This window comes from Nostoc sp. (assembly GCF_036916735.1).
Lineage (GTDB): Bacteria > Cyanobacteriota > Cyanobacteriia > Cyanobacteriales > Nostocaceae > Nostoc.
In genome coordinates, this window is the sequence record NZ_JBALFV010000099.1 from 1 (window position 1) to 57671 (window position 57671).

The 57671-nt window shown below is 41.0% G+C and carries 49 protein-coding genes and 10 pseudogenes (1 of these 59 running past the window's edge); 27 read left to right on the forward strand and 32 right to left on the reverse strand.

Annotation, left to right across the window (positions count from 1 at the left end):
- Positions 1-328: 328 nt before the first annotated feature.
- The 5 genes and pseudogenes from V7L20_RS22590 to V7L20_RS22610 form a co-directional block, all read left to right on the forward strand.
- Positions 329-955 (forward strand): annotated as a pseudogene (locus tag V7L20_RS22590) (IS4 family transposase); the annotation flags it as partial.
- A 111-nt stretch (positions 956-1066) separates the two neighbouring features.
- A complete protein-coding gene (locus V7L20_RS22595) occupies positions 1067-1420 on the forward strand; it encodes an ArsR/SmtB family transcription factor (RefSeq protein WP_334746241.1) in 354 nt (117 codons plus the stop codon).
- Positions 1404-1901, forward strand: a complete 498-nt coding sequence (locus V7L20_RS22600; protein ID WP_334746242.1) for an SRPBCC domain-containing protein — start codon at positions 1404-1406, stop codon at positions 1899-1901. The genes V7L20_RS22595 and V7L20_RS22600 overlap by 17 nt, the downstream gene beginning before the upstream one ends.
- Positions 1902-2264: 363 nt before the next feature.
- Positions 2265-2633 carry a hypothetical protein gene (locus V7L20_RS22605; protein WP_334746243.1) on the forward strand — a complete coding sequence of 123 codons (369 nt, stop codon included), beginning with the start codon at positions 2265-2267 and terminating at the stop codon, positions 2631-2633.
- Between the two features lie 43 nt (positions 2634-2676).
- A pseudogene (locus V7L20_RS22610) lies at positions 2677-3398 on the forward strand (IS4 family transposase); the annotation flags it as partial.
- A 55-nt stretch (positions 3399-3453) separates the two neighbouring features.
- Here V7L20_RS22610 and V7L20_RS22615 read toward each other — a convergent pair.
- Positions 3454-4041: pseudogene (locus V7L20_RS22615) on the reverse strand (transposase); the annotation flags it as partial.
- A gap of 352 nt (positions 4042-4393) precedes the next feature.
- On the opposite strand from V7L20_RS22615, the pseudogene V7L20_RS22620 reads away from it, so the two are divergent.
- Together V7L20_RS22620 and V7L20_RS22625 are read left to right on the forward strand one after the other, a co-directional pair.
- Positions 4394-4753: pseudogene (locus V7L20_RS22620) on the forward strand (SpoIID/LytB domain-containing protein); the annotation flags it as partial.
- Between the two features lie 264 nt (positions 4754-5017).
- A complete protein-coding gene (locus V7L20_RS22625; protein WP_334746290.1) occupies positions 5018-5509 on the forward strand; it encodes a transposase in 492 nt (163 codons plus the stop codon).
- A 471-nt stretch (positions 5510-5980) separates the two neighbouring features.
- On the opposite strand, the gene V7L20_RS22630 is transcribed toward V7L20_RS22625, so the two are convergent.
- Positions 5981-7060, reverse strand: coding sequence for a zinc-binding alcohol dehydrogenase family protein (locus V7L20_RS22630; RefSeq protein ID WP_334746244.1), 1080 nt, complete (start codon positions 7058-7060; stop codon positions 5981-5983).
- Positions 7061-7167: 107 nt separating this feature from the next.
- Between V7L20_RS22630 and V7L20_RS22635 the strand changes: the two genes are divergently transcribed.
- The 3 genes and pseudogenes from V7L20_RS22635 to V7L20_RS22645 form a co-directional block, all read left to right on the forward strand.
- The gene (locus V7L20_RS22635) at positions 7168-7974 is read left to right on the forward strand and encodes a helix-turn-helix transcriptional regulator (protein ID WP_334746245.1); all 807 of its coding nucleotides are present in this window, start codon (positions 7168-7170) and stop codon (positions 7972-7974) included.
- Positions 7975-8266: 292 nt separating this feature from the next.
- Positions 8267-8701, forward strand: coding sequence for a hypothetical protein (locus V7L20_RS22640; protein WP_334746246.1), 435 nt, complete (start codon positions 8267-8269; stop codon positions 8699-8701).
- A 12-nt stretch (positions 8702-8713) separates the two neighbouring features.
- A pseudogene (locus tag V7L20_RS22645) lies at positions 8714-9001 on the forward strand (DDE-type integrase/transposase/recombinase); the annotation flags it as partial.
- 534 nt (positions 9002-9535) lie between these two features.
- On the opposite strand, the gene V7L20_RS22650 reads toward V7L20_RS22645, so the two are convergent.
- The 4 genes from V7L20_RS22650 to V7L20_RS22665 all read right to left on the reverse strand — a co-directional run bounded on the left by V7L20_RS22650 (position 9536) and on the right by V7L20_RS22665 (position 12325).
- The gene (locus V7L20_RS22650) at positions 9536-9895 is read right to left on the reverse strand and encodes a nuclear transport factor 2 family protein (RefSeq protein ID WP_334746247.1); all 360 of its coding nucleotides are present in this window, start codon (positions 9893-9895) and stop codon (positions 9536-9538) included.
- A gap of 214 nt (positions 9896-10109) precedes the next feature.
- Positions 10110-11297 carry an FAD-dependent oxidoreductase gene (locus V7L20_RS22655; protein ID WP_334746248.1) on the reverse strand — a complete coding sequence of 396 codons (1188 nt, stop codon included), beginning with the start codon at positions 11295-11297 and terminating at the stop codon, positions 10110-10112.
- A 239-nt stretch (positions 11298-11536) separates the two neighbouring features.
- Entirely contained in the window at positions 11537-11863 is a 327-nt protein-coding gene (locus tag V7L20_RS22660) for an A1S_2505 family phage non-structural protein (protein ID WP_334746249.1), read from the reverse strand.
- A 195-nt stretch (positions 11864-12058) separates the two neighbouring features.
- Positions 12059-12325 (reverse strand): hypothetical protein, encoded by a 267-nt coding sequence (locus tag V7L20_RS22665; protein WP_334746250.1) that lies wholly within the window; start codon positions 12323-12325, stop codon positions 12059-12061.
- A gap of 497 nt (positions 12326-12822) precedes the next feature.
- Here V7L20_RS22665 and V7L20_RS22670 point away from each other — a divergent pair.
- The 7 genes and pseudogenes from V7L20_RS22670 to V7L20_RS22700 all read left to right on the forward strand — a co-directional run.
- A pseudogene (locus tag V7L20_RS22670) lies at positions 12823-13640 on the forward strand (IS5 family transposase).
- A 149-nt stretch (positions 13641-13789) separates the two neighbouring features.
- Entirely contained in the window at positions 13790-14137 is a 348-nt protein-coding gene (locus tag V7L20_RS22675) for a helix-turn-helix domain-containing protein (protein WP_334746251.1), read from the forward strand.
- A gap of 48 nt (positions 14138-14185) precedes the next feature.
- Positions 14186-14557, forward strand: a complete 372-nt coding sequence (locus V7L20_RS22680) for a transposase (protein ID WP_334746252.1) — start codon at positions 14186-14188, stop codon at positions 14555-14557.
- A gap of 285 nt (positions 14558-14842) precedes the next feature.
- The gene (locus tag V7L20_RS22685) at positions 14843-15253 is read left to right on the forward strand and encodes a hypothetical protein (RefSeq protein WP_334746253.1); all 411 of its coding nucleotides are present in this window, start codon (positions 14843-14845) and stop codon (positions 15251-15253) included.
- A gap of 65 nt (positions 15254-15318) precedes the next feature.
- Positions 15319-15462 (forward strand): hypothetical protein, encoded by a 144-nt coding sequence (locus V7L20_RS22690; protein ID WP_334746254.1) that lies wholly within the window; start codon positions 15319-15321, stop codon positions 15460-15462.
- Between the two features lie 1135 nt (positions 15463-16597).
- The gene (treS, locus tag V7L20_RS22695; RefSeq protein ID WP_334746255.1) at positions 16598-19993 is read left to right on the forward strand and encodes a maltose alpha-D-glucosyltransferase; all 3396 of its coding nucleotides are present in this window, start codon (positions 16598-16600) and stop codon (positions 19991-19993) included.
- A 252-nt stretch (positions 19994-20245) separates the two neighbouring features.
- Positions 20246-20365 (forward strand): annotated as a pseudogene (locus tag V7L20_RS22700) (ISAs1 family transposase); the annotation flags it as partial.
- A gap of 10 nt (positions 20366-20375) precedes the next feature.
- On the opposite strand, the pseudogene V7L20_RS22705 reads toward V7L20_RS22700, so the two are convergent.
- Positions 20376-20558 (reverse strand): annotated as a pseudogene (locus V7L20_RS22705) (IS5/IS1182 family transposase); the annotation flags it as partial.
- Positions 20559-20996: 438 nt separating this feature from the next.
- Here V7L20_RS22705 and V7L20_RS22710 point away from each other — a divergent pair.
- Both V7L20_RS22710 and V7L20_RS22715 read left to right on the forward strand, forming a co-directional pair.
- Positions 20997-21320, forward strand: coding sequence for a hypothetical protein (locus tag V7L20_RS22710; protein WP_334746256.1), 324 nt, complete (start codon positions 20997-20999; stop codon positions 21318-21320).
- A 362-nt stretch (positions 21321-21682) separates the two neighbouring features.
- The gene (locus V7L20_RS22715; RefSeq protein ID WP_334746257.1) at positions 21683-22807 is read left to right on the forward strand and encodes a WD40 repeat domain-containing protein; all 1125 of its coding nucleotides are present in this window, start codon (positions 21683-21685) and stop codon (positions 22805-22807) included.
- A 76-nt stretch (positions 22808-22883) separates the two neighbouring features.
- Here V7L20_RS22715 and V7L20_RS22720 read toward each other — a convergent pair whose 3' ends face one another.
- From V7L20_RS22720 to V7L20_RS22785, 15 genes and pseudogenes are all read right to left on the reverse strand, one after another.
- Positions 22884-25022: a serine/threonine protein kinase gene (locus V7L20_RS22720; protein WP_334746258.1), complete on the reverse strand. Its 2139-nt coding sequence runs from the start codon at positions 25020-25022 to the stop codon at positions 22884-22886.
- Between the two features lie 665 nt (positions 25023-25687).
- A complete protein-coding gene (locus tag V7L20_RS22725; RefSeq protein ID WP_334746259.1) occupies positions 25688-27247 on the reverse strand; it encodes a GMC family oxidoreductase in 1560 nt (519 codons plus the stop codon).
- 326 nt (positions 27248-27573) lie between these two features.
- Positions 27574-28536 (reverse strand): ribosome-inactivating family protein, encoded by a 963-nt coding sequence (locus V7L20_RS22730; protein WP_334746260.1) that lies wholly within the window; start codon positions 28534-28536, stop codon positions 27574-27576.
- Positions 28533-28853, reverse strand: a complete 321-nt coding sequence (locus V7L20_RS22735) for a DUF4278 domain-containing protein (protein WP_334746261.1) — start codon at positions 28851-28853, stop codon at positions 28533-28535. Before V7L20_RS22735 ends, V7L20_RS22730 begins: the two co-directional genes overlap by 4 nt.
- 14 nt (positions 28854-28867) lie before the next feature.
- A complete protein-coding gene (locus V7L20_RS22740; RefSeq protein ID WP_334746262.1) occupies positions 28868-29143 on the reverse strand; it encodes a hypothetical protein in 276 nt (91 codons plus the stop codon).
- A 213-nt stretch (positions 29144-29356) separates the two neighbouring features.
- A complete protein-coding gene (locus V7L20_RS22745) occupies positions 29357-29797 on the reverse strand; it encodes a glutathione S-transferase C-terminal domain-containing protein (protein ID WP_334746263.1) in 441 nt (146 codons plus the stop codon).
- Entirely contained in the window at positions 29767-30108 is a 342-nt protein-coding gene (locus V7L20_RS22750; RefSeq protein ID WP_334746264.1) for a Tom37 metaxin N-terminal-like domain-containing protein, read from the reverse strand. The genes V7L20_RS22745 and V7L20_RS22750 overlap by 31 nt, the downstream gene beginning before the upstream one ends.
- Positions 30109-30195: 87 nt before the next feature.
- Positions 30196-30768 carry a hypothetical protein gene (locus tag V7L20_RS22755; protein ID WP_334746265.1) on the reverse strand — a complete coding sequence of 191 codons (573 nt, stop codon included), beginning with the start codon at positions 30766-30768 and terminating at the stop codon, positions 30196-30198.
- A 186-nt stretch (positions 30769-30954) separates the two neighbouring features.
- Positions 30955-31632 (reverse strand): SDR family oxidoreductase, encoded by a 678-nt coding sequence (locus V7L20_RS22760; protein ID WP_442943617.1) that lies wholly within the window; start codon positions 31630-31632, stop codon positions 30955-30957.
- A 118-nt stretch (positions 31633-31750) separates the two neighbouring features.
- A complete protein-coding gene (locus V7L20_RS22765; protein ID WP_334746266.1) occupies positions 31751-32443 on the reverse strand; it encodes an alternative oxidase in 693 nt (230 codons plus the stop codon).
- Positions 32444-32634: 191 nt separating this feature from the next.
- Entirely contained in the window at positions 32635-33093 is a 459-nt protein-coding gene (locus V7L20_RS22770; protein ID WP_334746267.1) for a hypothetical protein, read from the reverse strand.
- Positions 33094-33138: 45 nt separating this feature from the next.
- Positions 33139-33198 (reverse strand): annotated as a pseudogene (locus V7L20_RS32820) (hexameric tyrosine-coordinated heme protein); the annotation flags it as partial.
- A gap of 56 nt (positions 33199-33254) precedes the next feature.
- Positions 33255-33782 (reverse strand): universal stress protein, encoded by a 528-nt coding sequence (locus V7L20_RS22775; protein WP_334746268.1) that lies wholly within the window; start codon positions 33780-33782, stop codon positions 33255-33257.
- A 227-nt stretch (positions 33783-34009) separates the two neighbouring features.
- Positions 34010-34447 carry a DUF1622 domain-containing protein gene (locus tag V7L20_RS22780; protein ID WP_334746269.1) on the reverse strand — a complete coding sequence of 146 codons (438 nt, stop codon included), beginning with the start codon at positions 34445-34447 and terminating at the stop codon, positions 34010-34012.
- Between the two features lie 8 nt (positions 34448-34455).
- Positions 34456-35274: an MIP/aquaporin family protein gene (locus V7L20_RS22785; RefSeq protein ID WP_334746270.1), complete on the reverse strand. Its 819-nt coding sequence runs from the start codon at positions 35272-35274 to the stop codon at positions 34456-34458.
- Here V7L20_RS22785 and V7L20_RS22790 point away from each other — a divergent pair.
- Positions 35261-35410 (forward strand): hypothetical protein, encoded by a 150-nt coding sequence (locus V7L20_RS22790; RefSeq protein ID WP_334746271.1) that lies wholly within the window; start codon positions 35261-35263, stop codon positions 35408-35410. The two genes, V7L20_RS22785 and V7L20_RS22790, sit on opposite strands and share 14 nt — an antisense overlap.
- On the opposite strand, the gene V7L20_RS22795 is transcribed toward V7L20_RS22790, so the two are convergent.
- The 4 genes from V7L20_RS22795 to V7L20_RS22810 form a co-directional block, all read right to left on the reverse strand.
- Positions 35404-36459, reverse strand: coding sequence for a catalase family protein (locus V7L20_RS22795; RefSeq protein ID WP_334746272.1), 1056 nt, complete (start codon positions 36457-36459; stop codon positions 35404-35406). The genes V7L20_RS22790 and V7L20_RS22795 overlap by 7 nt on opposite strands.
- A 279-nt stretch (positions 36460-36738) precedes the next feature.
- Complete coding sequence (locus V7L20_RS22800) at positions 36739-37146, reverse strand: hypothetical protein (protein ID WP_334746273.1); 408 nt, start codon at positions 37144-37146, stop codon at positions 36739-36741.
- A gap of 107 nt (positions 37147-37253) precedes the next feature.
- A complete protein-coding gene (locus V7L20_RS22805; protein ID WP_334746274.1) occupies positions 37254-38549 on the reverse strand; it encodes a condensation domain-containing protein in 1296 nt (431 codons plus the stop codon).
- 66 nt (positions 38550-38615) lie between these two features.
- Positions 38616-39266, reverse strand: a complete 651-nt coding sequence (locus V7L20_RS22810; RefSeq protein WP_334746275.1) for a nitroreductase — start codon at positions 39264-39266, stop codon at positions 38616-38618.
- A 329-nt stretch (positions 39267-39595) separates the two neighbouring features.
- Here V7L20_RS22810 and V7L20_RS22815 point away from each other — a divergent pair, with 329 nt between their 5' ends.
- Positions 39596-39793, forward strand: coding sequence for a hypothetical protein (locus V7L20_RS22815; protein WP_334746276.1), 198 nt, complete (start codon positions 39596-39598; stop codon positions 39791-39793).
- A gap of 58 nt (positions 39794-39851) precedes the next feature.
- On the opposite strand, the gene V7L20_RS22820 is transcribed toward V7L20_RS22815, so the two are convergent.
- The 3 genes from V7L20_RS22820 to V7L20_RS22830 form a co-directional block, all read right to left on the reverse strand.
- Entirely contained in the window at positions 39852-40610 is a 759-nt protein-coding gene (locus V7L20_RS22820) for a CVNH domain-containing protein (protein ID WP_334746277.1), read from the reverse strand.
- A gap of 138 nt (positions 40611-40748) precedes the next feature.
- Positions 40749-41687, reverse strand: a complete 939-nt coding sequence (locus V7L20_RS22825; RefSeq protein WP_334746278.1) for an NAD-dependent epimerase/dehydratase family protein — start codon at positions 41685-41687, stop codon at positions 40749-40751.
- A gap of 150 nt (positions 41688-41837) precedes the next feature.
- Positions 41838-42218 (reverse strand): nuclear transport factor 2 family protein, encoded by a 381-nt coding sequence (locus V7L20_RS22830; RefSeq protein ID WP_334746279.1) that lies wholly within the window; start codon positions 42216-42218, stop codon positions 41838-41840.
- Between the two features lie 850 nt (positions 42219-43068).
- Between V7L20_RS22830 and V7L20_RS22835 the strand changes: the two genes are divergently transcribed.
- Both V7L20_RS22835 and V7L20_RS22840 read left to right on the forward strand, forming a co-directional pair.
- Complete coding sequence (locus tag V7L20_RS22835; RefSeq protein WP_334746280.1) at positions 43069-45801, forward strand: S-layer family protein; 2733 nt, start codon at positions 43069-43071, stop codon at positions 45799-45801.
- Between the two features lie 221 nt (positions 45802-46022).
- Positions 46023-48674: a CHAT domain-containing protein gene (locus V7L20_RS22840; RefSeq protein ID WP_334746281.1), complete on the forward strand. Its 2652-nt coding sequence runs from the start codon at positions 46023-46025 to the stop codon at positions 48672-48674.
- 94 nt (positions 48675-48768) lie between these two features.
- Here V7L20_RS22840 and V7L20_RS22845 read toward each other — a convergent pair whose 3' ends face one another.
- Positions 48769-49539 (reverse strand): DUF928 domain-containing protein, encoded by a 771-nt coding sequence (locus tag V7L20_RS22845; protein WP_334746282.1) that lies wholly within the window; start codon positions 49537-49539, stop codon positions 48769-48771.
- Between the two features lie 1250 nt (positions 49540-50789).
- On the opposite strand from V7L20_RS22845, the gene V7L20_RS22850 reads away from it, so the two are divergent.
- The 4 genes from V7L20_RS22850 (at position 50790) to V7L20_RS22870 (ending at position 56391) form a co-directional block, all read left to right on the forward strand.
- Entirely contained in the window at positions 50790-52301 is a 1512-nt protein-coding gene (locus V7L20_RS22850; protein WP_334746283.1) for a sigma-70 family RNA polymerase sigma factor, read from the forward strand.
- A gap of 23 nt (positions 52302-52324) precedes the next feature.
- Positions 52325-53563 (forward strand): DUF1822 family protein, encoded by a 1239-nt coding sequence (locus tag V7L20_RS22855; protein ID WP_334746284.1) that lies wholly within the window; start codon positions 52325-52327, stop codon positions 53561-53563.
- Positions 53564-53568: 5 nt separating this feature from the next.
- Positions 53569-55929, forward strand: coding sequence for a CHASE2 domain-containing protein (locus tag V7L20_RS22860; RefSeq protein ID WP_334746285.1), 2361 nt, complete (start codon positions 53569-53571; stop codon positions 55927-55929).
- A gap of 186 nt (positions 55930-56115) precedes the next feature.
- The gene (locus V7L20_RS22870) at positions 56116-56391 is read left to right on the forward strand and encodes a hypothetical protein (protein ID WP_334746286.1); all 276 of its coding nucleotides are present in this window, start codon (positions 56116-56118) and stop codon (positions 56389-56391) included.
- A gap of 88 nt (positions 56392-56479) precedes the next feature.
- On the opposite strand, the pseudogene V7L20_RS32825 reads toward V7L20_RS22870, so the two are convergent.
- Positions 56480-56875, reverse strand: a pseudogene (locus V7L20_RS32825) (transposase); the annotation flags it as partial.
- Between the two features lie 516 nt (positions 56876-57391).
- Positions 57392-57671: the 3' portion of a hypothetical protein gene (locus V7L20_RS22880; RefSeq protein WP_442943616.1), read on the reverse strand. Its footprint extends 242 nt past the window's final position; the window shows 280 of its 522 coding nt (coding positions 243-522); the start codon falls outside the window, past its right edge; it ends in the stop codon at positions 57392-57394.

Here is a 57671-nt window from a genome sequence, read left to right on the forward strand (position 1 = left end):
GGACAATTTTTGTAACTCGATTTTTAATTCTTTCCTTTACCTCAGCAGTGCTTGAACAATTTTATACAGAAGTTTTCTCATCTTCAGCTTTTTGTAATGATTAATACTTAGTATAAAAAGGGAATTATTAACAAATTACCCATCAGTAATCTTTTTGAGATAACTTATCAAGATTAATTCTCGTCTTTTTAAGTATAAATTATGTGATAAAAATAACTATTAACTTCAATAGATATTTTAGCGATGGCTGCGCCCGCCGTTCGCGTAGCGTCTCGTAGAGAAGGCATCGCTCATTTTTTATTCAACTTCAGAAAATCGCGTTGCTCCCGAATTACCTCAGACGAGTAAGCGTTCTCCCCGCAAAGCCTAGCTGGCTGTACGATTTTGTCCGGTGAATCTTCGTACCCCCTATCTTTTGACAACCGCGATCCTCTACTGGTATATGCTGTTTATGCCACGGAAGTTAATTGTCTAGAGAGTGAAACGCCTGTCGAATGGGTGTTGCTCACCACGGAAGTTGTCACAGATATCGAGATGGCTTCTACGATTTTACGTTGGTATTCTTACCGTTGGCGAGTAGAAGAATATCACAAAATCTTCAAATCGGGTTGCCAGGTGGAACGATACAGACTTGCTGCTGATGGGATGAAAGCAATAGTTCTGTTTCTTGAGTGTAATTGCTGTAGAACTCTTGCTATTGACTTATCTACATCGTACCCAGGCTTTAGCACCAGCCATTGAAATTCTTAATTCCCTTCAACTCCGCATTTTGAAAGCTAAATCTCCCAAACGACCCAAGCTGTTAACAGTTAGTTGGGCTGTAGAAGCGATCGCTCGTCTTGGAGGACATCTTGAACATCGACATAAAACTCCTATTGGTATCCAAGTACTGTGGCGAGGTTGGTTAAAATTGCATGACAAGAGTGAGGGTTGGCTGCTTGCCAGAGAGACTTAACGGGAAAAGTCAGATACACTTACCATCTCAAGCGACGGGTTAAGCAGGTGCTTGACATTCTTCGATAATATATTTAATCTAGTAGTTAATTAACCATTAGGTTAAAGAACAATGTCTACTGAGCAACTCAACCTTACCTTTGCTGCCCTTGCCGATCCTACACGGCGTGCAATTCTGGCTCACCTTGCCAAAAAAGGTGAGGTATCAGTAAGTGAGTTAGCCAAGCCTTTTAAAATGAGTCTTCCTGCAATTTCAAAGCATATAAAGGTGCTAGAGCGTGCTGGACTGATCGTGCGGGGTCGCGAAGCTCAATGGCGACCCTGCCAGATTAAAGCACAGCCGCTTAAAGAAGCGGTGGATTGGATCGAGCAATATTGCCAATTGTGGGAACAGAGGCTTGATCAGTTGGATGATTACCTGCACGAATTACAAACCCAGGAGAAACAAGATGAGCAACAAAAATGATTCCACTGATGCTCAATCCCGACATGATATCATCATTACTCGCATCTTGAAAGCGCCGCGCTCCCTTGTGTTTAAAGCATGGACTGACCCCAAACACATAGCGCAGTGGTGGGGACCAAAAGGCTTTACGACCCAGGTGAGGGAGATGGATCTACGTCCAGGCGGGAAATGGCGCTACGTGATGATTGGTCCAGACGGCACACAGTACCCAGTCAAAGGTGTCTTTCGCGAAATCATACCCTTTGAGAAAATTGTTACCAGTGATGAATTTGATCAAGGCTTTGAAAAGGTCGTAAATGTTGATTTACCAAAGGGAATAGTTGTGACGGCGGTTTTCGAGGATTTGGATGGCAATACCAAACTCACACTCCAGATTATGCATGAGTCTATTGAGGATCGACGTCGGCATGAACAGATGGGGGTGATCGAAGGATGGAACTCCACTTTTGACTGCCTCGATGAGTTTTTGGCGAAAGCTTGAGTCTCTCTTGCTAGGGATCAGGTGGTTAACTAGTAGTCTGCATAAAACACTCAAGTAGAACATTAGCCTTAACAGGGCAAACGCATCTTAATTTACTAATAAAAACTAAAGGAGATTTCAAAATGACATAGATAATTGTAAAAGTTAAGATAATAAATAAAACCTGACTTTTCCGTTAAGTCTCGAAATGCTTGCTCACAAAGGATTTAGGAAAAAGCACAGCATATACGGTACAGGAATTAAAATTTGGTGCTAAAGGTGACAAGCAATGCTGGACTGGTGGGAGAAAAATTTTGCTACTTGTGAATTGGGCGATAAGCCTGACGGCATGGCTACGCTTACCGCCGATTGAATGAGCGTGCAATGTCAATTTATCAAAGTGTTGAGCGCTGGTGGGAACTAATTTTTAGTGCTTACTTGCTCGTGAGCATTCAGGCTACTTATTTTCAACTTAATTCCCAATCAAACCCAACAACTATATCATTAGTATCGTCATCAAGTGACTCTAATATTTCTCAACATAGTCAACATCCCAATTGGGAATCTGGTATAACATGGAAGAGTGCCTTGAATAACCTGAGATTGATCATTCAACCATATATTTTTTATTCTTTAATTCAACCTTGGCTTACAGTATTTAACATTCCTGGCATGAAACGTTGCTTTTTGAAATTAGTTGACTTCATGAATGATTTTCGGGCGAGTCCAGTCAGTTTTCCTATTGCTAGTTAAATATCTGACTTATTTTTCTTTCCCTAAAGTAACAAAAGAGGGATTAGTACGTGCGGCTCACAACCGTAGCTTGGATCAAAACAGTGAACGTCTGTGGGCAAAACTGTCAGCGCAACCCATCTGTTTTCAGCAGGAAATTGATCTACCAGAAACGAGCAAACGTTCTGCCCGCAAAGCTAAATTAGTGATTCGATTTTGTCCAGTAAATCTGCGTACTCCCTACCGTTTTGACAACTGTGACCCTCTACTGGTGTATGCTATTTATGCTACTGAGATTGATTGTCCAGAAGGCGAAACCCCTGTAGAATGGATGTTGTTAACCACTAAAGTTGTCGCAGATATCCAGACGGTTTCTAGGATTTTACGTTGGTATTCTTACCGTTGGCACGTGGAAGAGTATCACAAAATTTTTAAATCCGGCTGCCAAGTCGAATGATACAGACTTGCTGCTGATGGTATGAAGACCTTAATTGGTTTCTTGAGTGTAATTGCTGTTGAACTGTTGCAATTGACTTATCTACACTGCACCCAGCCAACCACCAATGCAATTGTTGTTCTCAATTCTCTTCAGCTTCAGGTTTTAAAAGCCAATCAGCAAAACTACCCAAGCTGTTAACTGTTGGTTGGGCTGTGGAAGCGATCGCTCGTTTAGGGGGTTACTTGGAACATCGACGTAATACACCGATTGGTATCCAGGTACTGTGGCGAGGTTGGTTAAAGTTGCACGACCTCTGTGAAGGTTGGCAACTTGCAAAAGAGACTTAACGGGAAAAGTCAGTAATAGGAGTTACGCATTGACAAAAAATCATATTCATGGGTATTAAGCAGTACAAGTATTAGTAAGAGTTTCTACAATGTAATCACGCACAACTCCAGTGAACAAGTTTCTTTGCAATTCATCCCAACTAGAAATCGTGTTTTCAACACGCATTTTTTCTAAACGAACAAATGCTTGAAGCGAACAGAATATGTGTTTTAATTGCATGAGTGTCTCACACCATGAATCGACAAATCCCAGATACTTGTTTTATGGCTCTATGAAAACTTTCAATTCTTCTTCGGAGTATCATGAATTGTCACAAATTCACTTCTGGTTATTTGCCGGAGAGTTTCTTGATCTGGAAAATACAATATATAGTGCCTAGAGTCTTCTTTTTTTGAAGGCTTTCCTAAACAACTTGATAAATCCAAATTCTCTTAGATGCGTGACTAACTGTTGCTCAGGAATTTCTAAACTGCTTACCTGATTATACTTTCCTAGTTCATTAGAGACAGTTCTGTTTTTCTCAACCCCAAATAGAAAACCCAATTTCTGGTTTATTAAAAATTTTAAGTTTTCTACTCCTGAGTACCAACTGTCCCCTGTTACTATTCTTGGTTTTACACTCCTTGTGCTTGTAGGAACAATGAAGGGCATTGCTTCTAGGTTCTGTTGCTGATATCTAGAGGGCATCAACGACAGCAGAGTGTAAACTAGCTTTTGGGCGTGGGCAAGAATTGAAACCATTTTTCTTGCTTTGATATACGCTTTTCACGCCCTTTTTCTCATATTTCTGCTATTAAGTGCAAATCCATCTACTCTTTCAAGTTAGTGATCGCCTGCTCCTTAGTAATTTACGTAATCTCACCCTTTGTTTAGTTATATAAATTTATTTTGTCTACTTAAATATTTACTCATTGCTGAAGTCACTTTTTTTACACTTATATTTGCCTATTAGTGGTTTATGCTCAGATGTGCAAGATATAAGTTACTATCGAAGACTTTTGCTCTCTATGAGCGAGAAAAACAGCGCAATAATCCTGTTTACGATTTAGGTGATAGTCCAGATCACTGGCAAAATTATAACGGAGTAATCAATGAAACTCCTAGTACTTATGCCGCCGTCGATAGAACCGATAAGCAAGTACTAACTTATAAAGACAGTATTATTCTCTCAGTTTTTCATGATTGTTCTGGAGAACATACTGAAAATGTCGAAGATGTTTAGGGAAGTCACGAGCCTTACCTTCGTGCTGTTGAAGATTACGATCAAAATGTTAGCGAGTGCAAATGGGTGAAAACTTTCTCCCAAAAAGAAATTAGCGCCAGAATTTCTAATGTCGGCAATGTTTTAGATATGAATGGGACTAAGAAAAGCTGTAAGGTTTGCAGGATAAGGATTATAGCTTTGAAACCCAAAGAGGAGAGTAATGGCATGAGTAACTGTGATCGCCAAAGGAGAAATGATGTATGGTTGCCCAAAAATTTTTGGAGGTATAAACCTAAAAGATGCCCACAAGGATTGAGCCTGGATGAATTTGATGCTCTACCTTCTGCCATAACTGTAAGAGAAGTTTACTAATACATTGTTATTCCTGGATTTCGTACAGAGCGGGTCAGCTTAATTACTACTCTTTTAGACAAAACAACCTATTCTACTCTCGAAATTGTTGGACTTTACGGTAAACGTTGGGATGTTGAATTGGATTTGAGACATATAAAAACTACCTTGGGTATAGATATTTTGCGATGTAAAACTCCTTCAATGATACGCAAAGAAATTCATGTTTATTTACTGGCGTACAATTTACTTCGTAGCTTGATGTGGTCGGCTGGAACTACTTATAAGATTCCTTCCTTACGTTTATCCCTGCAAGGTACTCGTCATCATTTACTTAACTTTCTCCCCAAATTAGAGGTTGCTGGCTCTAAAAAACGGCTTAGACTTTACCGTACAATGCTTAAAATTATTGTTCACAAGGTAGTAAGCGATGCCTGCGGCGGTAAACTACGCCCCGCCAGAAATGAACCACGAGCTACTAAACGTCGCCCCAAAGCTTACCCCAGATTGACCCAGAAGAGGCAAGAATTACGTAAACAATTGCAGACTGCTTAAACGGCAAGTCTTTCGGCTTTTCTTAGTGCCATTCGGAACTAAATCACCTTACGACGGAGATACAGCCTACTGGAGCGTGCGTGGACGACCTGTTAAGTTCTCATCTGGAATAAGGCTTGATAGTAATTCCCACTGTCCCAAAGTTAAATCACGCAGGATAGATTTAGACATGGCTCAATTAACGCTGTCGCATTTGTTTCTACTGACACAGTACCGTTACTTGAGCTTTTTTTGACTTTCCAAACATCCTCTTAGCCGACTGAGTTGGTATTTCGTTGAAAACACGATTTCTAGTTGGGATGAATTGCAAAGAAACTTGTTCACTGGAGTTGTGCGTGATTACATTGTAGAAACTCTTACTAATACTTATACTGCTTAATACCCATGAATATGATTTTTTGTCAATGCGTAACTCCTATAGAATTAATCTACCGCTGGATGTACATTTCATGACTTTACAATTGCAGGAAATTATGGTCTAATTACGGTCATTTTGAAGGGGCCACCATTGGCAGCAGCGTGCGCGACGGCTTTGTTCGCGTCGTCTAGATCGAATACTGTAACGTCGAAGTTGTCCAGCCTCAGAAGACCAGACCGGATCAGCCCGACTAGGCGGATGGCGGCCTCAGGTAGATACATCCACTGACCACGTACGGTGATACAATTTCTCATGATCCACGGATAGGGCAATTCTAGCCCAGCGCCTCCTAGCATCCCAACACCCCCCATCAACACAACCCTGCCGTAAGGTCGTACCGTCATGATGGCGGCGCGTACCGTCGTTGTACTAACCGAAGGCGGCAGGATATCGAGCACGCAGTCGATCGGGGCCGATGCCGCCTGCCGCATCCGCTCCCGGTCATCGTCCTCGTTGCCCAAGAGCTTCACAGGTTGGAGACGATCGCCAAAACGACGCGTTAGATCCTCAAGCGTCTTTTCGTTCCGACCCGCCGCAACGACGCATCTCACCCCCATCGCCAAGGCGACGGCGACGGCCGCACTGCCGAAGTTACCAGTAGCACCGCTGATCAGGATTGTCTCTCCCGCCTGCAAGTTCGCCGCAAGAAGACCACCATACGGCACGAGAAACGTATTTAGCCCGCACCATCGCGCTGCATCCGCCTCATCAAGCAAACCGATCCGGATGGCGTTTTCTGTCGGAACTAAGATTTGCTCGGCAAAGGGGCCATGACAAAAGTGTTTCTGTAGGCGCAAGCCTCCTTCACCACGGGCGCTCCAGCCTTGCAGCGTTATGTCAGGCATTAACGCATCATCACGTGATCGCACAGTAGGATCGCAAAAGACCCAATCGCCGGCGACAAGATGCGTCGCGTCCGGCCCGACAGCACGCACGCGGCCGATCGCCCCGCATCCCGGTACTACAGGCAGATCCAGCAGATATTTTCGCTCGCCACTAAAGACTTCGTTTGCGTAGGATAGAACAGGGGCTGCCACGACATCGACGATGACCTCTCCTGTGCCCAGAATCGGATCGGGCAAAGTCTCGACAACAAGTGGCGAGCCGAACGCCTTCAATATTGCACCTTTCATGGTCATTCTATATAGTATGGAACTATTCTCGCAGGCTTTCCTTGTGTAACAAGGCCTGGTATTATCCTAGTATTGACTAGTCCCTCCTTGAGGATAAAGTAAAGGTCATGGCAGATGCGAGTCGAAACGAATTTGGTGACTTCCTGCGCTCGCGCCGAGAAAAGCTGAACCCCAAGGCTGTGGGTCTTCCAAATCGGCAAAGACGTCGGACTCCAGGATTGAGACGCGAGGAGGTGGCTGAACTCGCGGGCATCAGCGTTGACTGGTATATCCGGCTAGAACAGGGACGAACTGTCAGCCCTTCTGTTACTACAATTGATGCGTTGGCTAGCGCACTGCGCCTCAGCAAGGTAGAACATGCCCATTTGCGGACACTGGCGCAAAACGGCGATCGCCGCGCATTCTTTTGCGAGAGTGTACCTGAAGTGGTTCGACGCATGGTTGAGAGCCTTAATCAACCTGCCTATGTCACCGGTCGTCGATGGGACATCTTAGCGTGGAATGCCGCAGCTGCGGAATTATTCACAGATTTCGGTCGTCTGTCCGAAGCAGATCGCAATATCCTTACCTATGTGCTGACCGATCCGGATGCCCGGCACCTCTTCGGCGCAACCTGGGTTGATGAGGCGAAACGCATGGTAGCCCAATTTCGTATAACATATGACCTTTGGGCTGACGATCCAGCGTTCCTCGACCTCTTGGAAAGCCTTCAGCAAGCCAGCCCTGAGTTCGTGACCTGGTGGGAGGCGCACGACATACGCAGCGTCGCGTCCGGACAGAAACTACTGAACCATCCCAAAAAGGGCTTGCTGTGCTTTGAGTATGCTACCTTTCAGTCCAATGACGATCCGGCGCTGAAGCTCGCCATCTATACTCCGTGCGATCTATCACATATCATTTCAGGAAAACCTTGATACAGATAGATTTCTCGTAGTAGTCTGCCAAAGTCTTTTTGACAGGCAAAAAAGATTAAGTGATAAAGGTTTTAGAATAGCACTAAGAAAAGGGGAAATGGTTACCAGATAGAGATTACAGCTTTTAATCAATGAATAGTGAGCGAATGGTCAAGCGATCGCTGCCGCATCAAATACAGCAAAATGGTGGGGTGATGCAGGAGTTGCCCAAAAATTATTTGAAAGAGGAAAAGCTTACTCGTTCATGAAATACTTTCTTTCATACGAATAAGCCAATAACATAACTACTACTGTGACACTGCAAGTACAAATTCTCAATAATAAATTTGCTAAAACTCTGGGATTACCTTTTAAAGAACTGTTACCATCCTCAGTAATCGGGCAAGCGCTCTCTGAGTTAAAAATTAAATACTATCAGAGGTTATTTAATCCATTCGTAACATTATGGGCATTTTTATCTCAGGTTTTAAGTACTGATAAGACTTGCCATAATGCCGTAAGTAAAATAATTGTTGACTGGGAGCGACGCAACAGCAATGCAAATTTAATTTATCGCACTTTACTTAAAGTTATTGCTCACAAGGCTGTGAGCGTAGACGCGAAGCGGCTTGTCGTCAGACATCGCCCTGCTAGAAACGAACCACGTGTTCGTAAACGTTGTCCAAAAGCTTACCCCTTAATGACAAAACCAAGGAATGAATTACGCAAGCAATTGCAAACTGCTTAAACCAAAAGGGTTTCGGCTTTTCTTAGTGCCATTCCACTTAAAGCTAAAAAAGAACTGTTACTGAAAGTGGAACTGCGGCAGAATAAGTCTCTCAATCAGAGAATCGAACAGGACCACAGATTTATCAAATGGTTAATCAAACTGGGAATGAGGTTCAAATCATTTGACACAGCAAGACGAACGATAAAGAGTTACGAAATTATGCACATGCTCAAGAAAGGGCAAATTGAAACAGTCAACAAAGGAACCGTCAAAGAACGGATCAAATTTATATCTGAAATTTTTAGAGTGATAGTATAATCAATCTTCTTCCAAAGAAGTTTTTTGTCCTTAATTAGTTTTTGCAACACAACCAAATATAGCGACTAAGCTTGCGGATCTAAAGCTTTTTCAGAATGTTCTGTTGTCAAGTGAGCAAAAGTTAATAGCACAGAGGGACGACAATACAATTTGCAAGCGGCTCAAAGGAATGATAAACAGCGATCGCATATCATCTTTCTTATGGATGAATTCATAATCTACTGTCAGACAGTTTTTATAATGTAAAAAAACTAAACTATATATACTCAGGACTTACGCAACTGGCACAAGTAATGGTGCGCTTCGCGCACCGAGCGCCCAAAAACTACACAGAAGACATAGCAATATCTGGACGTTTTAGTTGCTAGAAAAGAAACTAAGGATATAAAAAAATATTTAATAGAACAATTTGGTGAAAACCATTAGCGTTCATCAGTTTTGAAATTTATTGGTGAGGGTTTTGTTTTAAGATTTTTGGTGGGGCGATCGCAAAGATCATCGAGTTAAGTTGTTAAGCTAGCCAGTAAAAAAAATTCAAGGACAGACTTCCATCGCTTGGATCAAGCCATGCTCAATAGTGAAACGGTGTCCAACGTGTTCATCGGTAAGCACGGCTCCGGTCAGATCGCGCACGACCTGATGCACCTCGACCAAGACCTGCCCAGCATCCTCTAGGTGAAAGGCAACCGGCTCGACGTGTGGATTGATCTCGCTCCACTGCTCCGTCCAGTAAGCGCGGACTTCTTCAGGCCCATGGACAAAACCGCCTTTGAATGCTTTCGGCCAAGCCACGTCGGGAGTCATGAGGGCGAGGGCGGCATCAATGTCACGCGCGTTAAAGGCCGCATACGCTGCGCGTAGCAGCTCGATTAGGAGTGGAGGTTGATCTGGCATAAGAGGTAGGTGAAGGAGATGGGACAGTGCCTAGCTATCATAGTGCCTAACGACACAGCTCACCCGCCGCCGAAAGCAAAGCGACGAAGTGAGGAACGAACGAAGGAGCAAAGCTTTCGGCGGTCGGGTGCAGCGCTTTGTTCTGTCGCTTGTTAGACCGTTAAAGTTTTCTTGTTACCATAAGCAAATATCTTTCTTTTTTCAGGATTAGAAATTACTTCGCGCCAAAAAACGCCAGCATTTTTTCGAGCGCGCCTGCACTGTGCATCCGATTTCCATTTTCTAAAGACTCCTGCGCTGCCTGTGCCGCTCTTTTTCTCATTTGGTTTTCGTAAGAAGCAATAGCAGTTTGTATCTCACTAAAATTTTCGTTGCACAAACACTGGCTCAATTCCAAAGCATCAAGCATAGCCATGTTTGCGCCTTCTCCTGCAAAGGGCGGCATTACATGTGCGGCATCGCCGAGCATGGTTAAGTTGGGCAGAGCTTCCCAGTTTTGATTCAAACGCATACAATAAATGGGTCGTGGAATAAAAGGTGTGGCTGCATTTTCAAACAGTTCGTACCAGATACTGCTCCATTCGGAATATTCTTCTTTAAACCATGCCAGCATTTGTGTTTTATTATAATAATCTAAGCCACTATTTGCTGCCCAGTTTTCATCTGTTTTGAAACTTGCATAAAAAGTTAGGTCACCATTGCCTTTGGAACCCATCAATAAATTCTTTGTATTTCCGAAAGCCATTATTTTTCCGCCATTCAGCAATGTATAAATATGAGGCGTTGCTTTTTCTGCATCATAAATATTGCCTTCAAGCATTGTAATGCCTGAATAAAAAGCTTTGATGTCTGTGATGTATGGACGGATTTTAGAATTGGTGCCATCAGCAGCAATGACAATATCTCCGTAAGCAGATGAACCGCTTTTGAAATGCAACAACCAGCCCACATTTTGTTTTTCCATTGAAATAAAATGGCTGTCCCACACAACTGTTTCCAGTTGTAAAGATTCCAGCAACATATTTCGTAATGGACCACGGTCTATTTCCGGACGAAAATGTTCATTGTCAAAATCTTCATCAGGTTTGGTTTCGTGGTTGCTAAAAAATATTTCTGCACGTTCATTCACGATAACCATTTTATCGGCACCGGGACGAAAATTCTTTTTAAACTCGCTTAATAAATTTGCTTTGCGTAAAGCCGCCATTCCTGACCCTTCATGCATATCAAGCGGCGAGCCTATCATACGAGCATCTTTATTAAAATCTCGCTCATACACTTTTACGTTTGCACCTTTGAGTTGTAAAAGTCGTGCTAAGGTTAGTCCACCGGGACCGCCACCAACTATAGCGATTTGTTTATTTTGTATCCACTTAGCTGCGACTTCATCCATAAGTTCCATAAATCTCATTTTAACGTATGCAGCAAAGCCGCGCGCGAGCGACAGAACTATTTATTATACGGAAACTATCTGTATAATCTTTTTCTCAGTCCTAATATATCAAGCATTATAACGAACCCCTGTCTAAATATACGGAAAACTTCTTTTTTACATCCTTATTTGGATATTATGCCGAATTTTTCTGTATAACCACCTTTTACTGGAGGATTATAAAGAATTTTTGCGTGTGCGATTCGTTTTTAGGTAAATTCATAACCTATCCTGATTGTTAGGAATTCTAGTTCAGAATGAGTATCTGCATATTCGACTAGTTTTTCAATCTGGGATTTGATTTGGAGAAGGAGGATTGACCGGATACCCTTACTTAAGTCTTTGGTTGCGATCGCCCAAGATTGTCCCTGCCTTCCTTGGGGATTACCGTATTCTGCATTGCAGTACTGTCGCGCAAATAAAGCACTTCCAGCACCATGTCTTCCTTCAGTGTTGCTGCCAAATACCAAAATCTGGTATGAAGCTAGTTTGGTAATTCTGTCAGGAATAATTTTGTCGGGATGATTATTTGACATTTGGTTCTTTTACCTAAAAGAAAAGATTAGGGTATCTGTGATTAAATTTTTCTACTTCTGCTTGAGCAGCAGTTAGGTTGTCCCATAATTCCATCTCTCCATAATCACCTCTTATCATTGACATCTGTCAGTCACCTAGAGCAAGTCGTTGATCGCTTCATCCCTTACGCGACAGTCACAACTTCTATTGTGCTTTCAGTTCCTATTGCTGAACGCATCATCAGCGATGCAATCTTCCCAAAAGCACCTCAAGCAGACTAATGCGTAGACGCAAAGCGGCTTGCCGTTAGGCATCGCCTGATTACAGCAATCTTGCTTGCCGCAATGCGTAATCTTTGCCTTCAAAAACAACGCTGGGAAGAAAATATCACCGTCAAAATGCACCGCAACTTCAAATAAATTTTCATCTTCATCTTCTGCTTCTGTTACCTTGATGATTCCAGCCTTATATAGTTCGGTCATTTCCCTGCATTGCTTCGTCAGATGTACCCCTACATAATTAAAATTTTAGCTTTCAGTTACACAGAATAATCAGAACAGTCTGTTGGTTATAGCTCAGCTGTGAAACTAATCAATGCAAAGGGACATAGAATTTCAACCAAATTATGAGGTGATGGATGTATTAAGTTCACTTCTTAAACTGGGACGACCTCTTTCGGATAGTGGTTCGCGCTTGTGTATCGTTCCTAGGAAGTGCTGAGTTATGAGCTATGATATGATGTCCGGCAAATCACCCATAATATAGATAGAGGTGCATGAATTGGTGCGATCGCAATGCCAAAAATCATCAAAATTGAGCCACATCTGAGTTTGTCAGAGTTAGAGGCAGGTTATCGCCTAGTTTTAATTGTTGACCAAGCAGGATGGCATAAGAGGTTGTTTTAAAAGTCGGCAATTGAGTAAAAAAGCTCTCTCAGTATACGCTGTGAATAGATAGTAAACAGCACCGAGAGAGCAGTATGAGTAAAGCTTACCCCAGCAACCTGAGCTGGGAACAATATAAATTGATTAGTGATCTAATTCCAGAAGCGAAACAGGGAGGTCGTAAGCGTGAAGTCGAGATGTGGGAAGTCCTCAATGCGATTTTCTATATTTTGGTAGAAGGAATCAGATGGTGATGCCTTTGGCAACCCGAAGCGGGAACGCTACCAGGAGATTTTCCTGCTTGGCAGACGGTTTATACATACTTCCGCAATTGGCGTCAAGACGGAACTTGGCTGAAAATCCATCACAGCCTCAGAGAGTGGGAACGCAAACGAACATCAACGTCATCCAAGCCCATCTGAAGCAATAATTGACAGTCAAAGTGTTAAAAGTGCAGCAATGGTGAGCCAGTCAGTTGGTTTTGATGCAGGTAAAAAGATCAAAGGACGTAAGCGATTTATGACCGTCGATACCTTGGGATTAGTTTTAAGAGTTTTAGTCACAGCAGCCAATATTGGTGAACGAGAAGGAGGAAAACAAGTTCTAAAACAGGTCAAACAGTCCAATCAAAAGATATCTCGCTTGACAACGATCTGGGTAGATGGTGGCTTTAACGGAGAACCTTTCATGCAGTGGGTTATGAATTTTTGCCGTTGGATTGTACAGGTGGTTCTACGGGGAGCAAGAAGTTAAGGGCTTTGTTTTGCTCAAAAAACGTTGGGTTGTTGAGCGGACTTTTGGTTGGTTGATGAGATGTCGGCGATTGGTTCAAGACTATGAGTTATTGCCCGAAACATCCGAGACTTTTATTTATATTGCTATGATCCGTATTATGGTGAGGCGATTAGCATAAGTTTTGACCCCTAAAAACTTTTCAAACAACCTCTAACATGGCGAAAAAGTACATTGTTGACTTGAATGAAGATGAAGTTTTTCAACTACAATCGATAATTAAGAAAGGTAAATAAAGCAAGAACCATAACCCGTGCAAACATTCTTCTGATGGCTTCTGAAGGAGAAACGGATCAAGCGATGCCTACGGCGGGCTTCGCCTACGCTGGCATAGTTAGAGCGTATGTTGCAACAGTGCAACGAATACGAGAAAAATTTGTCGTTGGGGGGTTAGATTTTGTTTTAAAGGATGAAGTTCATCCACCAAAACCTAAAAAGTTAGATGAAACTCAAGTTGCATTTTTGATTGCAACTGCTTGTTCTAATCCACCAGTTGGAAGAGTACGTTGGACAATGCAATTATTAGCAGATCATTTAGTGAATGTTGGTATCATAGATTCAATCTCAGATGAAACAGTACGTCAGACTTTAAAAAAAATGAAATCAAGCCTTGGTTGAAAGAACAATGGTGTATTCAGCCAAGTAAATTCGGAATATATTTTCCGAATGGAAGATGTGTTGGATTTATACAATGAGCTTTATGATCCTAAACGCCCTGTAATCTGCTTTGATGAACGTCCATACCAATTAGAAGAAGAAGTAAGACTTCCTTTGCCACCAGAGCCGGAGCAACCCGAACGTTATGATTTTGAGTATAAACGTAACGAAACAGTAAATTTATTTGCGTGTTTTCAACCCTTGGCAGGTTGGCGGCACATCGAAGTTACAGAACGCCGAACTAAAGCCGATTTTGCTAAACAGATGAAAAATCTAGTAGATGTTTGCTACCAAGATGCCGATGTTATTGGTTTAGTAGTTTCTTCTACTTTTACAATGACTTTACCATCAAAGTCCGATTGCTTACCCCCACTCTGCTAGCGATCGCTCCAGATCCCCCTCATTAGTTTATCTGTACTACTTTTTCCCCGCTCTACCTATCACTTTGTCTATATTTAGTTTAGATGCGTTTGCCCTGCTGTTTACCGTATCCGTGATGCCGAACAAGGCTACCCCCCAGGGCGAACGCATCTTAAGTATAAAAATCCTTTAATAGCAACGATTTCGGCGTTTTTCCCTTGAGCCGATTTTTTGATCGATATCCTTATGTCATAAGGGTTTCAGAAATACCGTACGTTTGCCCTGGGCTACCCCCTACGGGATTTATTGCGTGTCATTGCCGAACAAATTGATGTTGTTGAAGCAGATATTGCTCAACTTTATGAAAACTGGTTTATTGAAACTTGTCAAGATTGGGTAGTACCATACATTGGCGATCTAATTGGTTATCAAAATGTTCGCAGTTATGGTACAAATGCGATCGCTGATGAAAAAGGCAATAATATTTTAATTCCCGGCGTTGCTGAATTGAAGTATGAATCCGGATGTAGAGACGTAGTACTGCTACGTCTCTACAAGGATTTTGGTATTATGCAAAATCATTTTCATACATGGAATCAGCAACGCCTAATTCCCCGTCGTGAAGTCGCAAATACTATTCGCTACCGACGGCGCAAGAGGACGTTGGCTTTGTTGGAATTGCTGGTTGATAAAGTGGCTGGCCGGCACAAGTTGTAGAATATCATCAGCTAGTTAGCAAAACACAACATATCAATCACCTGCATTCGTCAAGCTTAACAACAGTGAATCTGCATCAAGTTGATGCAATTACCAAGTTAAATAACGCATTGGATGAATTAGCTCATACAGTAGATATCCACCAGATTGGTTCACAATATCAACCTGGAAAGCACAACACTCCAAATGTTGGTGTTTTTGTTTGGTGATTAAAACCTTATTCCATGACTCTGACACCAGCTTTTTGTTTAGAAGAAGTTAGCTCTAACTGCTACACCTTTAGTATTACGGGTAATGACACCCCAATACGGTTCGGTTAACGTGTTTATTGCTCGAAGATCCCCCCAACCCCCCGATAAATTGGGGGGCTTTTTTTCTAATTACCCCCTTAAAAAGGGGGTCGCCACAGGCAGGGGGATCTTATCCGATTTTTCTCGTATTCGTTGCACTGTCGCAACATGCGCTCTAACTATGCCAGCGTAGGCGAAGCCCGCCGTAGGCATCGCCAAAATCTCATTGAAAAACCTAACTATAAGCCTTGAAACCTATACCTGTTATTTTGGCTTTTCTGTCAATGCTTAAGTCCTACGAATATTGCTTTAGGACTAGAAACAAATTTTTTTGTCACTCTTAGTACTTACGCACTCTAGAAAATAACTATCTTGTGAATTAACGTAAATACGTTGTTTCAGGCTTTTGTCAATCACCATTGATTGGGTGCGTAGGCGTAGCCCGCACTTCTCTACGAGACGCTGCGCGAACGGCTGCGCTCAGTGACCACCGCAGGCATCACCAAAATCTCATTGAAAAACCTAGCTATAAGCCTTGAAAACTATAGCTGTTATTTTGGCTTTTCTGTCAATGCGTAAGTCCTAGCAATAGAGATGGCTATTCCAGCAACTTTAATCGAAGAGGCGATGCCTTCACCAAGCTGCTAAGGGACTCCCAAGCTTATGTTCTCTGTTGAAGAAGGCAGCTATGCTAAGGGCAGTGTTTCGACTACGCTCAACAAACGGGCAGAAGGAACAAGTCACTTATGAAATTCAGACTCCTCCTGACTTGGAGCTACTGAACAATAGTTCAGTAGGGGTCTTAAACCCTTTCTCTGATCGGTCACGGGCAGAAAGCAGGAATCAGAATTCCCAACTGAGTCTCCTGCCTCCTTCCTTCTGCCTTTATTGATAACAAATATAGCTCGTTTGGTAGTTTCATAATTTAAGTAAGAAAATGTATATATTACTCGTGTGAGCTAAATAAGCTGATAATCTCAGCGATTGTATCAAGTAAAATTGTATCAAGTAAAAATATAGTTCTATTAGATATGGGATCGCATATCTTTTTAAAATGCCAAACTCCAGCTTGAAAAATGACCCATTATGGTTTAAAAATGCAATTATCTACGAACTAGGTGTTCGCACATTCGCCGATAGTAATGGTGATGGTATTGGTGATTTTCCAGGGCTGACAGAAAAACTAGACTATCTACAAGATTTAGGTATTACAGCTATCTGGTTGTTACCTTTTTTTCCTTCACCACTCAGGGATGATGGTTACGATATTGCCGATTACACTAGTGTCAATCCTATCTATGGCACGTTGGAAGACTTTAAAGCGTTCTTGAGCGCTGCTCATCAGCGCGGTATTCGGGTAATTATTGAGTTAATTATTAACCATACCTCTGACCAACATCCTTGGTTTCAAAGAGCACGTCGCGCCCCGAAAGGAAGTCAGGAGCGAGATTTTTATGTTTGGAATGATACTCCTGAAAAATACCAAGAAGCGCGAATTATCTTCCAAGATTTTGAGACATCTAACTGGACTTGGGATTCAGTAGCCCAAGCTTATTGCTGGCATCGTTTCTATTCCCATCAGCCGGATTTGAATTATGACAATCCCTTGGTGCGCGAGGCAGTATTTGATGTTCTAGATTTTTGGTTGGAAATGGGTGTAGACGGACTACGCATGGATGCTGTGCCTTATCTCTATGAACGGCAAGGAACAAACTGCGAAAATTTACCCGAAACTCATGCGTATTTGAAGGAGTTGCGATCGCACATCGACGCAAAATTCCCTAACCGGATGTTACTAGCTGAGGCGAACCAATGGCCTGAAGATGCAGCGCAATATTACGGTGCGGGGGATGAGTGTCACATGAACTTTCATTTTCCCTTAATGCCGCGCTTGTTTATGGCAGTGCGGATGGAAGATAATTTCCCGATTGTAGATATTCTCCAGCAAACTCCATCAATTCCTGATAACTGTCAGTGGGCATTGTTCCTCCGCAACCATGACGAACTGACTTTAGAAATGGTGACAGATGAAGACCGAGATTTTATGTATGGGGCCTATGCACAAGACCCGATGATGCGGGTAAATTTAGGCATCCGCCGCAGATTAGCGCCGCTTTTGGGCAACGATCGCCGCCAAATTGAGTTACTCAATAGTTTACTATTATCTTTGCCAGGAACCCCCGTACTGTACTACGGTGATGAAATTGGCATGGGAGATAATGTTTATCTAGGCGATCGCAATGGTGTTCGCACACCTATGCAGTGGAGTTCTGACCGCAACGCCGGTTTTAGTCGCGCCAACCCGCAACGCTTGTATCTACCCGTGATCGTTGATTCAGAATATCACTACGAAGCACTCAACGTTGAGGCACAACGGACTAATACCAATTCTCTCTGGTATTGGATGAAACGTTTAATTGCTACTCGCAAACGGTTTGCGGCATTGGGTGAAGGACGTTTTGAATTGCTACAGTCTAATAATCGTAAAGTTTTTGCCTTCAGCCGAATTACCTCTGAAGAAGATGTCTTGGTAGTAGCAAATTTATCTCGTTACGTGCAAACGGTGGCATTAGATTTATCAACCTTTAATGGGCTAATACCAGTAGAAATTTTTGGTTCCACTGAGTTTCCAGCGATTACAGAATCGCCCTATTTCCTCAGCTTAAGTCCTTACGGGTTTTACTGGTTCACCTTACAACGTAAACTTAGCTCAACTCAAGAGCCTAAACCTCAAGCAGATTTAGTAACTCTGCTGGTAAATGGTTCTTGGCAAAATGTGATTGGGCAACGAGAGTCAAAAAGCATTCTAGAATCAACACTGCGGGATTATCTCTATACCTGTAGCTGGTTTGGCGGTAAAACTCAGACTGTACAATCAGTACAAATTATTGAAGCGATTTCTTTACCCTATAATCAGCAGATAGCTCAAATTGTTTGGTTGCAGGTAGATTATACCCAGGGAAATCACGAAACTTATCTGTTATTTCTCGCCTATGCAGAAGGTGAGCAAGCAACACATCTTTTGGCAGAAATGCCGCAAGCTATAATTGCACGGCTTGGGGTGCAAGGCAAAATAGATACTCCAGCTAATACTCAAGAAGTTGGAATTTTATTTGATGCTTTAGCAGACAAGAACTTTCTCACCTCACTGCTAGATGATGCGATCGCTAATCATCACTCTTATAAAGGGATAACCGGAGAATTATTTGGCACTACTACTGATTCATTCTCTGAATTGCGCCGACAGTTAACCAATCATGAGCCGACTGTCCTGAATAAAGAAGAACAAACCAATACTTATATAGTTTATGGCGATCGCTTGTTGTTGAAACTCTTCCGTAAAGTTGAGGAGGGTTTGCAGCCAGATTTAGAAATTCGGCGTTTTCTACATCAGAAAAAACGCTTGCAACACTCATTTTTCCTAGCTGGTGCTTTAGAATATCGCCGTACAAATAAAACAGGCAATAAAACTGCCCTACCCACGACTATAGGCATATTACAAGAGTTTATTTCAGATATTCGCAGTGGCTGGGACTATACCCTTGATAGTTTGCAAAAGTACTTTGATTTAGTGACCACAGAACACGCCACTATTACCGAAGTGCCTCTGCCATCAGGTTCCTTGTTAGATTTACAGAGAATTGAGATTCCCGAATTGGCAATTGCAACTATCACTTCTTACCTGCAAAGTGTTGAACTATTGGGTAAATCCACAGCTGAATTCCATATAGCACTGGCTACAAATATAGATAGCTCAGACTTTGCTCCAGAATCTTTTTCATCACTTTATCAACGTTCAATATATCAAAGTGCACGTAATTTAACTGGACAAGTATTTCGGTTGTTAAAAGAACGAGCAAACTACTTGCCAACTGACACTCAACCATTAGCATTAGAAGTTCTTAATAGCCAAGAGAAAATATTAGAACGCTTTCAGTTAGTTGTCGGGCAAAAAATTACTGCATTGCGTACTCGTCATCATGGAAACTACCATTTATCCCAAGTATTTTATACAGGAAAAGACTTTATTCTTGCTGATTTTGAAGGCGAAAAAGATCGCAGTTTAAGCGAACGACGTATAAAGCGATCGCCTCTACGAGATGTAGCAGGAATGTTGCTATCTTTCAACTATGCAGTTAACGAAGCTCTGGCATATCAAAAAGAATCTGGGATGATCCTGCCGGAAAATTTACCCCTTATAGAACAATGGGGACAGTTCTGGTATACCTGGGTCAGTACTAGCTTTCTCAATTCTTATTTAGAAACTGCTAATCAAGAATCTTTCCTGCCAAAGACAACACAAGAACTCGATGTGCTGCTTTTTGCCTATCTTCTAGAGCAAGCAATTGATGCACTGGGCAATGAACTAAATAATCGCTCTGATCGGATAGAAATTCCACTCAAATTTATTCTGCAATTATTGAGTGAAACTGTTAATCATAGTTTTTGATAGTACTTGACAAGGCGACAACAAAGGCTAAAATATTGAAAGAAACTCGATTGCATCAAAATATCTTGAGGCAGATATCCCAAGCGCCGACTTGATAGCGATCGCTGCTGCATCGTATTTTGCTGCGTTAAAAAGTCGCCTTTTCTAAATGTGATAATTTTGGTAACGGTTCAGGGGGTCAGGACAAACGCATCTAAATATTGACAAAATAGTACAAATAAACTAGACAAGGGCATCAGGAGCGATCGCTGACAAAATACTATCGAGATGGTCAGTGCCTGGGCGACTAAAAATAGAGTGGTACTAGGTCAGGTAAAAGTAGATGAAAAATCAAATGAGATTACAGCAATTCCAGAATTATTAGACCTCTTGCAAAAGTCGCTCAGGCAAATTCGGATTGTGGGAGATGAAGTTCGTAATTGGAAAGAGCAGCAATCAGATTAAACCTCAAACCAAATCTTTTTCGGCGATTTCTATAAGTAAGGTACAAAATTTTAAATATCTTGAGCAACAGAAGTACATGCTCACCTAAAACCCTGATTTTAGCTAATTCTTGATTACTCTGCACTTGATTGAATCCCCAGATTATTCGCGAGTATTCATCGCGAATAATCTGACTTCTTTTATTTTTACTAAATTGGGATGCTCTTATAATAGTTAGTAAAAAATTGCGTAATTTCATGGAGTTATTTTCAGGATAAATTTATTTATTCAACAAGAGTCTTTGGACTCCAGGTAAATTACCCCTCTTTTGTCATTTTCCGAGAGGGCGATCGCTAGAAGCTTTATGAGGCAATCAATACAAGCTATACTATTAGAAAAAATTTGTCTTGCATTTGTTATTAGACAAGAATCGCGCAATCGCTTGCTATATAAAAGCTCTAAAATTCAGAAATGGCAAATGTTTTCGGAGAGTGACAGAAGAGGGGTAGTTAGACTGCTTATCTTATGTGGTAGTTTTAGTCTGAGTTTAATCATCTTGAGAAAAATAAATTTTTTTCAGTTGGAATCAAAACAGACTCTAAATGTAAATAATGTAGCGGCAAATGTCGGAACTAAACAGCGAGTTGAGGAATTCAAGACAGCAATGCTTAAAAGTTGGCAGGGAGAAGCACAAGTGAAGGGTTTTGCTGACTCTATTCCATCAAGTTTTCAAGGTGCGATAATTGAGTCGGCAAAACTCTCTCCCCAACAGAAAGTCATTGCTCTCACCTTTGATGATGGCCCTTGGCCTGAAAGTTCAGCACAAGTGTTAGATATCCATATTTTATTTCTTGTAGATCCCTTAACTCAGGCGTGCTGGGTCGTTTTTCATGGTTTAGTCTAATAGTCTATCAAGAACTAATTGACGGATAAATTCACTGTAGAGACAGCGATTTATCCCGTCTCTCTAACCGTCAAAATGAATTTGACAGACTACTAGTTTCCGGTGTGAAACTAAATTTCAAAAAATAAGGATATGGATTTAAGATGTTTTCAGGAACTAAAACCTTGGTTTTTAGGCTTTATAGAATGAGCCTTCTGAGTCTTGCACTCCTGACTAATCTAAACTCCAGAAGGTCTTCAATCGCTTCCATTGTTGCTCTGTCAAGTCGCCTCGACACTGCGGTGTAAGAATCATAGTTAAATGAGGAAATTCAATTTAAAACAGCGATATCATACTTAAAGTTACTTTAAATATGATGTCTTATGTTTTCTCAAAAAAGTATTTACGTTAATTGGATTAGTATCTCATTAATTCTTTCAATCTCACCTTTATTTCATTATCCAACTTCTTTCTTTGAATACCAAGTATCGGCTAAAACCTTACCTGTCCCTCGAACCAAGGTAAACCAATTATTATCTAAACCACTTGAACAGCCCCAAAGTAAGCAAAATGGCCTTGCTGTCTTAAATCCTTCTTGGCAACCAGGAACTGTTGACGTGTTGACGATTGGTCGTGGCGAAGGAGGACATACACTTCCAGTTCGTTCCGTCGGCTTTAGTCCAGACGGTCAATACCTGGCCAGTGGTAGTGCAGACAAAACGATCAAAATCTGGAATTTAGCACAGCAGAAACTAGAACGCACCCTTGATGATCAAAAACAACCAGCTCAAGTTAATGCCCTTGCCTTTAGCCCAGATGGTCAATTCCTGGGTAGTGGTGGTTTAGATGGTGCTGTTAGGCTATGGGATTGGAGGAATGGAAATCTGATCAAGACCTTTCCTAAGCATTCCAATATTGTTACAAGTGTCGTTTTCAGCCCTGATAGTCAGACTCTTGCTAGTGGTAGTGGTGACAAGACTATTGAATTGTGGAATGTTAGGACGGGTGATTTACGTCGTACCATAGCAGAGAAACAATGGGTTACTTCATTAGCCTTTAGCCCAGATAATCGAACCCTTGCTACTGGTGGTTTAGGTGGGACTGTTGAGTTGTGGAATCTAAAAACTGGCAAATTTCTCCGTACGGTTGCCAAGCATACACATCCTGTTAACTCTATTGCTTTTAGCCCAGATGGCAAAATTATCGCCAGCGGCGGTGGAGATAAGATAATTAAACTATCGGTTGTGGAGACAGGGAATTTGCAAGCCTCTCTAGCAGGTCATTCAGATGAAATTACTTCCATTACTTTCAGCCCTAATGGTCAGATCCTCGTGAGTGGTAGTTGGGACAAAACTGTAAAAATATGGAATGTGAAAACTAGACAAAAAATTCGTGATTTTGCAGAAAACTCCCAGCGAATCTTGTCTGTTGCCTTTAGTCCAAATGGAAAAACCTTTGCCAGTGTTAGCGGAGACAATACTATCAAAGTTTGGCAATCAGTGAAGTAATTCACAAGGGTAGGGGGGCAGAGGAGCAGGGGGAGAAAAATTACTAATGACAACTAACAACTGACAACTAACTCTTTTACAATCTCTTTTTGCTCCAACCTGTATTTGGTGCAGACTCAGACTGGGTTTTTCGCGGGGGTTTAGACTGAACTAGTTTTAGTGGTGGCTGAGGTTGAGTTTTTTGTGGTGATTTAATCCGAACTGATTTTGGTGCTGATTCAGACCTCACTACTTTTGGTAAAGATTTAGTCCGAACTGGTTTTGATGGCGATTCATATTTAACTACTTTTGGTGTTGATTCAGACTTAACTGGTCTTGGTAGCGACTCAGACCGATCTAGTTGTGGAAGAATTGTTGGTTTGGGAATATTTTTACTAGCTATTATGTGTTCCTCTGCTTTTTCAATAATTGGCTTCATCTTAGTTTGCCAATAGTGGGTATCTTGCTTTACTGGTTGCCTAAGTAGCCTTACATGATTAGCTTGATTTATTGCTTCTGCCCACTTGCTTTCATTGAGTGCATTCTGAGCTAATTGTAGATAATTTTCATTGTTTTTCCACTCAGTTTGCCATTTCTGGATGGTTTCGTTAGCATTTTTGGCAACAGAGCTAGTTTTCGGAATAGCTTTGATGATATTAATTGCATTTTCAAAGCCTTGGGAGTTGTAAGATTTGAGGTATAGTTCTTGAGCTTGTGTAAAAAGCTTTTCAGACCATTGGCTAATTAACTGTTGAGCTTCTTGGTAAAAACTACTATTTGATGCGATGATAGTGAGTTTTGCGATCGCATCCTTAATATTGTTATTTTGGGCCAAATCTTTAGCTTGTGCAAGCTGACACTCGTTTATTATATTTTGAGCAGCAACATAAATACTTGATTTCTGTGGCACTGCTTGTGCTTTCTTGACGCACTCGTCAAATTTTTTTCCAGCTTTTAGCTGCTTGGCGCTCTCTAAAACAGCCTGATGCGGGTCGGCTTGCAATTGAGTAAAAGTGTAAATAGCCAAACTTATACTTGTGGCAAGAGCAGCAGTCACAAGTGTTGCTTTACGTAAAAGTGGCTGTAATTTTTTCTGATCCTGCCCTTTTTCCTCTCCTTGTTCTTTTGTCTCCTCTATTAAAGTATTTGGGATTAAATCATATGTTCTAACTTTTTCTATTGATTCTGCAACTGTTTGATCCAAATAGAAAATACTTTTATTAGGGGGGTTCGGCTCATCAGTGTCTACAGGAATTTCTTGCCCAAAATGGATAGTAGATTTGCTTAACTCGCTTTCATTAGCAAAAGCCAATTGCAGCACTCGTTTCAAGTCATCTACTGTGGCAAAGCGATCATCTGGGGTCTTTTGTAAACACTGCATAACCGCCGCTTCTATTTCTGGCTGAATGTACTCACAATTTAGTTGTGACCTGAGCGGTATAGGTTGCTCAGAGGTGTGAGCTACAAACCACGACATCGGGCTGATTTCTTGGGGATTGCGACCAAGCCCAAACGGATCAGTTCCACTGAGCATTTCGTACAGTAGCATTCCCAAACTGTAAATATCTGCCCGCCTATCCACGCCTGTTGTCTTAGTTGCAAATTGCTCAGGGGCAGCGTAGTGGATTGTACCAATGAACATACTTGTTAATTTTGTATGTTCAGAATAGTCATTACGGATTTTAGCAATGCCAAAGTCCAAAATCTTCACTAGTTCGCCTAACGATATAGGCATTAGAAAAATATTGTCTGGCTTTAAGTCACGATGGATTACCTGTACATGCTCACTGCACCTTCCTCGATCTCGCCAGAGGGTGACCCCTTCATGAGCAAGTTTAAGTCCGTCACATACCTGGCTAATAATGGTAACCGTCCGCTCTACAGTTAGCCGTTTTTGTTGCTGCAATAATTGTCTAAGTGTCTGCCCACTTAGATACTCCATGACGTAAAAGGGTTGCACTTCATCAGTCACCCCATAATCACTGACTTCAACAATATGCTCACTTTTGAGGGCAGCAGAGACAGTTACTTCACGTTCAAAACGCTTTCTTAAATCTGCTGACCCTACAAATGTATCCTTGAGTAGCTTTAGCGCTACTTGCTTACCTATCAAGGTATCCGTTGCTAAGAATACATCTGCCATGCCGCCCGTCCCTAGACGCTTGTCTAGACGATAACGCTGACCATCGCCTATACGGCGACCTATCCAAGGCTCTGACAAATGAGTTGAGTTCATCTAGCAGGCTCCATCTAATTACTTGCAGTTGAATTGCGCAAAAATTCGCACCGGAACTACTAAGTTAAAAGTGCTGTATTTAACACACTTTTCTTTAGCGTGCATCTGACTTTATGCATAAGTCTACTTACTCAAGTTTCAGTTTTCCGCATTTCTTCCTAGAGTAGCATCTCCCGGCTCTGTGTGTTCCTCACAGCTACTTATCTCAGCAATTCTAAATTTGGCTTGTCTTCAAGGAATTTGGCTAGACAGATGGGGTCAAATTCATCAAGCATAATAAGAAATCAGATGCCGCCACGAGTCAAAAATAAAGTAAGGACAGGTTCAAGCGATCGCTACAATTGATTGAGAATTAGCAAAAAAATCACAAAAAAATGCCGAGACTAAAAATATCTAACAAAAATCAGGTCTCGGCTATGTTTACCATTGTATCTCGCCCAGAGGCAAAGCGTCTCCGGCTTTGCTTGATATCACGCAAATTTTCTGCGACGTAGATGATTTCTATAAGCAATGGGAAAATTTATGGCAGCAAGTACCACTGTTTTGCGAGACTGACAAAACAGGATTAAAAAAGAAAAATTGCGGGGACTGTATAAAGAACGAATGCGACAAGCATCTTGTGCGAAGTTAGATGCGAGTATTATGTCTAGAAATCGTCTGATGAGTTAGTTTGCCATTGCTTTGTGTGCTTGGAGTGAAACGCCATTTGCGGCTTTAATTAAATCAGCTGCTTTTTCACCGATCATAATGGCGGGTGCGTTCGTATGTCCCGTGTTTAGCGTTGGCATAATGGATGCATCAACGACACGCAATCCCTCAACTCCATGTACCTGTAGATCGGGGTTTACAACCGCCATTGGGTCAGTTCCCATCTTGCAGGTACCAATGGGATGATATACAGTACCGCAAGTTTCCCGGATGTAGGCTTCGAGCGCTGTATCACTAGTCACGTCAGCACCCGGAGCGACTTCCCTACCTCGGAACTCATCGAAAGCACTGGTTTGGAATAATTGGCGAATTAGTCTAACTCCCTCAACCAGCTTTTGCACATCGGATTGACTTTGCAGATAGTTCATGCGAATTACAGGTGCATCTTGAGGATCGGGCGATCGCAAACTGACACTACCAATATTCTCAGGATGAACCAAAGCGATTATACCGGTGAAACCCACACCAGAGTTGGGATAGCCAGGCGGTGCCCACACAGTTGGGCCGAAAATTAATTCTAAATCTGGTGCAGCCTCCTGATTCCTCTGGCTATGCAAAAATAATCCAGCTTCAGCGCACCCATTGCTGCTCATTGCTGTATGTAAATCACCAGTTGCTTCGTAGGGCACAGGAACGAGAATATGGTCTTGCAGGTTTTGACCCACACCTGGCAAATCGACAACAATTGGAATATCCATTGCTTGTAATTGTGCTTTATCTCCAATGCCGGAAAGCATCAGCAGCTTGGGCGACTCGAACGCACCTGCACTTAAAATCACTTCTTGATTGACCCTCACTTGGTGTAGCATTCCTTCATGTAAATATTCCACTCCAACCGTGCGGGTTCCCTCAAACAACAACCGTGTCACCAATGCACCCGTTTGCACCGTTAAGTTCGGACGATGCAGAATCGGCACGAGAAATGCAGCAGCAGCACTGTGCCTTTTACCATCTTTGACCGTTAACTGAATCGGACCCGCCCCTTCCTGCTGCGTTCCATTGAAATCAGGATTATAGTCGTAGCCCAGTGCGACTGCTGCATCGATAAATCGTTTCGAGATGGGAGCGGGGGAGATGACATCGGTAACGCTCAATTCCCCATTAACTCCGTGATACTCAGAGGCACCGCGTTGCTGGTGTTCAGATTTCTTGAAATAAGGCAGGACATCCTGGTACGACCAACCGGGATTTCCCAACTCCTGCCAGTAGTCATAATCGTGCTGATTACCCCGGATGTACACCAGAAAATTAATCGAACTGCTGCCCCCCAAGACTTTGCCACGAGGACAGAAGATTTGGCGATTATTCAGGTAAGATTCTGGTTCAGAGAAATAACTCCAGTCTACCTCTGTGCCGGGTAGGCGCGTACATTCCACTGGGATATGAATCTCTGGTTTCGTATCTGGATTGCCTGCTTCGAGCAACAACACTGTTGTTTGACGCTCTTGTGTTAGACGGTTGGCAACAACACAGCCTGCTGAACCTGCACCAATCACAATGTAGTCATATTGAGTCATAATTACCTCTCCTTCTACAATCGAGATTCAATTTATTGTTGATTACGAGTCTCGAACAGCACATAAGTTGATATATGCCAACTCTTATTAGTGTTGAGTCAAGACTCGTCGTATTGTCGGGATACAGAGAATTACACGCTAAGTTAAAAGGTTTCAGGCAATCTGCGCTGTACGGGCTACACCTTCGTCTTGTAGCACCTGTACCGTGCTTTTTCGCCGATCATATTTCCTGTGGAGAGCGCTGGCATCATGGATGCATTGACCAAGACCCGAAATGTTCTATTATCCCTGTCCGTATTTACAGCTCAGTACAAGCAAATGAGCCATCACCGGGAGCTATAATTTAAGATTGCAGCCTGCCGCATCACATCATTAAATGAGCGAAATGTCCCCACTCCATGAATATCGCTAGGCGGTGTGGTGAAATTACGAGTTATCGCTTGACCAAAAGCTGAAATTGAATCCCAACTAGTCTCAAGCTCTCGCTGCCAAGTGGTCAATCTGTGACTAGATGCGCCAGCCATTGCATTTTGCATTACGTCCTGAATTTCGTAGAATCTAGCAGCTTCAGAAGTCCATGTAATCAGCAGCAGCGTTGCTTGGGCTATTTCTTGCCCGTTTCCAGGAGGATTAGCATTAGCTAAGACGTTAAGTGCATCTCGTATAGATTGGTAGCTGATCGGGATATCGTGTCTTTCCAGGTGTGCAGCGTTTTCTAAGCTATTATACTGACTACTAAATCTCAAAGTGTGTGCTTCTGTAAGTGGTGTATTAAACCTTTGAGCAAGCGTACCCCCCAGGTCATAGTCATTGAAAGAGAATATTTGACCATCAGTGTTCATAAAACCACGAAAGTACAAATTTGAAGCTGTAAAAATGAGGCTAACGTCAGTGTGGTTGGGAAGATTCACATTTAGAAAAACCAGTCCGTGCTCATTGCTCTGAGTGATTGCGACACTCTGGCGGTATGGGTGACCGGCGGCATTCCGTAAATTACGTAACATCTGGTCATATCTGGATCTCAATGAAAGGCTTGCAGAGTTCGTCAGATTAAAATTGACATAGCTAATATCTGGCCCAAAGCCTGGAGTGTCAGCGTGGACGATTCCAACATCAGTAAAGAACGTTTCTGTAAAGACGGTAGTACCTAAGAAGACTGGGAGAACACTCATAGCTAGTAACACTCGCGGTAATTTACGATGATAAAACATGGATACTCCTTGTTTTGTTTGATGTAAAATTGAACAACATTCGCGCAAAAAATAATTTGCCTTTGAATTATTTTTCATTTTTGTAATCCCAAAATATTGATGAAAAATTTTCTAATTTTTGGAGCGTTAACAAGTTGAGATAATTTTGTAGAGACTTCTCCTGTATGTGTTCTCTCCACAAAATAGGTGACTCCTCGATAACTTAATTGATAAGTAACTGGCGGTGTAGAGACTTGCAAAGGCTCGATATTCGGGTCAACACGATAGGTTATTCCACGATAATTAAGGTTATAAGCAGAACTTTGATGACGAACTGGTGCAAATGGTCGTATTGATTTTTTGGTTGTTTCTTTTGAGTTATATTCGTAAGTAAGACCGCGATAGTAAAGTTTCATTTTTCGCTCCTAATCTATTTATTTTTACAGGTAATGACATACCGATTTGGTGTTTCCTTAATTGGTGCAGGCTTCATTCTGGGTTTAACTGTGGGATAGCAAGAGACATATACAACAGAATTGTCTGTCCAAGTGAGTAGATAAGATTTGTTGCCGAGTTTAGTCAATTCTGGTGGAATATTTGGTGCAGTAGCAAAAGCTTTGAAGTTAACTTGAGATGCAGCAATTCCTAAAGCAGAAGTGCTGATAAGTAAACCAAGAACTACTATCCGAGCTGTTGATGATTTCATCTGAATTTCTCCTGATAAATTAAATATTTCGAGTTTCACCCAATTTTCTGCTCATGCTGTTGGTAAATTATTTACTGATATTTAAGCAGTAAAGACTTTTCACCATAGTTGTTACCCCGCTAGATAATGTTTGTTCAAGCAAATCTAGGCGATCGCCAATTATCATCGCAGTGGCAAGATTGTGATATCAGACTTGTCTGTAATAGATTAATTTCAGGAACGAACGAGAATTGATTGGTTTAAAGACCGTTCACTGAAAAACTGTTGAGTCATTCGCTCATAGTGATTGCAGAGATTTGCTCGTTGGAGAGCATAGTCAACAATTGGGCTGCCATAAGGTGGCTTAATAAAATTACCAACGTAGGCATAAGCAGTTGCATCTAAAGTTGTGGGCTGCTCTCCCATAAAAAACGGTTTATCTGCCAGAAAGTCTGAGAGAGCTTGGAAATCTGCACAGATAATCTGAGTGATTTCCTCACTGCTATGACGACCCATTCCATGACCATGCATTTGAGAAAGTACCGTTTTACGAAACTTTTCAATAAACGATTCTGACGATTCTAGTGGAGTCTCAAGGCATAGTGCCTGCATTAACACTGCTCGAAAGTGTTGCCAGTTTTCTTCTATTCTGTAGCGAATGTATGTATTTTCCAAAAGGTGTTCTCTTTGATCGTGCGGCGAAACGCTAGAGATATTGCTCGCTCAACGAAAGTCAAATCAGCATCGAGATTAATCGCTTGTTGTTGCTTGAACATCTCGATAATTAAAGTGGCATCACCTACCAGTTTTCCTGGATAATCAATGAACGGAACTTTACCCTTGGGAGCTAACTTAAGATTGTCTGCTGTAACAACGATTGTGTTGTAAGGCAGCTTTGCCATGCGAAGCCAGGTTTCAAGCTCCATACAGGCTGGGCTAATACTCGGTAGCCCCCATAGAGAAAGAGCAGTATATAAAGTAATCATTTGAAATCAACCTCTATGATTTCCTTGGCGTTGAAGCAACGCTGGTTTTAGCCTTGAATCTTGGGAAACCAGCGTTTTGACTACAGGCTACTTGACTGGAGTAATTTTTGCTGAGTAGAGATGCCATCTACGCTGCTCTGGAGTTGAGCCAGGAACATCATTGACTCGTCGCAGCACATAGCTACCGCGAAATCGCTGCGGGGTTCCATTGGTGGCGATCGCAGTAACAGTGACTGGAATCTCAATGTAGATTGAGCCTGCACCTGGGTCTGGTCTACCGGGTTTTCCAACCTCTACAGCAACGGATGTAGTGTTGGCAAAACCTTGCTTGAACTGCTCAAACGACTGCTTGCTAGCGGCGCCATTTCCATCCCAAGCTGAATAAGCTTGTTTATAGTCTTGACGAGCGATCGCACTATAATAGTCACGAATCACTTGGACTGCTTGCTGCTCAGGCGGTTTGGTATTAGCAGCGCTTTGCGTAGGAGTGGCCGATGCTGGGGTTGGACTGGAGGCGATGAGATTTGCAACCGATTGGGTATTGGCAGGTGGCTGCGATTTAACAGAGGCATTACAGCCTGTGATGGCGATCGCAAATAGCATTGCTCCAACAATCATACGGTGCTGTTTTAACCAGAGATATAAAGAAAAGTTCATCATTGACAAAGATACTTCCTTAGGATTCCACATACTGGAAATGTAATCTATACAATCATTGACAATTTTAGCTGAGTATGCACTTTTAACTAAAAATATCTCTGGCTAAAGGTTTCAGCATACTTGCAGTTAGTGTAGTTTCGCTGATTGCTGAGAATTTATGTTTGCAGTTGGCTACACCTGCGGCAGTTAGGCGCTGAACCCTCCATCAATCATTAAGTTTGCACCAGTAATGTAAGCTGCCTCAGACCCAGCTAGATAAGCGACCATCCCTGCAACCTCCTCAACAGTACCGTAGCGGGGCAGTGCTAGCTGCTTTTTGAGCATCTCGGCAAACTCACCCTCTGAGGGATTTATATCTGTAGCGATCGGCCCAGGCTGCACGTTATTGATCGTAATTCCACGCGGGCCGAGGTCACGCGCCAGCCCTTGCACAAGCCCTTGCAAAGCAGATTTGCTCATGGCATAAACAGAGGAGCCGGCAAATGACACACGTTCGGCGCTGGTGCTGCCAATGTTGATGATGCGTCCGCCTTCTTGCATATGCTTGACTGCGGCTTGGGTGGCCACAAATACGGCACGCACATTAATGGCAAAGGTGCGATCAAAGTCCGCAAGCGTGAAATCATCAATAGGAGCCATCTGCACTACACCTGCATTATTCACAAGGATATCAATGCCACCCAATTTCTCTACTGTCTGTTCAACAGCAGCCACTACCTCACTAGCTTCAGCGCTGTTGGCTTGGATATCCAAAGCCTGAACACCGAGCGCCTGCACCGCCTGCGTGATTTCCTTGGCGCGATCAGGCGAGCTGATGTAGGTGAAAGCAACATCAGCACCTTCAGTTGCCAAACGCTTAACGATCGCCGCCCCGATACCGCGACTTCCTCCAGTGACGAGTGCGCGTTTATTTTTGAGTGTGTAGTTCATATTCGATACCGTCGATTAGAAATTGGATAATTTGCTATTAGTAATTATCTCGTCAAACTTCTGCTTCGCTCGATAAAACTTTTGTCACTTCAAAAACTGTATGGGGACTTTTGAAGGTTAGCCGCGCTTGTGGTTTCTGGAGTGCCACCATAGTTTTCACATGTTCGCATTCGTCATCACGGATGTTCACAAACACGTCGTATAAATTATCTACTTTGGGACGGCGAAATTCATGACCTGGTGCAGTCTGAACTTCATCAAACATATACAAATCGCCATCGCGGTAGAAGTTGATTGCAACCTGGGGCGCTTTTTGAGCTTTCAGTTGGGCTTCATTGGTTTGCAAGTATTCGTCATAGGTGTGGTAGGCATGACCTTCAATCAGTTCCATCAGGTAGTAGGCGTAAGCGGGAAACAACATATAAATCGGCACAACCACCCAGTAGTAAGCCACAGCAACGTGTTGAGCGATGAAGCGATCAATCCAGAGGCGACCGCCGCCCAGTGATTCCATAATCAACAAATGATGTAATTCGTTCCAAGTTTCAGCAAAGTGAACTTTCAACAAATCAGCTTTGCGCCAGTAACCCAATGTCTCGTAAAAATGCAGCACCGATAGATAAGAAAAGTAAGGAACGCGGGCGATGGTTTCCAACATATAAAACCGAGCGTAGGAACGATTTCCGTACACGACATCTACAATGAATACGAAAAAACTGACGATCGCCCTAATCAAAACTTTCATAATGCATTTCTCCAAAATCAGAACAGATTACTAAATTTAAGCGCCATAAAACGCTTGTTGTCAGATATGTGATACCACGCTCGCTTGACTTTCAGGCTGGTTGAGTCATTTTATCGGCAAAATTCTTGGTTACGATCAACTTTTGCTAGTCTTTGTTAAAGCCATAAGTTTTACTCTCAATATGTAAACGTTTAGGGAAACACAAGTTTGGATGCAGGTGAATGACCCAAGTAAATGTGAGCAGATGATTTCAGCACAATTTCAGAGTAAATAATTTTTTGAATCTCTAAACTGGGGACTCGATTTGCAAGTGTGCGGTAAGCAGTGATTTCTCCTTCAAGGCTAAAGTCAGCATCTGCTACACAGTGGTAATAATCGTGAATTGCCAGGAATGCAAAACCATAAAAAGGATTCGGATAAATCTCGCTATCGTAACTATCAGCCGACACCCAAAGCTGCTGTTGGGAAATATCTGCACACATTTGGGCAGCCGTGTGATAGCGCATGTAATTAGAGAACATGGGATTAATTGGAAGTTGTTGGAACTCGCTCATCAGCCAGTCACAAAGTTCTAGTTGAGATATGTCTGAGATTTCGACAGATTCTCCTTCCAGGTAGAGTTTGGCAAGGGTATCTACTTTAGGTGTCATTGAAATCACCTCTGAGCAAATTACTGATTTGACGCTTTCGAGATATTACTTCCGCCAGTAGTTATTAGCAGTTGCAATCATGGCAAACTCTGTTGCAACTGTTTGAAGTTTTCAAATCTAACTTTTACATTACCACCAACATAGATATTCATAGCCTGTTATTAATGAACTACCTGGACTTGATTGACTACAGGTACTTCATGTTTGAGAGCAACTGGAGCAAAAACGACATGCACAGAACAAGGAGCATGATGAAATACATAATTACTCACGCTACCTAAAATCAACTCATTCAAGCCAGAATGTCCTCTACGACCGATCACAATTAAGTCAGCACCCCAACCTTGAGCAACTTCACAAATATTTCGACTGGGGTTGCCAGAATTTTGGGTGAATTCAGTACTCACGCCTGCATTGGTTGCTTGTTCTGTATACGATCGCAATAAATCAATACCCTGTTCTTCGTAAGTTTGCCACTGCTTCCAATAATCCTCTAGAAGTTCTCCATGTAATGGGTGGTATTCGAGAGTAACCAGTGTAGGTATTTGGGGGCTATTCTTTTCTTCATTAGACAGGATATGTAATAGCATCAGGCTTCCTTTGGTTGCCTTCGCCAAAGCAAGCGCTGTATCAAAAACAGCATTACCATTTGCAGAACGGTCAATTGCAACTAGAATTTTGCTATACATAGAATCTCCTAAATTAAACAATTTTTAAATACCGAATGATTGCTGTTTTACAAGGCAAAATCACATCACTTAATCAGACTAGCTTCACCTGCGGTTAAAGAGAGTTTTAGTAAAAGTTCATCTGCTTTAATCATGCAGGAGTAGTTCAATCGCTTTGATCGCCCTTCAACAACAAAGACTTTTTCACTAACCAGAATTGCTCGCGTTCTTGTACATAGACCATTAATTCATTTGAGTGTTTCACTGACTTTGCTATCAAGAGGGTGGGCTGTTTCTCGCAATTCTCGTACTTCTCGTTGTAAAAAGAAGTTGAGGAAGGTACGGATTCCAGTAATCGCTGCAAGTTTTGCCACTGCATCCCACGAGGGGGAAATAGCTGTACCGACAATATCGGCAGCTAAGAGAAATTCCAGCGCTAAGGCTAAAACCACTCCTAGTTCTAAACGGATCGTTTCTTGGAGAACCCGATCGCGTCTCCAAAAACGCAAGATTTTTCGGAGTGTAAGAATCACAGCGATTGCAACTGTTAAAATTGCAACACCTTCCAAAAAAACTTTCAAAAACATTGCAAATTCTTGCAATAATCCTTCTGCCAAAAGCGTTAATCCAAAGGTGTGTTCTGCACTAGAGGCATCTAAGCTAATGGCTATCCGATAAACTGACATACCCAGGCTCATTTGTGCAAGTGGGGGTGATGCTGGAAATGAGGCAGTTTGACATTTTTGAAAATACTAGGGTAATCAAAAGCGTAATAAAGCTTTCCAGTCAGAACATCCCGTTCGCCTAGCGCGATTAGCCGAAATGCCCCCACGGCGATCGCCGCACCCATTGGCGGAGCAATCCCATAAATCCACTGATCATGCCAATTTCCTGTTACCAGTGCCGGAGCGAAACTCCGGGCTGGATTGAGACTTGTTCCCGAAATTGGCGCTTCTTGCCACACCATTCCAGCAATTAACAGCCAGACTACCAAAGGTGTCCAACGCATCAGCCGATGATGACTGATAAAGATAAAAATCGTCAATACCAAGAGAAATGTAATCGTGACTTCTGAGAAAAATACAATCCACAATGGATAATTCAACCCAGGTAGCGTCATGCCGTTACTAACGCTTCTGGCATAATCTCCCCATAAAGTCACCAGCAGTAATACAGCAGCGATCGCTCCGAGAAACTGTCCAATCACAAAGCCAACAAAATCTTTAAGGTGCATTTTGCCATGTATCCAAAATGCGAGTGAGACAGAAGGATTGATGTGAGAGCCACTCAGTTTACCAATCGGAGAAACGGCTACAATCGCTCCACTTCCAGCAAAAATTAGTCCCGTAATCAGTCGCCGAATGCTTGAATCAGGCACAAACTGTTCTATTGGCAAACCGTGTCCAAAGTTAAAGACGATTGCACTCAAGCCGATGAAAATATTAAAAGCAGCTCCGAGGAATTCTGCAAAGTATTCACGCCAATGCCACTGATTCTGAATGCCTGATTTCATAGTTGGTGAGTTTTGTCAAGGGGCTTGTGTTAATGTCGATCAATTAGCTAAAAGAGCAATCGTTAGTGTAGCTATTGCCAGACACCACTTCCGTCAACAATTTTTAGTGGAAGTAGTTGACAAGCAAGATTATTGAGGATCGTCCAAGACTGAACTATATGCTTGCGGTTTTTCCATGCGGTGGTGTATGTTGCTCCGTCGAGCCTTTACTACCTCTTGGTAAACTTTTTTGCGAGCTAAATTAACACTACCCAGGGGTTCGTGTTCTGGGAGGGTATGCCAAGCCATGAACGATAACCCCTCATCCAACCGTTTCCGCTCCTCGAAGTCAAATTTCTGAGCGGGAACTGTGATGGTTGCAAGCTTAATAAACGGTGAGTCTTCCTCCTTCCACTCTTGCATGGGATTTTCAATAGGAGTTTTTTCATCGTCAACGTAAAGCTGCACCAAAAATTCAAAGGTAGCATCGTTGCCCTCTTCTGTGAGGTATTTGACAACTGCCTCACGTAAATAAGTCTCCGAAGTAGGGGTTGCACCCAGAGTATCTGAGGAGTGAGGTTTGACCGAAAATTTGATCGTCTGAGAGCCAAGTTTATAGGGAGTCGTACTCCAATATTGGATCAGCAGCGGATTTGCCACTTGTATGCTCGTAACTGCTTTGAGGATCTCAAAAGTGGGTGCTAGCGATCGCAACTCTTCTTCATTTGCCTGACCGACGCTTGCTTTGGTCAGGTTGGCAAATCCTTGGGCATCGCGGACAAAGAACACCGGATAATTAATCAGCAAAAAGTCTTGGGTTTCCTGCTCATCATCCAGAACTTTTTCACCTTCTACCTGTAAAAGTTTAATAGCAAGCGCCCGAACATCGGGATCAAGGTCTGACGCAAGTTTACCACGCTTTTGGGCGGGGGAAGCATTGGAAAGCCTCATCCAAAGCGGATAGGTTTTGGGCTGGGCAAAGATACCCACTTTCAACGATTCCGGAATATCTTCCTCAACTTTGAACTCTCCCCAAACTAAGGCATGACTTTTAGGATGGTCCTTTCGCAGGTCTGGGCCTTTCTCGGCTTGAACTTTGAGATCGATGTCCACGATGGTATCGGTAGCCGCTTCTTGGATAGCAGTGTCCAAGATGGTATCAGTAGCTCCTTCTTGGGTAGCAGTGGATAGATTAGATTGGCTCATGGTTCTCTTTCTCCTTATTGTGAGTGTTTCAAGACTAAGAAAATGAGGATTATACCAATTCAAAATTCAAGACTTGTACTGAGCTTGTCGAAGTATTCAAAATTCATGCATTAAGAAAATCAAATGATACCTGGGTTTGGGGATTTGTATCTGTTGCTTGATTTTGGAGAATTTTTATTACAGATAGGTTTTTATAAACTCTAACTGCTTATCGATTACTAGTTCGCAGTGCTGTTTCCACCAGTGCTGCAATCTATGGGAACCATGATGGCTACAAACTCATAAGACCTCCTCTGGTTGCTGGATTGTTTTTAATGCCCATCTGCCAATCCAACATCCTAATCCATCTACAATTAATATTAGGATAGCTGTGATTTGGAACAGCAAACCCCAACCTGCAAAGGAAACTTGAGAAACATGATCGGGGCTAATTACGATTAAATGATTGTAAATTGCAAAAAGCAGCGATCCTGCCATTGAAAAGAGCAACAGCCAGCTACCAAGGCGATAGAACTGTGTCCAAAGTAAAACGGCTGCAACGATGGGAGTCAGAAAAATTACAAAAACCACAAACGAACTTTGAAGCAAAGACAGTGCAACAGGGATTTCCACATGCGCTAAACCATGTAATCCGTTGGCAAGCGTATGGATAACTACAATAGTTGTTCCATATTGAGCAATCTTCATCTTTATTCCTCCTGAGTATAAAACTTCAACAGACATCATTTATTGATGGCAGTGGGAGCGTAGACCGCAAATATGCACAATCCTATCTTTGAGATATCTCATAAATATTAGACTGCAACAAAGTTAGATGCGATCGCCTCATTTAATAAATGTATAGCTTCCTCGTGCAGTGTTTTTGTCTGGGATCGCAACATCACCCGTTCTGAACATACGAGCGTGAAGAATATCTGATCTCCCAAAGTTGCCACGCCAACTAAGCGATCGTTTTTGACACCTGTCGTCACAACAGGCCCATATACTGCCTGAAGTTCTAGCTCTCCAAACTGTTGCGCGATCGTCAATCGCGTAAGATTGCTAACGGCTATATCGTAGTCCAACTGGTCTTTAAAGGCTTGTAAAGCATCATCAGGACTGGGATTGGTAAAGAGCCATTCTTGAAGTTGGAAAATCTTCTCAAACAGTTTGTTAGAGGTCATACTTTGCTTGAGCTGCTGTTTAACAGAACGGGCAACTTCCCAGAAATTGGTATCAGAACTTAATAAGTGCAATGTCCGTTCGGCAGTAATACAAAAACTGACATCTTCCTGGTTTGCAGATGTTAAGTAGGGTCTAAGATTAATTGGTGATGAACAGTTGATGTTCTGCGGCTGTTGTGAATGATTTTGCTGGCGGACTGCTAAGAGAAAGGCGGTACAAATCGCAGCATGAACACTCGTTTGCTCTTGCCGACAGCGAACTATGAGTAACCGTGTTGTTTTAGGTGAGAGCGAACCAGAACTGACAAATGAACGGTTATTTTGCTGTGTATGTTGCTCAAGCAAGAAGGAATCGCTCATGAACTTAGGGAGCGGCTTTAACAAAAAAACCCTTTCGGGGTCTTTCCCAATAATCAAGTCCTCTAGTGACGGAGGAACAAATAAAGACTTTCCGAAGGCAGTGGGCGTAGCAATCGCCTGCAAAATATCTCGAATTAAGTAAGTCGCAGAGATTCCATCTGCGATCGAGTGATGACATATCACAATCAATTCTGATAATTCTGCACCATTGCTTGAGTGAACCAAGACGACCCGTACTAACGGAGCTTGCCACCAAACAAAGGGCGTTGCGATTTCTTGCTCAACTTCTCGCTGCCAGTGTTGTTCGGATTGCCGCTGCACAACCCGTAGTGGAATGTCAGCAGGGTGTTCAACAAACCAAGGGTGCTTTGATTCATCTAGAGCAATCCGAACTCGCAAAAGTGGATGCCTTTGCTGTACGAGGTGAAGTGCTTGCTGAAGTTGAGGAACGGTGAATTTTCCTTTGATTTGGGCAGTGAGAGCAAAATGTAAAGAATGAGCTTGATCGTGGAGCCAGAAAATTTGCTCTCCGGCTCCCAGAGGGCGATAGACATCGACAGATTGCATATATTTAATCTCCAATACTATGATTTTTCTGGGCTGCAATCTATGGGAACGATGATAGTTACTAACTCATGTACCCTGAAACGTGACGTTTTTCTCCACCGCCTCACGGCTTATATGCAAATGATTAGCGGGAAAATCAGGATCGGAATAACCAACAGCCAAACCACAAATGATCGATAATTCCGGTGGAATGTTCAACTCGCTGCGGATAATTTCTGGATAAGCTGCTAGTGAAACCTCTACGCAGGTATCAATGCCACGAGCGGTTAGGCTCAACACCAGCGTTTGTAAATACATTCCCACACTCAAGGCATCCGCAACACCCAAATCTTGGTGCATACAGACGATACCAACTACTGGTGCGCCAAAAAATTCGTAATTATGTAGAAGGGCTAACTGTCTATTCTCTTTATCGTCACGAGCAATCCCCATAGCTCCATAGACTTGTGCGCCCAGTTCTTGGCGGTAATGCCAGAAGGCTTCTGGCAGCCCAAAGCTATAGGGTGGCTGCTGCTTGGCTTGGTTTAGCAAAGCCTCTTGCAGACGATCCCGAGGGACACCTTGGGCAAACACCAACCGCCACGGCTGGATATTTGAATTCGACGGCGCAAGCTGCGCTAGAGCGAGAGCTTCATCGAGCAAAGCTCGTGGCACTGGTTGCGATAAGAATTTGCGTGTTGAGTGTCGGTTTTTGATAGCTTGCTCAAGATCAAACATAATTTTATCAACCTTTAGTAGTTAAAGAGAGTTGCAGGAAATGATGATTGAGTAAGGCATAAGCTATACCACATTTAACTTGAACAATTCATTTAACTAATTTATTTACTAGCACTCAGTTTTATTTTTTTAACTTACTTGGTACCATTTAAAGTCTGGCAATCTTGCTGCATGTGTAATTTTTTATAACTTTCAGCATTGATCAAAATGTGGTAATTTCACTACAAATAACCGTTTTTCTTCCAATTATTCTAAACTTTATTTAAAATTAAAAGTACGTAATCCTCAAAGATATACTATACTATCCCTAAATTTAAAAATGTAACTTTATGCAGATAGAGCAGGTAGAAAAAGAGATAGCTACGATTCGTTTGAATAAAGAAGAACTGGTAATTTTAAACAATGTCTTGAATGAGGTATGCAATGGATTAGATCTGAAAGAGTTCTCGATACGAGTGGGTACGCCAAGGGAAAATGTGGAGGAGTTACTTGCCCAAATTGGGAAAATCATTGACGCAATGGAGTAAAGAAGTGATTTAACTCAGCAAGCTCGTTCTCTTTACTAAGTTAAATAAATTTTGCTCTTTATCTTAAATTGTAGAAGTAAGCCTTTCCAGCTAAAGGTACAAACATCGTACCCATGTCACGAACAGATGGATTAATAATGACTATAGTACCTTTATTCCTACTATAACCGCCTATATAATGTGATGGATTTATTACTCCCCAGTAGGCTGCTCTTCCATCTTGTAAAGTTTTGAAATCTCGATTCGCTGCATTATTATTATAATAGCTGAGGATGTCCGCAGCTATTAGTGACATAGTGTCCATTGTTGGGCTGTGGCTTGAACTATTGAATTCATTGGCATGGCTAAAATAAGCATGACCATGACCAATCTTATCAGCTGTTTCTTGGATGATTTTATTCCACTCATAACCTAAATACCCATTGTAGTTTGTAATTTCCTCCAACGAGATATTGTTAGCATAATATTGTCCGTTGATTTTTAAACAATAAGCTGACAGTTTACCATTAAATACTTTTATAGCGGTACAGGTTGAAAAAAAAGAAGTTGCTCCAACCAGAGGATTTTGTATTAGCTTTCCATTTTTATTGTTGATTCCCAGTAATTGAAGCTGACTTGCAATAGGTAAACCATTCACATTTCTACAAACAGCATACAGATAAGTAATATTAGATACAGTATATATCCTTTCATCATGACACGTCCTTTGATAACTACTAGGTCCAGCTTGAGCAGACTCAAAAGCTGTAATCGGGCTGAGTAAACTAATAACTGCACTACTCAGAATACTTGTTAAATTCCAAAACTTAAGTTTCATTTTGTTACTCCTAATTATTCGCAGATACCTGAAAGTTGTTAATTGAAGCATCATTTACCTTCTTTAACTTCAGGTAGTATATTTAACTATTTGATCAACTTAATAGCTTGAACTCACTTGTCATTAGTCGTTTGTGAGTTAGCTTGCACGACCAACGGCGGTGTCAACCATCCATTCCAAAGGTCGTGGCTGAAAATTTAATTCGCGTTTTGCCTTAGCGTTTGATGCGCCTCGCATCTGAGTACCGTAATAGACAGCATCCGCACCACCGATTTGCAAAGCATCTTCAACTGATACTTGAGGAGGAGGTGGAGCATTCAACCACTGGGCATAAGCAGAAAGCCACTGCCGAATTGCTAAGGGTTGATCGTCCGTAATCAAATAAATGCCAGGATTTCCCCGCTCTGCTGCTGCAACCGTAGCGATCGCCGCATCTTCAATATGTAACCACGACCAGACACCTGCGCCATTCCCAACAATCGGAAACTGTTGCTGTCGTACCTGTTGAGCAACATCGCCATCGGGGGCAAACCAAGTACCTGGCCCGTAAAAGAAACCATAACGCAGGACAATTGCTTCTAGGTTAGGTGCTTCGAGTAAGTGACGCTCGATCTCAGTCACAGTGCGTGCATCTGCTGCAACTGCGGGTGAAGCATCAAAAGCTAGTGGTGTTGCTTCATTTGCCAATCCGGTTCCAGGAACTCCCCAGAATGCGATCGACTGTCTCAAGTGACGACGTACGCCTGCTGCTTGCGCTGCTGCCAACACATTAGCACCCCCTTCTTTACGAATACGCTGGTTGAATGGTGCTGACGCACTCATCGACTCGGCAGTGTAGGTTTTCGGTAAAGCAGTGAGTTGTTCAATAACCACTTCCGGCTGAACACGAACGATCGCAGCAATGAGCGCATCGGCATCGAATACATCTGCGATCGCGGGTTCTACCCCTTGTTCAGCTAAAGTCCTGGCTCTTTCTGGAGAACGGGTCAACGCTACCACGTCGTGCCCTTTAGCTAGCAGTTGCGCGATTAGCGGACGGCCGATCGCTCCTGTTGAGCCTGCAACAAAAATCTTCATTTATCAACCTCCTGTTGAAACCTGTAAAATATTTAAAGATCAGACAGGCATAGAATTGCTGGTTGTAACAGTATGAGTTTTTATCCTTAAAATAGCGATCGCCTCCTCACAAACTGAGCGTCACATTTAAATTCAGCCGATTTTTTCGGCTTATACTAAAGCGGCTTTCATTACATCAGTGTCGATATAAACCTTTAGTCGAACAATTTTTTCCTCCTGAATTGTCCAGATATGAGCCAAGTTACAACTAAACTTTTTCCCAGTTTGTTTTGCTACACCACTCGTTTTGCCGATCGCAACTGTTTGATCGCTAGCTTGAATGTAATAAGATATCTCGACTGAAGAATCAATCAACGCAGAAAACTTGGAGAAAAAGACTTTGCTCTCATCAAAGCCACGATAGTGACCACCCCAAGGGAGTTCTTCAGTTTGGTAAAAATCAATGTCAGGGGACATGAGAGAAAAATAACGAGGAATATCTCTTTGATTCAAATAAATATAAGCCTGCTTGACGATTTCTAGAGAATTCATTGGCATCTTTTCCTCTTGGAGTAAGACTATTTAAATGTCATTTTAAGCACTATCAATAAAAAAACTACGTTTTTGTACTGTTTAGATACTAGTTTGATTGAATAGGAAATGCCCATACATTCAGAATCTGTGAAACACAACCTTAAATGTAATTGCGTGAAACTTGTCTTCTATATATTTATGGGTATGAGCGAACCAATATTATGCAGCTAGTGATAAAGAATTTATTTTTGCATCTTAAATGTGATTGCTCGTGTGAAACTTGTCTTCTATATATTTATGGGTATGAGCGAACCAATATTATGCAGCTAGTGATAAAAAATTTATTCCTGCCATGCTGTTACTAGCTTAATACGGTTCAGTTCAGAAATTTATCTGTTGAGGCAGGCTGTTCTTGGGCAGGGGATGCTCCTGAGAGAAAAAAGCTTATCCCAAGAGTATTGCGGCATAGCCGACTGAAAAATTTTAAGAAAGCAAAGCATTGTTTAAGCTTTGTTACAAACTAACTTATAACACTATTAATTTTGACTATTTTGATCTAAATTCTCTTTAATAAAGTTAATCAACTCTGCCGGACATAGAAAGTTAGAGATTTAGCTGCTCTTTATCTAATGCAAACAATAGATGGCGGATAGCGTTGCTGAGTACGGTATGAAAAATAATTAGTTTTGTTTGTGTGATTTAAAAATTATTGAAGAGAGATTGGGTTGCAGTGTCTCTTTGATGAGCAATGCCAAATAGATAAATAAATTGAATAAAAATCATGTCTAGGGCAATGAGAAATCTAAACTTGTTAAAATGGTTAAACATTGCCGTTACCAGCACAGTAATATGCACTGGGAATTTTGCGATGTCTAAAACGGGCTGCGCCTACGCTCAAATCACTCCAGATACTACTCTATCCAATAATTCTAATATTCAAAAAATTGGTAACATTATAAAAATTGAAGGTGGAACCACTGCTGGAAGCAATTTATTTCACAGCTTTAGCGAGTTTTCTCTTCCTACTGAGAATACAGCTTATTTTAACAATAGTCTAAACATTCAAAACATTATTAGTCGAATTACAGGTAAATCTATATCTAATATTGATGGGTTAATTCGTGCTAATGGTACAGCCAACTTGTTCTTACTTAATCCTAATGGGATTATATTTGGTCAAAATGCGCGGTTAGACATTGGCGGTTCGTTTGTTGCTAGCACTGCAAGTACTTTGAAATTTGCCAATGGTTTTGAGTTTAGTGCTACAAATCCTCAGTCTGCACCTTTATTAAGTATCAATGTATCAATAGGTTTGCAATACGGGACAAATCCAGGAGCAATTCAGGTTAAGGGCGATGCTCAAACACAATTGATAGATAATACATTTGGGCTGCGCGTACGATCAAATCAAACTTTAGCGCTAGTAGGTGGTGATGTCAGCTTAGAAGGAGCGACGCTGAAAACTACTGGAGGACGGATAGAACTGGGCAGTGTTGCAGGAGAAGGGTTAGTCAGTCTCACCTTTGACAATAAAAGTTTTCTCTTAGGTTATGATGCTGTGCCAAACTTGGGGAACATTCAACTGTCTCAGCAGGCAACAGTTGATGCTAGTGGTGCGGAGGGTGGCAATATACAAGTGCAAGGCAAGCGTATCACTCTTACCGATGGTTCCCAGATAGAGACAAATACTCTGGGAGTGGGGCAAGGTGGAAGTTTAGTAGTTCATGCTACTGATGTGTTAGAGGTAATTGGTACTTCCAACGATGGTCAGTATTTGAGCAATTTGTCAGTTCAAACCCAAGGTACAGGAAATGCTGGAGAGTTGCGGATTGATACCAAAAAATTGCTGATTCAAGATGGGGCATTTGTTGACGCTAGCACTTTGGGAGCAGGCAAGGGGGGAAATTTGTTCGTGACTGCCGACTCTGTGCAAGTGATTGGTACTTCCAACGATGGTCAATATTCGAGCGATTTGTCTGCTGAAGCTTACGATATAGGAAATGCCGGAGAGTTGCGGATTGATACCCAAAAATTACTGATTCAAGATGGGGCATTTGTTAACGGTGGCACTACAGGAGCGGGAAAGGGTGGGAATTTGTTTATCACTGCCGACTCTGTACAAGTGATTGGTCGCTCCAACGATGGTCAGTATGGGAGCAATTTGTCAGTTCAAACTCTAAGTACAGGAAATGCTGGAGAGTTGCGAATTGATACTAAAAATTTATTAGTTCAAGATGGGGCATTTGTTAGCGCTGGAACTTTTGGAGCGGGCAACGGTGGGAATTTATTTGTCACTGCCGACTCTGTGCAAGTGATTGGTGGTTCCAAGGATAATCTGTATGTAAGCGATTTGTCAAATCAAGCTGAAAGTACAGGAAATGCTGGAGAGTTGCGGATTGATACCCAAAAATTGCTGATTCAAGATGGGGCACAGGTTAGCGCTGCCACTGCTGGAGAGGGTAAGGGTGGGAATTTGTTTGTCACTGCTGACTTTGTGCAAGTGATTGGTAGCTCTAACGATGGTCTGTATCCAAGCAATTTGACAGTTCAAGCTAACGATATAGGAAATGCTGGAGAGTTGCGGATTGATACCCAAAAATTGCTGATTCAAGATGGGGCACTTGTTAGCGCTGGCACTAGAGGCGCGGGTAATGGTGGGAATTTATTTGTCACTGCCGACTCTGTGCAAGTGATTGGTACCACCAACGATGGTCAGTATCCAAGCAATTTGTCAGTTCAAGCTAAAGGTACAGGAACTGCTGGCTCATTGTTTGTAGAAGCTAACTCTATCAGTCTAGACAACAATGCAGAAATCACTGCTGACACTACAGGAGGCGGTGGCAATATTTTCCTACGTACACCCTTGTTATTGTTACGCGATCGCAGTTCTATCACTACCAATGCTACTGGTGAAAATATTCCCGGAGGTAATATTACTATCGATGCACCAGATGGTTTCATCATTGCTGTTCCTCAAGAGAATAGTGATATCAGCGCTAATTCTAGAGATTTTCGTGGTGGTCGAGTGGCAATTAACGCTCAAAGCATTTTTGGGATGCAGTATCGCAGCAATGCACAAACTCCACAAAGTGATATCACTGCTACGGGAGCAAGTCCACAGTTCAATGGAAGAGTGCAAATTAATACACCAGATGTAGATCCCAGTTCAGGATTAGTACAATTACCTGCCGATTTTGTAGATCGGTCTGGTTTGATTGCTCAAGGTTGTCCTGCAAATAAAGGCAATTCATTTACCATCACAGGACGTGGCGGTTTGCCACCTTTACCAACCCAAGCGCTTCGTGCTAATCAAACTGCAACTGTTGATTGGGTAACATTAAATCCTCAAGAACAAAAAAGTACAAATGTAAGGGAGAATTCATACATTAGGAGGAGTAAAAGCCCTAAATTAGAATTTCCGCAAATTAGTTCAACTATTGTGGAAGCTACTGGTTGGGTAATTAACAATTCTGGTGAAGTGGAGTTAAGAGCTTTTGCACCTGTACTTACTTATACCAATACTTTTAATTCTGCGATCGCCTCGGGCGGGGTTTTGCCCATTGCAGCTTGCCCATCCCAAGCCGCCGCTATGCAAAAATAATGCAAGTTGCTTTTCCTTAGATTCAAGTTGAGAGAAGCTAGAGACTGAGAAATTGCTTATATAAAGTTGCCGTTAGTCAAAATTAGTACGAGGGAAAGTCAGTGATAAAAAAAAGATTTCGATTTTTCCTTGTAGTACAGTGCTTTATAAAAAGTATTATCCTGACTTGCCAAAGTCGCTTTTATTCTAAAAAGTGGTTAAGAAGAATTACAATAGCTATTTTGGCTGCGTTGTTAAGCGTTTGGGGATTTTCAGTTCCTGCTTTTTCTCAATTTACTCAGATTCAACCAAATGCTCAACTGTTGGTTGAACAAGGTCGAAAACTCTACGAAACTGGAGAGTTATCTCAAGCAGTAATAGTTTTGCAACAAGCAACAGATGCTTTTAATCTGCAAAAAGACAAATTAGGAAAAGCGATCGCATTAAGCAATCTTTCATTAATATTTAAGCAACTTGGACAGTGGAAAAAAGCAGAAGCTGCAATTACGCAAAGCCTCAATCTCTTAAAAAACTCACACCTCAAAACTGAAAATTTAGGATTAATCCTGGCACAAACCCTAGATATTCAAGGAAATTTGCAATTAGAACTAGGCAAAACTGAACAAGCTTTAGACTCATGGAAACAATCTGCTAATATTTATGCTCAAACAGGTGATGAAGTTGGCATAACCCGCAGTTTGATTAACCAAAGCATGGCACAGCAAGCCTTAGGGCTTTACCGTCAAGCTCGCACCACCTTAGAAGAGTTGCAACCCCGCCTGGAACAGCAACCAGATTCGCTTGTTAAAGCTACCGCTTTACGTAGCTTGGGTGATGTTCTGCAATTGGTTGGTGATTTAGAACTATCCTTCAAAGTTTTACAGCAAAGCCAAGACATCGCAAAAAAATTACAATCTCCTTCAGAAATTAGTGCTACTGTACTGAGTTTAGGTAATACTGCCGTAGCTTTAGGTAATAGACAATTATCGCCTCAAAATGGTACGGATTTTGAAAACTATACTCCGTTGCATTGTATTAACAGACCTGTCTCTCCAGAATCCGTCAAATTTTATCAACAAGCAGCGCAATTTTACAAAGAAGCTGTCACCACAGCAACCTCACCCCTTTTGCAAATCCAAGCTCAACTCAATAATTTAAGTCTATTGTTGAACTTTCAGCAATGGTCACAAGCCAAAAAACTATCTTCCCAAATTCAGCTAAAGCTGACCAAAATACCCCCAAGCCAGACAACAAATTATGCACAAATTCATTTTGCTCAGAACTTAGTATGCTTGAAACAAGCTACTAATGCAGAGACTCCTTCATGGAAAGAAATTGCTGAAATTTTAGCAACATCTGTACAGCAAGCTCAAAGCATAGACGATGAACGTTCAGTTGCTTATGCTTTAGGTGCATTGGGTGGATTATATCTAGAAAATCAAGACTTATTTAATGCTCAAAAATTAACCGAACAAGCTTTAATTCTAGCCCAAGCAATAAAAGCTGGGGATATAGCTTATTTGTGGCAATGGCAACTAGGATACATACTGAAAAGAAAAGGAAATATGGCTGGAGCGATCGCTTCTTACACTGAAGCAGTAAATACTCTCAAATATCTCCGCAATGACTTAATTGCTCTCAATTCAGATATCCAGTTTTCCTTTCGGGATAATATAGAACCCGTTTACCGACAATTAATTGATTTACTTTTGCAATATTCATCTCCAGTAAGTACAAAAAAAAGTATTAGTCAAAAAAATTTAAAGCAAGCTCGTGATATACTTGAAACACTGCAACTAGCTGAATTAGAAAACTTCTTTCGAGAAGCTTGTTTAAAAGCCGCACCCGAACAAATTGATCAGATCGTTGACAAAACAGATACCACAGCAGCAGTAATTTATCCCATTATTTTGGCAGACTGTTTAGATATTATTCTTAAGTTACCGAATCAAGCTGAATTATCTCATTATACAATTAGTAAAAAAGCAATAGAAGTTGAAAGTATTTTAGAAAAATTACAACAATATCTAAGGCAACCAGACCGGATAAACGATGTTAATCAGTTATCTCAACAAATTTATAGTTGGCTAATTCAACCTTTAGAATCTGAATTAAAAAAAAGGAGTATCAAAACGCTAGTATTTGTACTAGATGGAGAATTACGAAATATTCCAATGGCGGTTTTATATGATAATAAACATCAACAATATTTAATTCAAAAATATGCTATATCCTTAGCTCCGGGGTTACAATTAATTGAACCAAAGTCTTTACAAAAAGCCCAATTAAATGGATTAATTGCCGGAGTAAGTGAGCAACGTAAAATTGAAGGACATTCATTTACTCCACTCACAAACGTAAAATTAGAATTACAACAAATTCGGTCAGTTATACCGAAAAATTCTGAACTAATCAATCAGACATTTACCAAAGTAAATTTACAAAATCAAATTAAAAAAGCACCATATACAGTAGTTCATATAGCAACTCATGGTGAGTTCAGTTCTAATCCAGATAAGACATTTATTTTAACTTGGGAGCAGCTTTTAAAAGCCAAGGATTTTGATAATTTAATTAGACTCAGCGAACAAAGAGAATCTAAGGCTATTGAATTACTTGTTCTAAGTGCTTGTGAAACTGCTCAAGGAGACAACCGAGCTACTTTAGGGCTTGCTGGCATAGCAATACGTGCAGGTGCTCGTAGTACACTGGCAACTTTGTGGGCGGTAGACGATGAGTCTACTGCTGAATTTATGAATCAGTTTTATCAAGAATTAGAAAATAGCAAAGTAACTAAAGCTGAAGCTCTCCGTCGCGCTCAACTTAAACTGTTGACTGACTACAAAATTCCCTATTTGTGGGCACCATATATTTTGATTGGAAATTGGCTTTAAAAAGATAAAAGGAACAATTATTAAACTTATTACCAAATTTATTTTAGATTTCAAAGAAAGGCATAATTTTCTATATTTTATATTTTAACTTATTTTACTGTTTAATTTTGACTTCTCCTGCAAGAGGTTTTTGAACTAAATTCTCTAAGTCAACATTTTGCAGTAGTTTAGCCCATTCATTATCTAAAGTGGCATTTTTGGGTTCAGCAAGGCGCAGTTTTGCTAATTCTGTCAGGGCTGAATACCAAATACCATATTGAGTGTATAGTTGAATGCGAACGCCTTCTGTAGTAGCTGTTTTTAACTGCCTTTCCAAGTTAGATGTTAAAGCTGTACGTTCCACCCATCCGCGTACAAACACTGGGTCTAATTGTTGTTGATTACAATAAAGTTTAAAGTACCATTGATATGTTTTATTAACTTCTAGTGATACATCTGATGGTAAACTAAAGCTAACAATACCTGGTATCTCTGGTAAGGTAAAAGAAGCTCGGTAAATATCATTATTTGCTTCATCTTGCAAGACGAACTCCCCGCTAGGTACATCATTAGGTTGATAAGGTACAAACACCCAAAAGGTGGTATTGTTTTCAACAACTAAACCCACTTTTTTCTCAGGTATTAAGGCTATAAGCGGTACTTCCACAGATGGACAATTACCACGGCTTCCTGCTCCTCCTCGTTGAGAAGGCCTACCTCTACTTGATCCATCTTGAGGTGGTTGATTACCACTGCTAGTTGACTGTTGAGACTTTGCTATCAATGCTAAAGGATAGCTAGTACAGCTAATCAGTGCTAAAAGTAGAATGATAATAAATTGACTTTCAGAAAGACAAAAGATTTTCTGTATATTTTTCAGTTTCATAGTCAGATATAAATACTCAATATTTTAGAATTATTGACATAAAATTTTCATAAATGCAAGTTCTCTCAACAAGGATAAAGAGCGATGATGCTTCCAAAGTCTGCATTTTAGTCCTTTTTATCATTATTCGTTGGTCATTAGTTAGTAGTCATTCTCCTGAGAAAAAACTTAAAACTGAAGGTTAGAGGATGTTTCAAAAGTTCCTAATGATGTATAAAATATTTTTTTACCCCTCCTTAACCCTTCCTGTATGTATTGGGGAGCCACTGCGTTGGGCGAGCAATGTTCGACTTGAAGCAAGTGACGTGAGGGAACCGGATTTTTCTTGTTTCCCCTTTATAAGGGGGGGACTAAGGAGGGTAACAACGCAATTAAAATCATAGTTAACCACTTTTCAAACAACCTCTTAGGCTGGTTTATTAACTTTCTATATTGTTAATGGGGATAAGAAGAATTTAATTATGTGGTGATGAAACTACATTAGCTAATACCTTGATTTTTTTAAATAATTGTAAATTGAGAGCTAGTAAGGTATTTAGCTTTTCTTGTTTATCAATGTTAGTGGCAGTACAATAGACCACTACAATAATAAATTCCCGCCTTTTTTAAAAAAGTCAGGAATCTGCACGTATTAACTTTTTTAACTGTGATTAAAACTCAATATTTGAGTAATGAATTCTGTTTTTTGTGATTTTATTTACAGCCTTCCTTGTCTATTTCGTCCATACGTAAATTTTAATAAATAAAGTATTTTTTTATACGTTTTTCATCACAAGCACATCTAAATTTTGAAGATTAATGAGCAAGGTAAAATTTACAAAGACTTGATTATAGAATACTTTGAGAAAATTAAGTTTTTTCTATCTAAGAATGATAATCGTTATGAGAGGGAGTTTGTGACATTTATACAGGTCAGTAACTGCGATTGCCTTCACCTATTCTGCCTGATAGTGACTACTTTGACAGAAAACTGGGACGCTCAGATTTTAAATCATATGGATAAATTTATGCGATTTTTTAATGAAAAGTGCATAAACCGATCTACATGACACCCATTTCAAGAATAGAGGGATAATAAACAAAGTTAAACTTCTGCTCAAACAGTTGATTATAACTGTTTGACTCCAGTCTGGGATTGATTTTAACATATCGATATCACTCTAAAGATAAAAAACAACATACCTTAAAGATTAATTTAAGATATGATTCAAAATCTGTTTAACTAATTTATGTAAAATACGGAAAAAATTATGAAACAACGTGAAGATATTATACGACAGTTTTCAACTTTTCTCAGCTTGAATAATGATTATAAAATTTCCAATTTTATATGGCAAACTGATGTAGAGCTAGAACGTCATATAAGTTATTTAGTCCAGTTAGAACCAGATGCTAAAAAAGAATATTGGGCGCGTTATTTTTTAAAATTTATCAAAGATATATTACATGAAAATTTATTTATAATTAGTTCAGAAAGTGATGATAAACAAAAAAATTATGTTTATGCATCATCCTTAGAAAAGTCTTCAAAGTCTTCTTCAAGAGCAGAGAGGCATTTGTGTGCATACTTGCAGGAAGCTTGTCTTTGGGCAGCTAGAAAAAGCTTTCAAAGATTTAAATCTATCCAGCATAAATATCCGTTAGAGGAATACTTTCAAATCGCTAACTCAGCTATATATCCTCCAGCAAAACTTCTCAAAAATTTTAATTTTGACTATGTTCAAACTAACATAGAAGGTTATGCTAAAACGGCTCTTATTCGTTTTATTAGTAATATTATTTATCAGAAAGACTTGGAAGGTAAAAGAGAAAAGTTTTCTGATTATGGTCTTTTAAAAGATTTGACAAAAAAAGAGATGCAGGAAGCTCTAACTATAAGAGGAATAAATCAGAATTGCGTTAAATTATACTGTTTAGCTTGGCAATGTCTAGATGAAATTTATCAACCGAACCAAAAGCAAGGAAATCGTAGTTTAGAAACACCTAGCACTGAATATTTTCAGCAAATTGCATTATTATATAATGAACGGTGCAATCAATTAGGATTTCTGGAAGTACCAGTTTCAAAGGATAGAATTAAAGAAATATTAGAAATTTGTATTCAAGCAGCTCGTGATTACAGAACAAAGTATTTTTTGCCTTTAGAAGACTACGATAACTTAACTGATAGCCAGCATACTGTCTTGGATAATCTTGCTGAAGAAGAAGAATTGCAGCAAGTAAATACACTTGTTTCAAGTGTATTTTCAGCTCTACCAGAAACTGGTCAAATAATGTTAATACTCTGGCTGGGATTAAACTTAACTCAAACAGAGATGGTAGGAGTTTTGAAAAATAAATATCCTGAACTACAGAAACAATATCAAGTAGCTCGACAGTTAGCAAAATATAATACGATACTATTAAAAGAGTTGATTAACGAATCTCAAAAGATTTATCCCGAAATCAATTTGAATAAAGATAAAGATATTGAAACAATCAAAATATCATTGGATGAATGCTTACAATTACACTGTCAACACTTATGCAAATATGTTTTAGAGCAAATTACTCAACAATGGCAAGTCAAAGCTAAAATAAGTGCTTTACGACTGAGATTAACAAAGCAAAGTAAAATAGATGATTTTGAACATTATACGTTAAAAGAAGCTTTTATCTCTCAAATGGAAATAGATATGGCTTTACCTACGAATTCTTTAGCAGTAGTCAGTAATAAGTTAACTGATTTTGTAAATGAATGGCTAAAAGATAATTTGATTTAATTGAAGAGCAGGAATTAATAATTATGACAATTAATTTAAACGATTTGACTTTAATCTATCCCGAACAATTATGCTTATATATATCAACCCAAGAGCGACAATTTGCATGGCATCAAACTATGCAAGAGTCTTACTCTAACACAGTTGCTCGCTGGAATGCCTATTTAAATCATTTATCTTTAAATACTTTTTTAACTTGGTTACAAGAAGATCCTGATTTACAAGTAATACCTAAGTTAGGTTTTCAAAAAACTGATTTTCAGAGTATCTGGGAAGTAGTAAATGGCTCTGTATTAACTGTAGGTGAGACTCGATTAGTATTAATCCCTAGCGATAAAAGTTACCTTTCAGAGTTTCGGATTCCTCAAGAATGGATTGATATTCCTAGTTGGGCAGCCCATTATTATCTAGCAGTACAGTTAAATGTAGAAGAATGCTGGTTACGAGTATGCGGTTATGCCAACTATCAGCAAATCTGCGAACAAGCTACTTATGATGTAATGGATCGAACTTATTGTTTAGATGTAGAAGATTTAATTGCAGATTTGAATGTGATGTGGGTGGCGCAAGAACTTTGTCCTCCCAAGATACCAGAGGCTAAATCTTTACCTACTTTGTCAAAAGCCCAAGTAGAGGAATTACTAGAACAATTAAATAAATGGACTTTTTCTTTCCCTAGACTCAATGTCTCCTTTGAGAAATGGGGAGCATTGCTGGCGGTGGATGAATTTCGGCAACATCTTAATCAGCGACGGTTAGAAAAGCAAAATAATTTAGTTGAAGTTAGCTACTCAGTAGTTAGCAACTTGAGCTTATGGTTTCAAAATATCTTTAGTGCGGGTTGGCAAAATTTGGATACTTTGTTAACACCACAACAAAAAACTTTAGCAGCTCAATTCAGAAGTAATTTTGAGTTGAGTGAGGGATATATCAAACGAGCTAAATTAATTGATTTAGGGATGCAACTGGGAGGGAGTGCAGTTGTATTATTAATTGGTCTGAAAACAGAGATCGATGGTAAAATCGGTCTGCGCGTGCAATTGCATCCAGCAAATGCAGAAACTTACTTAATACCTAATCTTAGAGTAATTCTGCTTTCACAAACAGGAACAATTCTTCAGGAGGTTACTTCTAGAAGCCACGATCATTATATTCAACTCAAAAAATTTAAATCTTCTCCTGGAATTCGCTTTAGTATACAAGTTGCTCTCGAAGATGTCAGTATAAAGGAAGATTTTGTACTGGAAGCGCTTGACGATTGATAGCCATGACTAAATTAGTCGTGTTGAACTTAGGAAAGGGTAACTTGAAGCAGGGATTTGCTACCGTTACAGCTCAGCTGTACAACAATAGCAACTCTATACCAATACAATTTACAGGTAGCTTACCTGGGGCACCAGAAATTATAGAACTTTATAGACGTTGGCAGTTGCTTTATTTGTTGCTGCATGAAGCTCTTTTTCCTGGTCAACGTTGGCAGAGAAACATGGCAAGCGATGCAGGTATTGAAATTGATGCCGAAGATATAACTAATATTTCTTCTGTGGAATTTAGTAATTTATGTAACAAGTTACAAAATAAAATTAATGTTTGGTTAAAATCTGAGCTATTTCGCAACATTGACCAGAAATTACGCACGAAGTTAAATCCTCATGAGGAAATTCGGGTAATTCTAGAAACAGAAGATAATCAAGTTCGTCGCTTACCCTGGCATTTATGGGATTTTTTTGAAGATTACCAAAAGGCAGTATTTGGTTTAAGCGCTCCTGAAGTAGATGAAGTTAAACCATTAGGCAAATCTACTAGGGATAAGGTGAGAATATTAGCTATTCTGGGTAATAGTCAAGGAATTGATATTCAACAAGACCAGGCAATACTCAAACAACTACCAGGAACGCAGACTGTTTTTCTGGTTGAACCAGAGCGCTCAGAATTAGATCGATATTTATGGGACAAGCAAGGCTGGGATATTCTTTTTTTTGCAGGACATGGTTCGAGTCAAACTGATGATGAAATCGGTCAAATTTACATTAATCAAACTGAGAGTTTGACGATTTCTCAGTTAAAAAATGGTCTGAAAGCAGCGATTACTAGAGGTTTACAACTGGCAATTTTTAACTGTTGTGATGGACTAGGATTAGTACAACAATTGGTATCACTGCACATTCCCCAAATGATTGTAATGCGGGAAGTAGTACCAGATCGGGTCGCTCAAGAATTTTTGAAGCACTTTCTAGAAGCTTTTGCCAATGGAGAATCTTGTCATTTAGCGATGCGGGAAGCCGTAGAAAAGTTGCAAGGTCTAGAAAGCAACTTTCCTTGTGCTAGCTGGTTACCTGTGATTTGTCAAAATCCCACAGCTATGTCTTTGGTGTTGCACAAAGTCGGCTCTAAATCTACTAGCTTGCACAGCCGAAATATTATTGGGACAATTTTCCAAATCAGTATAGTTACGACTGCTTTGATAATGGGGATGCGCTCCGTTGGCATATTGCAGTCATGGGAGCTGATGGCTTTTGATGCCATGATGCGATCGCGACCTGATGAAGGACAAGATCCACGTATTCTAGTAGTTAGCGTTACTGAAGCTGATGTGCGATCGCAACCAGCCAAAGAAAGAGGTGGAGCTTCACTATCAGACCGCGCACTAGCCCAAGTTGTAGAAAAATTAGAGCAGTTTCAACCGCGAGTCATTGGCTTGGATATCTACCGGGAGAATCGCGTAGGAGCAGAGTATAAGAAATTATCTAAACTCATGCAAAAAAGCGATCGCTTTTTTGCAATATGCGAAGTTAGTGAGGAAAACAAAAACAGTGGTGTTTCGCCACCCCCTGAAGTTCCAAAACAAAACTTGGGTTTTAGTGACGTTATACCCGATCCCGATGGCATTATCCGCCGTCAAATATTGGCTATGGCTCCTGCTTCACCCTGCAACGTTGATAAATCTTTTAGTTTTCAATTAGCAAATCGTTACTTGCTTGCTCTTGGTATTCAGTCCAAACTAACGACAGAAAAAAACTGGCAGTTTGGCAATGTTGTCTTTAAAAACTTAGAGTCAAACAGCGGTGGCTATCACAGAATCGATAATCTAGGTCATCAAGTGCTACTTAATTATCGCTCTTCCCATCAAGCTGTTACACAAGTAACTCTAGCAGATGTTTTGAAGAATAAACTCACTTCTGATTTAGTAAAGAATCGGGTCGTTCTCATTGGTACAAGTGCTGAAAGTTTTCATGATTATTGGTCTACACCTTATAGCGCCAGTCAGTGGTCATATAATCAAATGCCAGGAGTAATGCTTCAAGCACAGATGGTGAGTCAAATTCTTAGTGCCGTTTTAGATAATCGTCCACTATTGTGGATGTTACCAAAGTGGGCTGAATTCATTTGGGTCTGGAGTTGGTCATTGATTGGAGGCATAATTGTTTGGCAATTTCGCTCATGGTTAAGATTGGGATTGGCAGGATTGGCAACTGTTTGCGTTTTTTATGGTGTATCCTTTGGTCTGTTGCTCCAAGGAGTCTGGATACCCCTAGTCCCATCAGTTTCAGTTTTGATAGTTAGTGGATTAAATGTATTTATTTATATTAATAAGCTAGTTAAAATAAGGGCGTTGTTGCATGAATAAGGAAAAATGGTATAACTAATCTGCCACCAATATCCATTCCAGAATCCTCCATCTGGTGCTTTTTCTTGCAATACCTGCCATAACTGTGCCTGCTGGATATCATCTACTAGCAGCTATTTACCTTGGTTTAACTGTCTGCGTAGGCGCAGCCCGCCTTCGGCATCGCGGGTACTAACCCTACTAGTGATGGCAGCAATAGTACTGAGTTTGGTGTATCGACAAATAAATTATTTAACAGATGTTCTGCGCTGCCTGGAAATAGAAGGATTACTGTGGGTTGAGGCAATGTCTGTGAGTCGGCAAGAAGCGCTATCTCAACGATTAGAGAGCTTGCCAGCAAAGTTATTTATCAAGCTGTATGAGCAAGTAATAGAGCGCCTAGTAGCCAAGAAAAATCCCATAGAAGTTGACCCAAGGTGGTCATCGGTAGCTGATATGAACAGTTCAGTGCAGTATGGATAGCGGATGCATCGACCTTGGAAGCCATCAAAAAACATTGTCGACGTTGGCAAATCTAAGATGCATTTTTACAGACAATACCTTAGCCAATTTACGAGGGGCTAAAGTCTGTGGAAACGGCATGAATCCGTCCTAAAGAAGTAAGCTTGGCAAAAATTTGAGCTAACAAAATAGGGTCAGGCTGTTAGAGAAGTATTTTTAATATTTCATGGACGTATCGAAAACCACGGTAATAAGCTTTCAGGTCAATAATGCCACAGTTAGGATTATGTTTAGGGAAATCAGCGAGAAGATGATGGGATAAATTGACCATAAAGAATGCTCCCTTAGCGGCATTAGTCACAGCAGTTTGGCTCAGATTCATAAAATCTTCTAAGCGCCAGAATTGTTTAGCATCCCGAAAATTAAACTCGATTTGGAAACGTAGCTTATAATAGTCAATGATTTTATCAGCTTTCAAATCCAGGTCACTGGAAAATAAAATTACAATGTTTCCGAAAAAACAGCCAAAACAACGTTGCCCAAGGTATTACTGTAGAGAAAAATCTCCCCATTGTCCGATAGCTACCACCAGCACCTGTCCAACGGGCAATTCAAGGGCATCGTGACTCGACCATTAAGAGCTAACATTGCCTGGATGATTTGGTTCAATTGCCGCATCGTTGTCGCGCTTATTTGCAGCAGCAGGCATTGTAACAATGATAAGATATCGGGCATGAGCGGGCAGTGATTTTTGAGTTGTCGTTGTGAGAGACAATAACTCTACTACGAAACGCCCTACCTCTTCATGCTCTTATTTTGGCAACGGTATTGATTGTAACAATAGGTTTTTGAAGAAGATTAGCCCTGTTAAAAACTTATTTGATAATGATAATCAAAATAAGAATAGAATGAGCATCACTTGCCCCCTAATCAGTTACGATTATCATTTTTATCTAGAGCTTTTTGAGTATTTTAGCTGATTGACAAAACGTACTTTTTCTTAAATTGTCACGGGTGTTCTTTATTCGCTTTGGATGTAGCGAAAATTCATATCCCCCTTGTAGCCAGAAGCTTTAGCTAAGTCCTTGAGGTTCTGTACGCCGCTATATTGCTGCCCGTTGATAAGCCAAGTGGGAAAGCCAGGAACTTTCGCAGCTTTACATAAATCGGGATGAGGATTGATGCCACGGCGATCGCACTCCACCTTGATGCTGTCGTTGATAATCTGGTAGGCTTCTTTACCAAAGAGTAACTTCTGTTCATGACAGTGAGGACACCACCAAGCAACGTATTCCTTAGCA

Bases quoted from the DNA above. Each gene is read 5' to 3' on its own strand.
- V7L20_RS22595 (WP_334746241.1), top strand. From the start codon at position 1,067: ATGTCTACTGAGCAACTCAACCTTACCTTTGCTGCCCTTGCCGATCCT.
- V7L20_RS22600 (WP_334746242.1), top strand. From the start codon at position 1,404: ATGAGCAACAAAAATGATTCCACTGATGCTCAATCCCGACATGATATC.
- V7L20_RS22605 (WP_334746243.1), top strand. From the start codon at position 2,265: ATGTCAATTTATCAAAGTGTTGAGCGCTGGTGGGAACTAATTTTTAGT.
- V7L20_RS22630 (WP_334746244.1), bottom strand. From the start codon at position 7,060: ATGAAAGGTGCAATATTGAAGGCGTTCGGCTCGCCACTTGTTGTCGAG.
- V7L20_RS22635 (WP_334746245.1), top strand. From the start codon at position 7,168: ATGGCAGATGCGAGTCGAAACGAATTTGGTGACTTCCTGCGCTCGCGC.
- V7L20_RS22650 (WP_334746247.1), bottom strand. From the start codon at position 9,895: ATGCCAGATCAACCTCCACTCCTAATCGAGCTGCTACGCGCAGCGTAT.
- V7L20_RS22655 (WP_334746248.1), bottom strand. From the start codon at position 11,297: ATGGAACTTATGGATGAAGTCGCAGCTAAGTGGATACAAAATAAACAA.
- V7L20_RS22660 (WP_334746249.1), bottom strand. From the start codon at position 11,863: ATGTCAAATAATCATCCCGACAAAATTATTCCTGACAGAATTACCAAA.
- V7L20_RS22665 (WP_334746250.1), bottom strand. From the start codon at position 12,325: ATGACCGAACTATATAAGGCTGGAATCATCAAGGTAACAGAAGCAGAA.
- V7L20_RS22675 (WP_334746251.1), top strand. From the start codon at position 13,790: ATGGCTTCTGAAGGAGAAACGGATCAAGCGATGCCTACGGCGGGCTTC.
- V7L20_RS22680 (WP_334746252.1), top strand. From the start codon at position 14,186: ATGGAAGATGTGTTGGATTTATACAATGAGCTTTATGATCCTAAACGC.
- treS (WP_334746255.1), top strand. From the start codon at position 16,598: ATGCCAAACTCCAGCTTGAAAAATGACCCATTATGGTTTAAAAATGCA.
- V7L20_RS22715 (WP_334746257.1), top strand. From the start codon at position 21,683: ATGTTTTCTCAAAAAAGTATTTACGTTAATTGGATTAGTATCTCATTA.
- V7L20_RS22720 (WP_334746258.1), bottom strand. From the start codon at position 25,022: ATGAACTCAACTCATTTGTCAGAGCCTTGGATAGGTCGCCGTATAGGC.
- V7L20_RS22725 (WP_334746259.1), bottom strand. From the start codon at position 27,247: ATGACTCAATATGACTACATTGTGATTGGTGCAGGTTCAGCAGGCTGT.
- V7L20_RS22730 (WP_334746260.1), bottom strand. From the start codon at position 28,536: ATGAAAAATAATTCAAAGGCAAATTATTTTTTGCGCGAATGTTGTTCA.
- V7L20_RS22735 (WP_334746261.1), bottom strand. From the start codon at position 28,853: ATGAAACTTTACTATCGCGGTCTTACTTACGAATATAACTCAAAAGAA.
- V7L20_RS22740 (WP_334746262.1), bottom strand. From the start codon at position 29,143: ATGAAATCATCAACAGCTCGGATAGTAGTTCTTGGTTTACTTATCAGC.
- V7L20_RS22750 (WP_334746264.1), bottom strand. From the start codon at position 30,108: ATGATTACTTTATATACTGCTCTTTCTCTATGGGGGCTACCGAGTATT.
- V7L20_RS22755 (WP_334746265.1), bottom strand. From the start codon at position 30,768: ATGATGAACTTTTCTTTATATCTCTGGTTAAAACAGCACCGTATGATT.
- V7L20_RS22765 (WP_334746266.1), bottom strand. From the start codon at position 32,443: ATGAAAGTTTTGATTAGGGCGATCGTCAGTTTTTTCGTATTCATTGTA.
- V7L20_RS22770 (WP_334746267.1), bottom strand. From the start codon at position 33,093: ATGACACCTAAAGTAGATACCCTTGCCAAACTCTACCTGGAAGGAGAA.
- V7L20_RS22775 (WP_334746268.1), bottom strand. From the start codon at position 33,782: ATGTATAGCAAAATTCTAGTTGCAATTGACCGTTCTGCAAATGGTAAT.
- V7L20_RS22780 (WP_334746269.1), bottom strand. From the start codon at position 34,447: ATGTCAGTTTATCGGATAGCCATTAGCTTAGATGCCTCTAGTGCAGAA.
- V7L20_RS22790 (WP_334746271.1), top strand. From the start codon at position 35,261: ATGCCTGATTTCATAGTTGGTGAGTTTTGTCAAGGGGCTTGTGTTAAT.
- V7L20_RS22785 (WP_334746270.1), bottom strand. From the start codon at position 35,274: ATGAAATCAGGCATTCAGAATCAGTGGCATTGGCGTGAATACTTTGCA.
- V7L20_RS22795 (WP_334746272.1), bottom strand. From the start codon at position 36,459: ATGAGCCAATCTAATCTATCCACTGCTACCCAAGAAGGAGCTACTGAT.
- V7L20_RS22800 (WP_334746273.1), bottom strand. From the start codon at position 37,146: ATGAAGATTGCTCAATATGGAACAACTATTGTAGTTATCCATACGCTT.
- V7L20_RS22805 (WP_334746274.1), bottom strand. From the start codon at position 38,549: ATGCAATCTGTCGATGTCTATCGCCCTCTGGGAGCCGGAGAGCAAATT.
- V7L20_RS22810 (WP_334746275.1), bottom strand. From the start codon at position 39,266: ATGTTTGATCTTGAGCAAGCTATCAAAAACCGACACTCAACACGCAAA.
- V7L20_RS22815 (WP_334746276.1), top strand. From the start codon at position 39,596: ATGCAGATAGAGCAGGTAGAAAAAGAGATAGCTACGATTCGTTTGAAT.
- V7L20_RS22820 (WP_334746277.1), bottom strand. From the start codon at position 40,610: ATGAAACTTAAGTTTTGGAATTTAACAAGTATTCTGAGTAGTGCAGTT.
- V7L20_RS22825 (WP_334746278.1), bottom strand. From the start codon at position 41,687: ATGAAGATTTTTGTTGCAGGCTCAACAGGAGCGATCGGCCGTCCGCTA.
- V7L20_RS22830 (WP_334746279.1), bottom strand. From the start codon at position 42,218: ATGAATTCTCTAGAAATCGTCAAGCAGGCTTATATTTATTTGAATCAA.
- V7L20_RS22835 (WP_334746280.1), top strand. From the start codon at position 43,069: ATGTCTAAAACGGGCTGCGCCTACGCTCAAATCACTCCAGATACTACT.
- V7L20_RS22845 (WP_334746282.1), bottom strand. From the start codon at position 49,539: ATGAAACTGAAAAATATACAGAAAATCTTTTGTCTTTCTGAAAGTCAA.
- V7L20_RS22850 (WP_334746283.1), top strand. From the start codon at position 50,790: ATGAAACAACGTGAAGATATTATACGACAGTTTTCAACTTTTCTCAGC.
- V7L20_RS22855 (WP_334746284.1), top strand. From the start codon at position 52,325: ATGACAATTAATTTAAACGATTTGACTTTAATCTATCCCGAACAATTA.
- V7L20_RS22860 (WP_334746285.1), top strand. From the start codon at position 53,569: ATGACTAAATTAGTCGTGTTGAACTTAGGAAAGGGTAACTTGAAGCAG.
- V7L20_RS22870 (WP_334746286.1), top strand. From the start codon at position 56,116: ATGGCAGCAATAGTACTGAGTTTGGTGTATCGACAAATAAATTATTTA.